We start from the raw sequence: 45,171 nt of genomic DNA on the forward strand, positions 1-45,171 counted from the left end.
CGCATCGATCGTTGTTGTATCGGTGATCTGGTGGGCGACCGGACGCCTGGTGCGCGAATAGTTATGTGCGCTTGTCGATAGATGGCCATGCCTGCCGATGGCCACTTCGCATAAGCCAAACTCGCGACCGCAATCAGGCAAAAAGCACGTGCCCCGACATGGACGCTCCCTGCCGTGCTCGAATTTCAACGGGCAAGAGATTCCGCTTTCGAATTTAATGGTGCGGTCGAGATGCAGCGCCGCAACGCCTCCCGCGTTGATTTTAAGCCATTTTTCTACGATTCTGTGGCGACCTGTATTGAGGATGGTTCGGCAGCGGCAAAGCATGTAGTTCCAGCCAGCCACCATCGGCAGGCAGCTGGCAGCCTTGCCATCACATCCTCCTCTGACGAACACCTAGTACGGTCAACCCTTAGCTGCCGCGCCGCGCCGCTCGAGCGCGGTCTTGCGGATGGTTTCTGCGATCTCCGGGCTGCTGCTGCACAGCATCTGGAAATCCGCCGAGTGTAGCGACAGGAGTGAGACCACCGTTGTGGCGCTGACGGTCGCCGAGCGCGGTTCGCCGGTGATCAGCGCCATCTCGCCGAAGAAGGCGCCAGGGCCCAGATCCACCGGGTTCGGCGTCGCGACGCTGACGCGCCCCTCCACGACGAAGAACATCTGGTCACCGGTCTCGCCATTGCGGCAGATCACAGCGCCCGCCGGCACGATGCGAGGTCGTAATGCGCGCACGATCTCGACTAGTGTGGCCGGGCCGAGCTTCTGAAACAACGGCACGGCGGCGACCAATTGCCAATTGCGGACGAAATCCTCGCGACGGACTTCTTGATAAAAGCCGGTGGCAAGAATGCCAGCCCAGAGCGCGAAGATGCCGATGCCACTCATCATGACCGCCCCGGCAAGGACGCGGCCGGCGAAGCTTTCCGGAATAGCGTCGCCATAGCCGGTGGTGGACAGCGTGACCACCGCCCACCACATTGCCTGGGGGATGCTGCCGAACTGTTGCGGTTGGACGTCGCGCTCGATGACATAGGCTGCGAGCGCAAAACCGAAAAGAACGATGCCGAAGACCGTGGCGACGCCGATCAGGTTGCGCGCTTCGTTGGTCAGGATTCTGCCCAGCAGCGGGAAGAAAGTTGAGTCGCGCAGCGGTTTCAGCAGCCAGACAGCACAGTAGAGGCTCCGGTCGGGCGTGCCGACGAGCAGAAATGCGGCGAGTGGAACCAAAACCGCGAGCACATCAATGGCGATTGCCGGCGTCCTGTCCCGAACGTCTCCCGCCCGGCGCTTGAGCAGTTTCTCGGCCAATTCCAGGAGATAGACGCCCCAAATGACCGCGAGCACGGCAGCCAAAGCCAGTCTGCTTCGTCCGGACAGGTCCGGTGTCGTGAGCGTAGCCACCGCCACAAGCCCAGTCGCAGCCAGCACCACGTTGAGCGGCGCGTAAATTCTTAAGGAAGGCAGTACCGACATTCTATGCCCACGAGCGGCTACTACCCTCCAGAATAGGATGCCTTCAAGGCAAGCGCAAAGGTGCTTATTTTCGCTGCGATCGTCGCTGGACCATAGGCCATGAACCATCCGATCAGCGTCGAGATCGAGCTGCCCCTCGAACCACACCCAGCGCCGGCTCGTTCTCGGTTGGACCTTTGCAGCCCTGATCCTGTACGGATCGGTGTACACTGGCTGCCACCATGCCGTGAACGGCTACGCATCGATCATTGTTGTGTCGGTGATCTGGTGGGCGACCGGACGCCTGGTGCGCGAATAGTTTGCACGCCAACCGCATAGATGGCTCCGCGCACCGATTGCTTCTTCACTGGGCCACATTCGTGATCGCAACCAGGCAAAAAGCCTCGCGCCCCGACAAGGACGCTCCCCGCCGTGCTCGAATTCAACGGGTTAGAGGTTCCGCTTTCGAATTTAATGGTGCGGTCGAGAAGACTCGAACTTCCACGGGTTGCCCCACAGCGACCTCAACGCTGCGCGTCTACCAATTCCGCCACGACCGCACGTGGTAGGAGCCGGAACCAACCGGCCCGCGGCGTGTAGCAAATCGTTTCCGGTGAAACAAGTGCGCGGCCAGCAATAATCGGCCGGACATCGGCATAACTCTTCAAGGGCCGAACGTGCCGGAACTGGACGTTTGTACCGATTGCCGCCATATGAGTGGCGAGACGAGATATCATGACAGAGCGCAGCCAGATCGCCACGTCGTTCCTGCCCTTGCCCGGCTCCGCGCCGGTCGAATGGCGCATCGAGCCCGGGCTCACCGCCTATCCCGATGCGCTCGCCGTAATGGAGGCGCGCGCCGAGGCAATCCGCAGCGGCGGCGCCGGCGAGATGGTCTGGCTGGTCGAGCACCCGCCGCTCTACACCGCCGGCACCAGCGCCCGCATCGAGGACCTGATCGAGCCGGACCGTTTCCCGGTCTTTGCCGCCGGGCGTGGCGGCGAATACACCTATCATGGGCCGGGCCAGCGCGTCGCCTACGTCATGCTCGACCTGAAGCGGCGGCGCGAGGATGTCCGCGCCTTCGTCGCCGCACTCGAACAATGGATCATCGGCTCGCTGGCCGCCTTCAACGTACGCGGCGAACGCCGCGAGGACCGCGTCGGCGTCTGGGTGGTTCGGCCGGACCGCCCCGCTTTGCCCGACGGCTCGGCGGCCGAGGACAAGATCGCCGCCATCGGCATCAGGCTGAGGCGCTGGGTGAGCTTTCACGGCATCGCCATCAATGTCGAGCCGGACCTTAGCCATTTCAGCGGCATCGTGCCGTGCGGCGTCCAGGATCACGGCGTCACCAGCCTTGTCGACCTCGGCCTTCCCGTAACCATGGCCGACCTCGACCTGGCGCTGAAATCCGCTTTCGAGGACGTGTTCGGGCCCGCCGCGGTGTCGCCTGTCGAAGTATCCCGCAAGGCCGGCTGAAACACTCGCCCAATGCCTGCGCCAATATGCGAAGGCGGCCCTCGCTCATCAGCATCGAGCCCGCCCTTGAGCTCAATCCTCACATCGCGCCGATCCAGATTGCCATGGAAATGAGGAACGTGCTCATGCACACCAGCGAGACGACATCCTGAACAAGATCGGTCATAACTCTCTCCTGTTGTTAGTATGTTCGTATTTTGTTCTAATTTTGTTCGAATGTCAACGATCGCAGTCCGGGCGTCACCGGAATTTGCGCCCGGTCAATTCGACAGGGTTAAGAAAGGGTTGAGAGGGAAATGCCGAGCGTTTCGCGGCCGACAGGCGCGCGAAAGCGGCGGGACGGCGCACGGCAGCTCGCAGGCCGTCATCGCCTCAATTGCAGCGCACTCTAAAGCGGCACGACCTTGCCGTCGGCCAGCGTCACGCGGCGGTCCATGCGCGAGGCGAGCTCGTGATTGTGGGTGGCGATGAGCGCCGCCAGGCCCGATTGCCGGACCAGTGCCGCCAGCGCCTCGAACACATAGGAAGCGGTCACCGGGTCGAGATTGCCGGTCGGCTCGTCGGCCAAAAGCACCAGCGGCGCATTGGCGACGGCACGCGCAATGGCGACCCGCTGCTGCTCGCCGCCGGAGAGCTCGGAGGGGCGATGCTGTGCCCGCTTGCCGATCTGCATATAGTCGAGCAATTGCGCCGCGCGCTCGGCCGCCTCCTTGCGCGGCAGCCCTTTTATCAGCTGCGGCATCATGATGTTTTCCAACGCAGAAAACTCAGGCAGCAAATGATGGAACTGGTAGACGAAGCCGACATCGTTGCGGCGGATCGCCGTGCGTTCGTCGTCGGAAAGCCGGCCGCAGGCGCGCCCCGCTAGGATCACGTCGCCGGCGTCCGGTCGCTCCAGCAGCCCGGCGGTGTGGAGCAGCGTCGACTTGCCGGTGCCCGACGGCGCCACAAGCGCCACCATCTCGCCACGCTTCAGCGAAAAATCGGCGCCGTTCAGGATGGTCAGCTTGCGCGGCCCCTGGACATAGTGCCGTTCGACGCTCTTCAGCTCGATAATGGCCTCGGCCATCATTCGTACCTCAGCGCTTCGACCGGATCGAGCCTGGCCGCGCGCCACGCCGGAAACAGGGTCGCCAGGAATGACAGCGCCAAAGCCATGAGAACGACCGAGATCGTCTCGCTGGCATCCATGCGGGCCGGCAGCTGGCTTAGGAAATAAAGCTCGGGATTGAACAGCCGCTCGTTGGCCAGCCAGGAGAAGAACTGGCGGATGCGCTCGACGTTGAGGCAGATCACGATGCCGAGCAGCACGCCGGCGATGGTGCCGACAACGCCGATCGCAGCCCCGGTCATCAGGAAGATGCGCAGGATGGCACTGCGCGTCGCGCCCATGGTGCGCAGGATGGCGATGTCGTGGCCCTTGTCCTTGACCAGCATGATCAGGCCCGAAATGATGTTGAGGGCCGCCACCAGCACGATCAGCGTCAGGATCATGAACATGACATTGCGCTCGACCTGCAGCGCGTCGAAGAACGTCTTGTTGCGCTGCCGCCAATCGACAAGGCTGATCGGCCGCTGCGCCGCCTCTTCGACCTTCGGCTTCAGCGCGTCGATATTGTCGGGATTGTCGGCGTAGATCTCGATCGTCTGCGCCCGGCCGTCCATGTTGAAGTAAAGCTGCGCTTCCGAAAACGGCATGTAGACGATGGAACTGTCATATTCCGACATGCCGACCTCGAAGATCGCGGTGACCGGATAGCCTTTCATGCGCGGCGTCGTACCGAGCGGCGTGATGTCACCCTCGGGCGAGATCAGCGTGATCGTATCGCCGAGCACAAGGCCGAGATTTTCGGCCATGCGGCTGCCAATGGCGACGCCTTCGCCGGTGTCGAAGCCGACGATCGAGCCCGCCTTGATGTTGTTGGCGACGATCGTGATCTTGCCGAGATCCTCGCCGCGTATGCCGCGCACCAGCGCGCCGGTGCCGCCGCCGACATTGCCTTGCGCCAGTACCTGCCCGTCGATCAGCGGAATGGCATATTTGACGCCGGGCACGCCGTTGATGCGGCCGGCGACCTGGTCATAGTCCTCCAGCGGCATGTCGAGCGGCTGCACGATCAGGTGCCCGTTGACGCCAAGGATGCGCGTCAGCAGTTCGGCGCGAAAGCCGTTCATGACCGCCATGACGACGATCAGCGTGGCAACGCCCAGCATGATGCCGAGGAAAGAGATCGAGGCGATCACCGAAATCACCGTCTCCTTGCGGCGCGAGCGCAGGTAGCGCCACGCCACCAAGCGCTCGAAGCCGGAAAAAGGCCCGGCGCCCGATGGTCTTGCTGCCGCCGCTTCGTTCATGCCGCGGCACCGAAGCGCTGCTTCACGTCCGCGATCGGCAGCGTCTCGCGTTCGCCGGTCCTGCGGTTCTTGATTTCGACCTCGCCGGCGGCGACACCACGCGGCCCGACGATCACCTGCCACGGCAGCCCGATCAGGTCGGCGGTGGCGAACTTGCCGCCCGGCCGCTGGTCGGTGTCGTCGTAGAGCACCTCCTTGCCGGCGGCGGCAAAGGCGGCATTCAGCTCGCCGCAGACGCGGTCGCATTCGGCATCGCCAGCCTTCATGTTGATCAAGCCGACATCGAACGGTGCCACCGCCTCCGGCCAGATGATGCCGTTATCGTCATGGCTGGCCTCGATGATCGCCGCGACCAGCCTGGACGGGCCGATGCCGTAGGAACCGCCAGAAACGAAATGATCCTTGCCGTCCGGCCCGGTCACCTTGGCGCCCATCGGCTTGGAATATTTGTCGCCGAAATGGAAGATATGCCCAACCTCGATGCCGCGCGCCGAGACCCGGTCGCTCGCGGGCACCTTCTCCCACGCCGCCTCGTCATGCATCTCGTCGGTGGCGGCATAGGGCGTCGTCCACGTCTTGACGATGCCGCCGATCTCCGCGTCGTTCGAAAAATCCGTGTCTGCGCCGGGCACTGCCAGCGAAAGATAATCGCGATGGCAGAACACCTGGCTCTCGCCGGTGTCGGCCAGGATGATGAACTCATGGCTGAGGTCGCCGCCGATCGGCCCGGTGTCGGCGCGCATCGGGATGGCCTGCAGCCCCATGCGCGTAAACGTCCTGAGATAGGAAACGAACATGCGGTTATAGGCGGCCTTGGCGCCTTCATAATCGAGGTCGAAGGAATAGGCGTCCTTCATCAGGAACTCGCGCGAACGCATGACGCCGAAGCGCGGGCGCACCTCGTCGCGAAACTTCCACTGGATGTGATAGAGGTTGAGCGGCAGGTCCTTGTAGGACTTGACATAGGAGCGGAAGATCTCGGTGACCATCTCCTCGTTGGTCGGCCCGTAGAGCATATCGCGGTCTTGCCGGTCCTTGATGCGCAGCATCTCCTTGCCGTAGTCTTCATAGCGGCCGCTTTCGCGCCACAGCTCGGCCGATTGGATGGTCGGCATCAGGATTTCGAGTGCGCCGGCGCGATTCTGCTCCTCGCGAATGATCCGGCAGACCTTGTCCAGCACCCGCTTGCCGAGCGGCAGCCAGGAAAAGCTGCCCTGCCCCTGCTGGCGGATCATGCCGGCGCGCAGCATCAGCCGATGCGAGACGATCTCGGCCTCGCGCGGATTTTCTTTGAGGATGGGCAGGAAATAGCGCGACAAACGCATGAACTGGTCCGTGAGAGAGGATGGCGGCGCCGGAATCGGCGCAGCGCAGGCTTGCTTGCCCCGGCTTCATAGCCATTTCATGGCGGAATGGAAACCCGGCCCAGGCGCTGCACAGGCGCCGCAATTGCCGCACGCGGCTTGCTGGGCGTTTCGCAAGCAACGCCTGCCGTACTATTGTGCACTGCAGCACGAGATTGCCTGTTTCCGGGCAAAATTCTTCGTGACATTTTCACCCGCCTTAGGCTAGTGTGCCCCCATAACCGAGAGGGTAGAGAAAAATCTGCCCTCCTACGCGGTCAAAGTCTTGGGAGGATGCGATCTAGGCGCGGTAACTCGCTGCCGCCGGACACCGGAAACAGATCGGACGCGTTTAAATTGCAAGGCCTCGCGCCTTGCATTTTTTTTGTGCAATCATCTGGTTAGCACGACAGATTATCAAACCACATGACGTTGCGTCAGCCCAAACCCGCCCCGGCCTTTACTTTGGGTTGACCTTGCTGGCTCAGCTTGATTTCAGAGCCTCGGCTAATGCATGTCGCGCAAAAGCGTGCAGCGGTTTTGCGATAACGACATGCCTCAAACAAGAACTTAAAGCGCGTCCGATGAGGCCGGTCGAACGCGACGCGCTTTAGGCTGGGATAGTCGGACACGATAGGTAGCCGGCTAATGCGCTGGGCTCTGGTTGAAATCCGGCACGATGTGCGGGATGTCGTCGATACCGAGGCCAAGCCCTCTCGTGATGCCGTAGAAGATACCCATGAGGACCAGCGTGGCGATCGTCGTGCGCAGCGCGGCGCGCAGCATGTGCGGTCCGCGCGGTGCGCTCGGAACCGTGCCAAGCGTCACGTCCCGATCCTCGTCCTGCGTCCGCATGCTGAACGGCAGGACGGCGAACAACACCACCCACCACGTGGCGAAGAACAGGGCGATAAACGAAACCCAACTCATGCTTGCTCCAGTTCAACCAGCGTGCCGAAGAAATCCTTGGGGTGCAGAAACAACACCGGCTTGCCATGTGCGCCGATCTTCGGATTGCCGTCGCCGAGCACGCGCGCGCCGCTGGCCTTGAGACGGTCGCGCGCCGCAACAATGTCGTCCACCTCATAGCAGACATGGTGCATGCCGCCGGACGGATTCTTCGCGAGGAATGCGGCGATCGGCGAGGCTTCGCCGAGCGGCTCGAGCAACTCGATCCTGGTGTTGCCGACATCGACGAACACCACCGTAACGCCATGCTCCGGCAGCGCCTGCGGCGCCGTCACGCGCGCGCCAAGCGTATCGCGATAGACCGCCGCAGCCGCGGCCAGATCCGGCACCGCAAGCGCGACATGGTTGAGGCGTCCGAGCATAGAGTACTCCCGGGTTAGGGGAGTAGGGGAGTAAGGCAGTAGGGGAGTAGGGAAAAACTGGATCTAGAAGTGCATCTGTTTGCGCTCCTACTTCCTACTTCCCTACTCCCTTACTGCCCTACTCCCCTACTCCCTTGTTCGTCACCTCGTGACGAACACCGTCACCAGCGGCTTCTTGCCCCAGGCTTCGTTGGCCGCGCCGCGCACCGCGCGGCGCACCGCCTCCTGGACCAGGTCGAGGTCTTTTCGGCGCTGGCGGGGGATGGAGTCCACGGCGCCGATTGCCGCATCGATCATCAGGTCTTCCAGGCTCTCGCCGCTGCCGTCGGCCTCGGCGACGCCGATGGCGACGAGGTCGGGATCGCCGGCAAGCTCGTATTTGTCGTCGAGCACGACATTGACGGCGACATGGCCGGCAAAGGACAGCTTGCGGCGGTCGCGAATGCCCATCGCCTGGTCGGTGCCGATCAGCCTTCCGTCCTTGTAGATGCGGCCGAACGGCACCTGGTCGATGATGGCGGCGGCACCCGGATACAGCCTGAGCATGTCGCCGTCGCGCACCTGCGCGACCTGGCCGATGCCGGACGTCGACATCAGCGAGCCCTGCGCCACCAGATGCGCCGCTTCGCCATGCACGGGAACGCCGATCTGCGGCCGCACCCATTCATACATCTTGCGCAATTCGCTGCGGCGTGGATGGCCGGAGACATGCACCAGCGCATCGCCGTCCTCGATGATCTTGATGCCGAGATCGATCAGGCGGTTCTTGATTTCGAGGATCGCCTTCTCGTTGCCGGGAATGGTGCGCGAGGAAAACACCACCGTGTCGCCGGCCGTCAGCGCCACCGACTTCATCTCGTCGCGCGACAGCTTGGCAAGTGCGGCAAGCGGCTCACCCTGGCTGCCGGTGCAGATGATGACGAGGTTTTCGCGCGGGATGAAGCCGTAATCCTCCTCGGCGATGAATTCCGGCAAGCCGTCCATATAGCCGAGTTCATCAGCCACATCGATGACGCGCTTCATCGAGCGGCCAATCACCAGGCACTGGCGGCCGGCATCCCGCGCTGCCTTGGCGATGGAGACGATACGCCCGACATTGGAGGAGAAGCTGGTGACGGCGACCCGGCCCTTGGCGTTCTGGATGACGCTCTTGAGGCCCTCACCCACCGCCACTTCGGACGGCGATTCCCCTTCCCGCATCGCATTGGTGGAATCGCAGACCAGCGCCAGCACGCCCTTGTCGCCATAGGCTCGGAAGCGCGCCTCGTCGGTCATCGGCCCGACCGTCGGCGCCGGATCGATCTTCCAGTCGCCGGTATGGATGACGACGCCGGCCGGCGTGGTGATCGCCAGCGACATCGGTTCGGGAATGGAGTGCGCAACAGGGATGGCCTCGATCTCGAACGGGCCGACGGTGAATTTCTCGCCGGCCCGGTAGATCGTCACCGGGATCTTGGGCGCCCCTTGCTCGCCCTGCCGCTTGGCTTCCAGCAGGCCGGCGCTGAACGGCGTCATCCACACCGGCGCCTTGAGCTTCGGCCAGATGTCGTGGAGCGCGCCGTAATGGTCCTCATGCGCATGGGTGATGACGATGCCGCGCAGATTGGCGACATTCTCCTCGATGAAGCGTGTGTCGGGCAGAACCAGGTCGACGCCGGGCAGGGTTGCATCGGGAAAGGTGACGCCGACGTCGACGACGATCCATTCGCGCGCATTGGCCGGCCCATAGCCGTAGAGGGCGAAGTTCATGCCGATCTCGCCGACACCGCCGAGCGGCACGAAGACAAGTTCGGCGTTTTCCGCTGTCGCCATGGTCTTTCCTTCCTTGCCGGTCAAAATTGTCGGCCGGTCAAATTCAAGCTGGTCAAATGCTGGCCAGTCAAACGTATTGGCCGGTCAAACGCCGGCCGAGGCAACCGCGCCGAAATGCACGTCGCCGGCGGCGATCGTCAGAACCGAACCTTCATCGTCGCGGATCACGAAACGGCAGTCCTCGTCAATGGTCTCGAAGGTGCCGCGCACCACATTACCGTCAATTCTGACAGCAACCTGCCCGCCAAGCCCCGCCGCACGCGCCAGCCACCGCCGCCTGACGGCGGCAAGCCCACGCCCTTCGTTCCACAGCCGCGCATTCTCGCTCCAGGCATCCGACAGCGCCAGAAACAGCGTCTCGGCATCGCAAGCAGACCCCAGCGCGCTGAGCGACGTCGCTGGATAAGGCAAATCCTCAGGGTATGCCACCACGTTGACGCCGATACCGACAGCCACCGCCGAACGGCCACCATCCAGTATCGCCGATTCCAGCAGGATGCCGGCGAGCTTGGCGCCCGAGGCAAGCACATCGTTCGGCCATTTCAGTTCGAAACGGTTCTTGCCTTGGCTCGCACCATCGAGGCCGATCGCGATCCTGCCCTTCGGCACGACGGCGTCGAGCGCGTCGGCCAGCGCCAGTCCGGCAACGAAGCCGAGCGTCGCGGCAAGCCGAAGCTCGGTGTTGGTGATCACCAGCAGCGTCGCTGCCAGATTACCCTCGGGCGTCGCCCAGGCGCGGCCACGGCGGCCACGCCCCGCTTCCTGCTTTTTGGAGACGACCCAGAGTTTGCCCGGATCGCCGGCCCGTGCGTGCTCCAGCGCCAGCGCGTTGGTGGAGCCGACCGTGTCGTGCGCCTCGAGCCGGAACCCGTCCGAAGCCGCGGTTGGAGCCAGCCTGAACGTCATTCCGTCAGAAGAAGGTCTTGGCTGCGGCAGCGGCGTAGGTTCCGATCGGGCCGCCGATCAGCACGTAGAACAGCACGAAGGCGCCACAGACACCGAGCACGACGCGCAGTTCGGACGCCATCGGCACGAAGCCGCCGACCGGTTCGTCGAACCACATGATCTTGATGATACGCAGATAATAGTAGGCGCCCACCACAGACGCGAGCACGCCGATGATCGCCAGCGCGTAGAGGTTGGCATTGATGGCGGCGAGGAACACGTACCATTTCCCCCAGAAGCCGGCGAGCGGCGGGATGCCGGCCAGCGAGAACATCAGGATGGTGAGGATCGTCGCCATGATCGGATTGGTCGCCGACAGGCCGGCGAGATCGCTGATCTGCTCGACATTGCCCTCCTTGCGCCGCATGGCGAGGATGAAGGCAAAGGTGCCGAGCGTCATCACCAGATAGATCAGCATGTAGATGGCGACGCCGCGCACGCCGTCTTGGCTGTTCGCGGCAAGGCCGACCAGCGCATAACCCATATGACCGATGGAGGAATAGGCCATCAGCCGTTTGATGTTGGTCTGGCCGATGGCCGCAAAGGCACCAAGCGCCATCGAGGCGATCGAGATGAAGACGATGATCTGCTGCCAGTCGGCGGCGATCGGCTTGAAGGCGCCCATGGTGACGCGCACCATCAGCGCCATCGCCGCCATCTTCGGTGCCGCCGCCAGAAAAGCCGTCACCGGCGTCGGCGCGCCCTCATAGACGTCGGGCGTCCACATATGGAACGGCACCGCCGAGATCTTGAAGGCAAGGCCGGCCAGCACAAAAACCAGGCCGAAGACGAGGCCGAGCTGGCGCTCGCCGCCGCTCAGCGCCGCGGCGATCTCCTGGAAGCCGGTGTTGCCGGTGTAGCCGTAGACCAGCGAGATGCCGTAAAGCAGCATGCCCGACGACAGCGCGCCAAGGACGAAGTACTTCAGCCCGGCCTCGGTCGAGCGCAGATTATCGCGGTTGATCGCCGCCAGCACGTAGATCGCCAGCGATTGCAGCTCGAGGCCGAGATAGAGCCCGATCATGCCGTTGGCCGAGATCATCAGCATCATGCCGAGCGTGCAGAGCAGGATCAGCACCGGATATTCGAACTTGTCGAAACGCTCCGCCTGGGCAAAGCGGACCGACATGACCAGCGTCACCGCCGAGCCGATCAGCGCCAGCACCTTCATGAAGCGGGCGAATGGGTCCTGGATGAAGGCTTCGCCATAGGCATTGCCCTGCCCCGGCGAAAAGATCAGCCAGGCGCCGGCGATCACCAGCACGGCAACAGCAAGGCCGCTCACCGTGACAGTGGTGTTGGCGCGAGAATAGGCGCCGAGCATCAACAGCGCCAAGGCGCCGAGGGCGAGGATCAGCTCTGGCGTCGAGAGCGACAGGCTTGAGAGAAGGTCCGGCGTCATGGTTCGCAAACCCCCAGTCAGTTCGCCGCCGCGGTCTGCGCGGCGCCGATGGATGCGGTGACATTGGTAACGAGCGCCTTGACCGATTCGGCGGTCGCGTCGAAGATCGGCGCCGGATAGACGCCGAAGAAGATGACCAGCGCGACCAGCGGATAGATGATCACCTTCTCGCGCGTCGACAGGTCGAGCAGGCCTTTCAGGCTTTCCTTGGTCAGCGCGCCGAAGATCACCTTGCGGTAGAGCCAGAGCGCATAGGCCGCCGAAAGGACGACGCCGGTGGCGGCGAAGAACGCCACCCAGGTGTTGACCCGGAACACGCCGAGCATGGTCAGGAACTCGCCGACGAAGCCGCTGGTGCCGGGCAGGCCGACATTGGCCATGGTGAAGATCATGAACACGGTTGCATATTTCGGCATGTTGTTGACCAACCCGCCATAGGCGTCGATGTCACGCGTGTGCATGCGGTCGTAGACGACGCCGACGCAGAGGAACAGCGCGCCGGAGACCAGGCCGTGCGACAGCATCTGGAAGATCGAACCCTGGACGCCTTCCTGGTTCATCGCGAAGATTCCCATGGTGACAAAGCCCATGTGAGCGACCGACGAATAGGCGATCAGCTTCTTCATGTCCTCCTGCATCAGCGCCACCAGCGAGGTGTAGATGATGGCGACGACGGAAAGCGTGAAGATCAGCGGCGCGAACATTTCGGATGCGATCGGAAACATCGGCAGCGAAAAACGCAGGAAGCCGTACCCGCCCATCTTGAGCAGGATGGCGGCCAGGATTACCGAGCCGGCCGTCGGCGCCTCGACATGCGCGTCCGGCAGCCAGGTATGCACCGGCCACATCGGCATCTTCACCGCGAAGGACGCGAAGAAGGCAAGCCATAGCCAGGTCTGCATATTGGCCGGGAAGTTATGCGTCAGAAGCGTCGGGATATCGGTGGTGCCGGACTGGAAGAACATCGCCATGATGGCGAGCAGCATCAGCACCGAGCCGGCCAGCGTATAGAGGAAGAACTTGAAGGAGGCATAGACGCGCCGCTTGCCGCCCCACACGCCGATGATAATGAACATCGGGATCAGGCCGGCTTCGAAGAAGACATAGAACAAGACGATGTCGAGCGCGCAGAACACGCCGATCATCAGCGTCTCGAGCAGCAGGAAGGCGATCATATAGGCCTTGACGCGCTTCTCGATCGATTCCCACGAGGCGAGGATGCAGAGCGGCATCAGGAAGGTGGTCAGGATGACGAACAGCATGGAGATGCCGTCTACGCCCATATGGTAGGAGATGCCGGAATCCAGCCAGGCAAACTTCTCGACGAACTGGAAGCCGGGCTGCGAATTGTCGAAGCCGGTCCAGATGAACAGCGAAACCACGAAGGTGAACGCGGTCGTGAACAACGCGATGGCGCGGATGTTGCGGCGCGCGTTCTCGCTGTCGTCACGCACGAAAAGGATGAGCAGCACACCAACCAGCGGCAGGAAGGTGACCAGCGATAGGATCGGCCAGGCGGTCATCAGAGCATCATCCAGGTGACGAGTGCGGCAACGCCGATCAGCATGGCGAAGGCATAGTGGTAGAGATAGCCGGTCTGCAGCTTGACGACCCGGTTGGTGACGTCGACGACGCGCGCCGAAATGCCGTCCGGCCCGAGCCCATCGATGACGGTGCCGTCGCCGGTCTTCCACAGGAAGCTGCCGAGGCGCTTTGCCGGCCGCACGAACAGGAAGTCGTAGAGCTCGTCGAAATACCATTTGTTGAGCAGGAAGGCGTAGAGCAGGCGATGGTTGGCGGCGACGCTCCGAGGCATTTCCGGCGCGCGAATATAGAACTGCCAGGCAATCGCAAAGCCGATCAGCATGGCGATGAACGGTGACAGCTCGACCCACAACGGCACTTCGTGGATTTCGTGCAGGATGTGGTTGTCCGGCAGCGTGAACAGCGACGCCTTCCAGAATTCGGCGTAGCCCTCGCCGATGAAGGCGCCGTGGAAGATCACGCCGGCGAACAGCGCGCCCGCCGCCAGGATGAACAGCGGCACCAGCATGACCGGTGGCGATTCATGGACATGGTGCATGACCTCGTGGCTGGCCCGCGGCTCGCCATGGAAGGTCATGAAGATCAGCCGCCAGGAGTAGAAGGAGGTGAAGCAGGCAGCAATGACCAGCAATATGAAGGCAAACGCGGCTACCGCATTGTGGCCGGCGAAGGCCGCTTCGATGATGGCGTCCTTGGAAAAGAAGCCGGCCGTGCCGATGATCGTTACCGGAATGCCGACACCGGTCAGCGCCAGCGTGCCGATCACCATCATCCAGTAAGTCGTCGGGATCAGCGTCCTCAGGCCGCCCATTTTGCGCATGTCCTGCTCGTCGGAGACGGCGTGGATGACCGAGCCCGAGCCGAGGAACAGCAGCGCCTTGAAGAAGGCGTGGGTGAACAGATGGAAAATCGCTGCGCCATAGGCGCCGACGCCGAGCGCCACGAACATGTAGCCGAGCTGCGAACAGGTCGAATAGGCGATGACGCGCTTGATGTCGTTCTGGACGAGACCGACGGTCGCCGCGAAGAAGGCGGTGAAGGCGCCGATGAAGGTAACCACCGTCAGTGCCGAATGCGACAGCTCGAACAGCGGCGACAACCGCGCCAGCATGAACACGCCTGCCGTCACCATGGTCGCGGCATGGATCAGGGCCGAGACCGGCGTCGGGCCCTCCATGGCATCCGGCAGCCAGGTGTGCAGCGGCACCTGCGCCGACTTGCCCATGGCGCCCATGAACAGGAGCAGGCAGACGACCGTCATCGCAGCCTGCCTGTCGAGTGCGTAGCCGAGGAAGGTCAGCACGGCCGCACCTTGCGGCGCGCCTTCCGCCGGAATGAACGTCGCCGCATTGGCGAAGATGGTGCCGAGATTGACCGAGCCGAACAGCACGAACACGCCGAAGATGCCGAGCGCAAAGCCGAAATCGCCGACGCGGTTGACGACGAAGGCCTTGATTGCAGCCGCATTGGCCGAAGGCTTCTTGTACCAGAAGCCGATCAGCAGATAGGAGGCAAGGCCGACGCCTTCCCAGCCGAAGAACATCTGCACGAGGTTGTCGGCCGTCACCAGCATCAGCATGGCGAAGGTAAACAGCGACAGATAGGCGAAGAAGCGCGGCCGGTCCGGATCGTGATGCATGTAGCCGATCGAGTAGATATGGACCAGCGACGACACCGTGTTGACGACGACCAGCATGACCACCGTCAGCGTGTCGATCCTGAGCGCCCAGGACGCCTCCAGCCCGCCCGACTGGATCCAGCGCATCACCGGCACGGTGAACACCTCGCCGCCGCCGAAGCCGACCGAGAAGAAGGCGACCCACGACAGCACAGCCGCGATCACCAGGAAGCCGGAGGTGATGTATTCTGAAGCCTTGGCGCCGAGCGAAGTGCCGAACAGGCCGACGATCAAGAAGCCGAGCAGCGGAAGGAAGACGATGGCCTGATACATGGTGGTTCCGTCAACCCTTCATCATGTTCACGTCTTCGACCGCGATCGAGCCGCGGTTGCGGAAGAAGACGACGAGAATGGCAAGGCCGATCGCCGCTTCGGCCGCCGCGACCGTCAGCACGAACAGTGCGAACACCTGGCCGACCAGGTCGCCGAGCGCCGCCGAGAAGGCGACGAAATTGATGTTGACGGCAAGCAGGATCAGCTCGATCGACATCAGGATGACGATGACGTTCCTGCGGTTCAGGAAGATGCCGAACACGCCGAGCGTGAACAGGATCGCCGATACGGTCAGGTAGTGCGCGATGCCGACGACCATCTCAGACTCCTTCGCCCGTCTTGACCTTGCGGATTTCCACTCCGGTTGCCGCCGTGCGGCCGACCTGGGCGGCGATCGACTGCCGCTTGACGCCCGGCTTGTGGCGCAGCGTCAGCACGATGGCGCCGATCATGGCGACCAGCAGCACCAGCCCCGCCACCTGGAAGTAATAGAGGTAATCCGTATAGAGGATGTCGCCGAGCGCTGCTGTGTTCGAGCGCGCGGCCAGGTCCGGAATGGGCTTGGCGACCGTCGCCGCCAGTTTCGGCGCGAATGTATAGCCGCCGAGCACCACGATCAGCTCCGCCGCCAGGATCAGCCCGACCAGCGCGCCGATCGGTGCATATTGCAGGGCGCCTTCCTTCATTTCGGCGAAGTCGACGTCGAGCATCATGACGACGAACAGGAACAGCACCAGCACCGCGCCGACATAGACGACGAGCAGGATCATCGCCAGGAACTCGGCGCCGGTCAGCATGAACAGGCCGGCGGCGTTGAAGAAGGTCAGGATCAGGAACAGCACCGAATGCACGGGATTGCGCGCCGATATGACCATGAACGCCGATGCCACCGCGACAAAGGCGAAGAGGTAGAAAAAGGCCGCCTCTAGTCCACTCAGCATGGGTTCCCCCGGGTTTCCTGTCAGAACAGGACGTTCGTCCTGTTTTTTGCCACCGCCTCCGGTCGGCAAGTTGCGTGTTCCTTAAACGAGGCCCCTCGCCCCGTCCATGCGTCAAATATCAGCGGTAAGGCGCATCCAGCGAGATGTTGCGCGCCAGTTCACGCTCCCAGCGGTCGCCATTGGCCAGGAGCCTGTCCTTGTCGTAATAAAGCTCCTCGCGCGTTTCGGTCGCGAATTCGAAATTCGGGCCCTCGACAATGGCGTCGACCGGGCAGGCTTCCTGGCAGAAGCCGCAGTAAATGCATTTCACCATATCGATGTCGTAGCGCACGGTGCGCCGTGTGCCGTCGTTGCGGCGCGGGCCGGCCTCGATGGTGATGGCCTGCGCCGGGCAGATCGCCTCGCACAATTTGCAGGCGATGCAGCGTTCCTCGCCGTTGGGATAACGGCGCAGCGCATGTTCGCCACGGAAGCGCGGGCTGACCGGCCCCTTTTCATGCGGATAGTTGATCGTCTCCTTCGGCGCGAAGAACTGGCGCATCGACAGGAAGAAAGCGCTGACGAAATCCTGCAAAAGCAGTGACTTGGCGGCCTGGGAAAGAGCGGACATCAAAGGGCTCCCGAAAGTTTCATACCTTGAATCCATCCAACTATTGGCAGAAAGGCAAAACCGAAAAAGGCAACGCCTCTTAGGACACGTCGGTTTTTCAGTGGAAGTTCGGGCTTCAACCAGTAAGCGCGAAGTAGAAAGAACTCGACAGCCGCAAAAGCAACGCCACCGATCGCTCCCCCAATTTCATATGTCATCACGCAAACCCCGTGATTTTGAGGAATGCCGCGGTGGCGACCACCATGAACAGCGAGATCGGCAGGAAGACCTTCCAGCCGAGCCGCATCAGCTGATCGTAGCGATAGCGCGGCACGAACGCTTTCACCATCGAGAACATGAAGAATACCAGGCAGACCTTGAGCACGAACCAGATCAGCCCCGGCACCCAGGTGAACGGCGCGAAGTTGAAGGGTGGCAGCCAGCCGCCAAGGAACAGGATGGTGGCCAGCGCGCACATCAGGACGACGGCGACATATTCGCCGAGGAAGAACAGCAGGAACGGCGTCGAGGAATATTCGACCATATGGCCGGCGACGAGTTCCGATTCGGCTTCCACAAGGTCGAAGGGCGGCCGGTTGGTCTCGGCCAACGCCGAGATGAAGAAGACGATGAACATCGGGAACAGCGACAGCCAATGCCAGTCGAGGAAGGTGTTGGGCAGGCCGAGCCGCGTGCCCAGCCCGTCCTGTTGCGACAAGACGATGTCGGACAGGTTGAGCGAGCCGACGCAAAGCAGCACGGTGACAATGACGAAACCGATGGAGACTTCGTAGGACACCATCTGCGCCGCCGAGCGCAGCGCGCCGAGGAAGGGGTATTTCGAATTGGACGCCCAGCCGCCCATGATGACGCCATAGACCTCGAGCGAGGAGATGGCGAAGACATAGAGGATGCCGACATTGACGTTGGCGATCGCCCAGCCTTCATTGACCGGTATGACCGCCCAGGCAGAGATCGCCAGCACCGCCGACACCAAGGGCGCCAGCAGGAAAACGCCCTTGTTGGCGCCGGACGGGATGACCGGCTCCTTGAAGACGAATTTCAGCAGATCGGCGAAGGCCTGCAGCGTGCCCCATGGGCCAACGACGTTCGGGCCTCGGCGCAATTGCACCGCCGCCCAGATCTTGCGGTCGGCGTAGAGCACATAGGCGACGAAGATCAACAGAACGACGATCAGCACGACCGACTTCAAAAGAATCAGCAGCGCCGGCAGCACGTAGAAGGAGAAGAAGGTGTCCATATCTACTCCGCCGCCTGCCTGAAGCCGTTCTTCGCCAAAGCCGAGCACTCCGCCATCACTGCGGAAGCCCGCGCGATCGGGTTGGTCAGGTAGAAATCCTTGACCGGCGAGGTGAAGGTGCCCTTGTTCAGCCGCCCGCCGAGCTTGGCAACCCTGGCGATGTCGGCCGGGTCGCCGGCCACGACATGGTCGATGCGGGCAAGATGCGGGTATTCCGCACAGAGCTTTGCGCGTAGCTGCGGCAGCGAATCGAACGGTAGCTTCTTGCCGAGCACATCCGACAGTGCCCGAAGGATCGCCCAGTCCTCGCGTGCCTCGCCGGGCGCGAAGCCGGCACGGTTGGTCTGCTGCACGCGCCCCTCGGTGTTGACGAAGGTGCCCGACTTCTCGGTATAGGCGGCACCCGGCAGGATAACGCTGGCGCGATGCGCGCCCTTGTCGCCATGCGTGCCGATATAGACGACGAAAGCGCCGCCGGTCTTGGCCATGTCGATTTCGTCGGCACCGAGCAGGAACAACACATCGGTCTCGCCCAGCATGCCGGCGACGTTCCTGCCGCCCTCGCCCGGCACAAACCCGACATCGAGGCCGCCGACGCGTGCCGCGGCGGTGTGCAGCACGGCAAAGCCGTTCCAGTCGGCCCTGGCGGCGTTGACGGCGACGGCGAGCTTCGCCGTCTGGCCGAGCACGGCCGCCCCGTCCGGACGCGCCAGCGCACCCTGTCCGACGATGATCAGCGGATGCGTCGCCTTCTTCAGCAGCTGGAAAAACTTGCCGTTACCGTCGGCCAGATCCTTCAGCGATTCCGGCCCGGCGCCGAGCTGCTCGTAATCATAGCGCGTATCGCCGACATCGCCGATGACGCCGACCGGCAGATTGCCGGCCCGCCAGCGCTTGCGGATGCGGGCGTTGAGCAAGGATGCCTCGAAGCGCGGATTGGCGCCGATGATCAGCACCGCATCGGCCTGTTCGATGCCTTCGATGGTCGGGTTGAACACATAGCTCGCCCGGCCGAGCGACGGATCGAGTGCGGCGCCGTCCTGGCGGCAGTCGGTGTTCTTCGAGCCGAGCGAAGCCATCAGAAGCTTCAGCGCGTAGATCTCCTCGACGGCTGCGAGATCGCCGGCAATGGCACCGATCTTTTCGGGTGCCGCATTCGACACCTCTTCCTTGATAGCGGCAAAAGCCTCGGCCCAGCTTGCCGGGGCCAGTCTGCCGTCCTTGCGCACATAGGGGCGGTCGACGCGCTGCGTGCGCAAGCCGTCCCAGATGAAGCGGGTCTTGTCGGAAATCCATTCCTCGTTCACCGCCTCGTTGGTACGCGGCAGGATGCGCATCACTTCGCGGCCCCGGCTATCGACGCGGATCGCCGAGCCGACGGCGTCCATCACGTCGATGGATTCGGTCTTGGTCAGCTCCCACGGCCGTGCCTGGAAGGCGTAGGGTTTGGAGGTCAGCGCACCGACCGGGCAAAGGTCGATGACATTGCCCTGCAGTTCCGAAGTCATCGCGCTTTCGAGATAGGTGGTGATCTCGGCATCCTCGCCGCGGCCGATCAGGCCGAGCTCGGATATGCCCGCAATCTCGGTGGTGAAGCGGACGCAGCGCGTGCAATGGATGCAGCGGTTCATGATCGTCTTGACGAGCGGCCCGATATACTTGTCTTCGACCGCCCGCTTGTTCTCATGGTAGCGCGAGGAATCGACTCCGAACGCCATCGCCTGGTCCTGCAGGTCGCACTCGCCGCCCTGGTCGCAGATCGGGCAGTCCAGCGGATGGTTGATCAGCAGGAATTCCATCACGCCTTCGCGCGCCTTCTTGACCATCGGCGTGTTGGTGAAGATTTCCGGCGGCTCGCCATTCGGACCGGGGCGCAGGTCGCGCACGCCCATGGCGCAGGACGCCTGCGGCTTGGGCGGGCCGCCCTTTACTTCGATCAGGCACATGCGGCAATTGCCGGCGATCGACAGCCGCTCATGGAAGCAGAAGCGCGGCACTTCCGCGCCGGCGTCCTCGGCCGCCTGCAGCAGCGTGTAATGGTCGGGTACAGTGATCTCTTTCCCGTCGACCTTGAGCTTTGCCATTTCGCCTCAAACCCCTGCGGACGTTCCGCAATCTTTCCTTCCGGGCGCAGCCGAGACCGCGCACGATATTGAATTCACTTTTTGGCCCCGGCCAACGCGGCCGCCTGACCGATCCAGCCGTCACGGCCGATGCGGCCCTTCAACGACAGGTAATCTTCGACCCAGGCGATCTCTTGCGGCGTCCACGCGGCGATCTGGGTGTATGTCCAGATGCCAAGGCCGTTCAGCACCTTTTCCAGTTTCGGCCCGATGCCCGATATCGCCTTGAGGTCGGCCGGCTCGGCTGGCCGATCCATCGGCTTGGGCTGCTTGAAATCCTCCGGCATCAGCCCGGCCGACGCATCCGCTGCAACGGTGCTGGCATTCGCCAAGCTCCGTGCAGCGGTGCTCGTCGCAATGTCAGTCACATCGTTGGCGAAGGACTGCGCCTCGGCAATCAGGGTTTTGGTCGCCGCGCGCGCCTTGGTGGAGGAGCTTTTGCCGGTCGCGGAAAAGCGTTCCGTTCGCGCCTCGAAATCCTCGGCGACCGGCTGCCAAAGCCGCTGCGAGGTCTCGGCCGCGCCTGAAAGCACGCCCATCCAGATACCAAAGGCGTGGTTGGCAAGCCCGATGCCGAGTGCCGTCATCGCCGCCGCGCCCGCGACAGGATGCGCCAGGAGATTGACGGCATTGGCCATCTCCTTCGGCATCATCCTGGTCAGATCCTGGTTCATCTTCAACAACGGGTCCATATCGGGCGTAAAATCGTCGGGTGTCGAAAACAGCGACATAGGTGATCTCCTGGTCGTTTCCGTCTGCCCCGCGCTCGTTTCCTCGTTTCGGGCATTCGCCCGCAATTTTTTGAATTCTTCTATTCCGCCGCCGCCAGCACCGGTTCGGCGCGGTGTGCGTTGCGCGAAAACTCGTCGATGCGCCGCTCCACCTCGCCGCGGAAATGCCGCATCAGGCCCTGGATCGGCCACGCCGCCGCATCGCCCAGCGCGCAGATCGTATGGCCCTCGACCTGCTTCGTCACGTCGAGCAGCATGTCGATCTCACGCTTCTGCGCCTCGCCGCGCACCAGCCGTTCCATCACCCGCCACATCCAGCCGGTGCCCTCACGGCAGGGCGTGCACTGGCCGCAGCTCTCGTGCTTGTAGAAATAGGACAGCCGCGCGATCGCTTTCACGATATCGGTCGATTTGTCCATGACGATGACAGCCGCCGTGCCGAGGCCCGATTTCAGGTCGCGCAGCGCGTCGAAATCCATCGGCGCGTCAATGATCTGCTCGGCCGGCACCAGCGGCACCGAGGCGCCGCCCGGAATGACCGCCAGCAGATTGTCCCAGCCGCCGCGAATGCCGCCGCAATGCGTCTCGATCAGTTCGCGGAACGGGATCGACATCGCCTCTTCGACGGTGCACGGATTGTTGACGTGGCCGGAGATGCAGAACAGCTTAGTGCCGACATTGTTGGGCCGGCCGAAGGACGAGAACCAGGCGGCACCGCGGCGCAGGATGGTCGGCGCGACAGCGATGGACTCGACATTGTTGACTGTCGTCGGGCAGCCATAGAGGCCGACATTTGCCGGAAATGGCGGCTTCAGCCGCGGCTGGCCCTTCTTGCCCTCGAGGCTTTCGAGCAGCGCCGTTTCCTCGCCGCAGATATAGGCGCCGGCGCCATGGTGCATGTAGATGTCGAAATCGTAGCCGGAGGTGTTGTTCTTACCGATCAGCTTGGCCGCATAGGCCTCGTCGATGGCGCGCTGCAGCGCCTCGCGCTCGCGGATAAACTCGCCGCGCACATAGATGTAGGCGGCGACCGCGCCCATGGCGAAGCCGGCAAGCAGGCAGCCTTCGACCAGCGTATGCGGGTCATGGCGCAGTATGTCGCGGTCCTTGCAGGTGCCGGGCTCGGATTCGTCGGCATTGACGACGAGATAGCTCGGCCGGCCGTCGCTTTGCTTGGGCATGAACGACCATTTGAGCCCGGTCGGGAAACCGGCGCCGCCGCGGCCGCGCAGGCCCGATGCCTTCATCTCGTTGACGATCCACTCGCGCCCCTTGGCAACGATGCCGGGCGTGTTGTCCCAGGCGCCGCGCGCCATGGCGCCGGCCAGCGACTTGTCGAAGCGGCCGTAGATGTTGTTGAAGATGCGGTCTCTGTCCTGAAGCATTGCTCGTTCCTCAGACCGGCTTCTTGCCGGTCGGCCGGCTCTTGTTTCCGGGCGACGGCTTGGCCGCCTTGGCGGCAGCCTTCGCCGGTTTGACCTTGGCCTCCGGCGCTTTGAAAGCAGACGCCGGCTCGGCCTTGTTCTTGGGGCCCTTGCGCTGTTTCGAGACGTCCTCGACCTGCGGTTCGGCCTTGTTGGCATTGGCGGCCGAATGCAGAGGCGCTGCGACGCTCGCCGCCCTTTCCGCCGCGGGCGCGACTTTCGTCGCCGACGGCGATTTCAGCGCCGGGTTGGTCTCGACCGCGTCGGTCTTCGGCTTGCTGGCATTCGAGGGCGCAACCGGCGCCGGCGCGGCAGGAGCAGCTGGCGGAACTGATGCTGCGGCGGCAGCTGCCGGCTCTGCATCCTTGGCGGCCTTGGTCGCCGCCCTGGTTTCCCGGTCGCGGGTCGCCTTGAGGATCGCCTTTTCGCTCTTGAGGGTCGTCAGGCCACTGGCCGGCTCAGAGGTGATGCGGCCGTTTTGCGGTCCTGGCGTCACCGAAGCACCTTTGCCGGCGTCATAGAGGTCGATGATCTCGGCAAGCCGCTCCGGCGTCAAATCCTCATAGGTGTCCTTGAATATCATCACCATCGGTGCGTTGACGCAGGCGCCGAGGCATTCGACCTCCTCCCACGACAGCGTGCCCTTGTCATTGGTGTGGAACTGGTCGTGATGGATCTTCGAGCGGCAGACATCCATCAGCGCTTCCGAGCCGCGCAGCATGCAGGGCGTGGTGCCGCAGACCTGGATATGCGCGCGGGTGCCGACCGGATTGAGCTGGTACTGGGTATAGAAGGTAGCGACTTCCAGCCCACGGATATAGGGCATTCCGAGCATGTCGGAGATCGTCTCGATCGCCGCCTTGGTCACCCAGCCCTCCTGCTCCTGCGCCAGCATCAGCAAGGGGATGATCGCGGACTGCTCGCGCCCCTTCGGATATTTCTTGATCCACTGCTTCGCCGCTGCCGCATTCGCCCTGTTGAAGGCGAACGAGGCTGGCTGGAGGCTGGCTTCTGCGAGACGGCGGACTGACATTTAGCGATCGACCTCACCAAAGACGTATAGGTTCGTCATCTTGCTGCCGCCTCCTTACAAAGTTTCGCCGTACCGTCGAAACATTGGAAAGTCGGCGAATTTGTCATGACAGGCGGGCAAACGCCGGATTTACCAGCCAAGCGAGCAACAAGCCGCGCGAGCCCTGTTTTGCCGGAAGCGGCTGCCGATACTTCCGCCTTAGAGAAACTCGCGCCATCTGGCGCTGCGACGCTACACTCGCATGTATCTCTCTTGAAATAGAAAGCATCGACATCGGCGGATGCCGCTGTCGCACTTTCTTGCATGCCAAGCGTGACGTAGCTCAGTTTGAAGTGCTGCTTCACAAGATCGGAAGCATCGATAGACGCCCCGCACTCGATTGCATATGCAGGGTGCATTGCGACAGCAATGAAGATTAACGTGAGGCTCAGAGTGCGATTCACCGATCGACCTCACCAAACACGATGTCGAGTGAACCCAGCACCGCGGTGACGTCGGCCAACATGTGGCCGCGGCACAAAAAGTCCATCGCCTGCAGATGGGCAAAGCCTGGCGCGCGCAGCTTGCAGCGGTAGGGCTTGTTGGTGCCGTCGGAGACGAGATAGACGCCGAATTCGCCCTTCGGCGCCTCGACGGCGGCATAAACCTCGCCGGCCGGCACGCGGTAGCCCTCCGTGTAAAGCTTGAAGTGATGGATCAGCGCTTCCATCGAGCGCTTCATCGCCGCACGCTTCGGCGGCACCACCTTGCCGTCGAGGTTAGACACCGGCCCGCTGCCTTCCTTGCCGAGCAGAAGGTCGATGCACTGGCGCATGATCTTCGCCGATTGCCGCATCTCTTCCATGCGCACGAGATAGCGGTCGAAACAGTCGCCGTTCTTGCCGATCGGAATGTCGAAATCCAGCTCGGCATAACATTCGTAGGGCTGCGATTTGCGCAGATCCCATGGCGCACCCGAGCCGCGCACCATGACGCCTGAAAAACCCCAGGCCCAGGCGTCCGCCAGGGAGACGGTGGCAATGTCTACATTGCGCTGCTTGAAGATACGGTTGCCGGTCAAGAGCGAGTCGAGGTCGTCGACCGATTTCAGGAACGGGTCGATCCACTTGCCGATGTCTTCGATCAGCTTCTGCGGCAGGTCCTGGTGGACGCCGCCGGGGCGGAAATAGGCCGCGTGCATGCGCGAACCCGAGGCGCGCTCATAGAACACCATCAGCTTTTCGCGCTCGACGAAGCCCCACAGCGGCGGCGTCAGCGCGCCGACATCCATCGCCTGCGTCGTCACGTTGAGGATATGCGACATGATGCGGCCGATCTCGGAGTAGAGAACTCGGATCAACTGCCCGCGCTTCGGCACCTCGATGCCGAGCAGCCGCTCCGCGGCAAGCGCGAAGGCATGCTCCTGGTTCATCGGCGCGCAATAGTCGAGCCGGTCGAGATAGGGCACGGCCTGCAGGTAAGTCTTATGCTCGATCAGCTTTTCCGTCCCGCGATGCAACAGCCCGATATGCGGATCGACGCGATCGACGACTTCGCCGTCAAGCTCCAGCACCAGGCGCAAAACGCCGTGCGCCGCTGGATGTTGCGGGCCAAAATTGATGTTGAAGTTGCGAACGGAGGTTTCAGCCATTTACTGCTTTGCCTTTTCATCCCCCGGAAGCACGTAATCCGTACCTTCCCACGGAGACAGAAAATCGAAATTGCGGAATTCCTGCTTGAGCTCCACCGGCTCGTAGATGACGCGCTTGGCTTCGTCGTCGTAACGCACCTCGACGAAGCCGGTCAGCGGAAAGTCCTTGCGCAGCGGATGGCCTTCAAAGCCGTAATCGGTCAAAATCCGCCGCAGATCCGGATGGCCTGAAAACAGCACGCCGTAAAGATCGTAGGTCTCGCGCTCGAACCAGTCGGCGCCGGGATAAATCCCGGTGATCGACGGCACCAGCGTCTCTTCGTCGGCTTGGATCTTTATGCGGACGCGGATATTCTGCCTCGGCGACAGCAGATGATAGACCACATCGAAGCGCTTTGCCCGCGACGGATAATCGGCGCCGCAAACGTCAATGATCGAAATGAACTGGCATTTCGGGTCGTCGCGCAGGAAGGTCACCACCTCGATCAGGTCGCGCGGCTCGACCGAGATAGTGAGTTCGCCATAGGCGAGCACCGCCACGCCGATCCGGCCGATCAGCTTCTCGCCGAGATAGGTCGAGAGGTCATTCAACGCCTGGGTCATGCCGCTCACCGCTCGATCGTGCCGGTGCGGCGGATCTTCTTCTGCAGCAGAAGGATGCCGTAAAGCAGCGCTTCGGCGCTCGGCGGGCAGCCGGGCACGTAGATGTCGACCGGCACGATGCGGTCGCAGCCGCGCACCACCGAATAGGAATAATGATAATAGCCGCCGCCATTGGCGCAGGAGCCCATCGAGATGACGTAGCGCGGCTCCGGCATCTGATCGTAGACCTTGCGCAGCGCCGGCGCCATCTTGTTGGTCAGCGTGCCGGCGACGATCATGATGTCGGACTGGCGCGGGGACGCGCGCGGCGCGACACCGAACCTCTCCGAGTCATAGCGCGGCATCGACGTATGGATCATCTCGACCGCGCAGCAGGCGAGACCGAAGGTCATGAACATCAACGAGCCGCTGCGCGCCCAGGTGATCAGCGCCTCGGTCGAGGTGACGAGAAAGCCCTTGTCGGCGAGCTCGTTGTTGATCTCCAGGAAGAATGGATCGTCGGACCCGACCGGCCTGCCGGTGTTGGGGTCGATGAGGCCCTTGGGCTTCGGCGCGACGAGCGTGCCGGAACTGTCGTTCAATCCCATTCCAGCGCTCCTTTTTTCCATTCATAGGCAAAACCGATGGTCAGCACCGCCAAAAACACCATCATCGACCAGAAACCGAGCATGCCGATCTGGCTGAACGACACCGCCCAAGGAAACAGGAAGGCCACCTCCAGATCGAAGATGATGAACAGGATCGACACCAGGTAGAAGCGGATATCGAACTTCATGCGGGCGTCGTCGAACGAGTTGAAGCCGCACTCATAGGCGGAAAGCTTTTCCGGATCGGGGTTGCGGTAGGCCACCAGGAACGGTGCAGCGAGCAGCGCCAGCCCGACGATCAGCGCCACGCCGATGAACAGGACGATGGGCAGGTACGAACCTAAAAGTGCGTTCATGCTGCAGTTTCCGTTGGCGGCCAATCCACTCTGATTACAGCACCGGACCCACTTGCGGAAGCGTGACAGTTTAACCACTGAACCGTTTTAAGGGGGCTCTATGCTGCAACGCGGCGAGGGTTAGCGCAGCGCTTTCGGCGAAGCAAGTCAAACCTTGTTCAAATCGCGGTGCTGGACGGCATATCCGGGAAAACTGGTCCGATCCGCTCCTGTTTGATTTCCTTCACTTTTTACTCCACTTTTCTCTCCTGACATGGATGCCGCCAAAACCCTGCTAGCATGGCACGGAATCGCAGGTCATTTTCTCTGTCTAAAATCCTCCGGATGCCGCCTTCATGAAGGAAAAAATCTCGCTTGCCACGGCCCGCCGCATCGCGCTCGCGGCACAGGGATTCAATGACCCGCGACCCACCGGCACGCCTGACCGCCGGCATCTGGCCCGCGTGCTTGCCCGTACCGGCCTGCTGCAGATCGATTCCGTCAGCGCCGTGGTGCGCGCCCACTATATGCCGCTCTATTCGCGGCTTGGCCCCTACAAGCTGGCGCTGCTCGACGACGCCGCCGTAACGCGCAAGCGCATGGTCTTCGAATATTGGGCGCACGAAGCCTCCTTCTTGCCGGTCGAGACCTATCCGTTGATGCGCTGGCGCATGCAGCGGGCCGAGTGCGGCGACGAAATGTACAGCGGACTGGCCAAATGGGGCCGCGAGCACGCCGCCTATATCGAAGACATCTATCGCGAGGTCGCCGAACGAGGCCCGATCGCGGCGTCGGCTTTCGAAGGGCAGAAGGGTTCGGGCGGCTGGTGGGGCTGGAGCCATGCCAAGCACGCCTTCGAATGGCTGTTCTGGGCCGGCCGCATCACCACGGCGCATCGCCGCGGCTTCGAACGGTTCTACGATCTGCCGGAGCGCGTGCTGCCGCCAACAATACTGAGTCTGCCAACGCCCTCCACCGAAGACGCTCACCGCGAATTGCTGCGCATCTCGGCCCGCGCCCACGGCATCGCCACGGCAGGAGACCTGCGCGACTATTTCCGCCTCTCGCCCGCCGACATCAAGGGCCGCATCGAGGAGTTGGTCGAGGCCGGCGACCTGTTGCCGGTGAGCGTCGAAGGCTGGAACAAAACAGCCTATCTCCACAAGGACGCCCGTTTGCCGCGCAAGATCGAGGCGCGCGCCTTGCTCGCGCCGTTCGATCCTGTCGTCTTCGAGCGGTCGCGCACCGAGCGGTTGTTCGATTTCCACTACCGCATCGAGATCTACACGCCGGCCGAAAAGCGCCGGTATGGCTATTATGTGCTGCCATTCCTGCTCGGCGACAGCATCGTCGGGCGCGTTGACCTCAGGGCCGACCGCCCGGCCGGCGTACTGCGCGTCCATGCCGCCTATGCGGAGCCCGGCGCCTCGCTGCAAACCGCAGCCGAGCTTTTCGAAGAATTGAAGCAGATGCAGGGCTGGCTCGGCCTGGAACGCATCGAGGTGACCGCTGCCGGCGACCTCGGCCGGCCGCTCGCGGATATCGCCGCGCCATAGACGTGCGTTGACACGACTGCCCCCACAAGCCTAAATCCGTTCCAGACGGTCCCCTGCCCGCAACGGCAAGGGCCAAGAGGGAATGCGGTGCGAAATCTCGATTTCAAATCCGCGGCTGTCCCCGCAACTGTAAGCGACGAGCCAAGGCCGAAAACCACTGGGATGTTCCCGGGAAGGCGGCACCCAGGCGATGACCCGCGAGCCAGGAGACCTGCCGTCTAGGACATAAGAATCCGATCGCCTGGCGGGTTTTCCGGGCAAGGAGCCTGATTTGGAACGCGACAGCAGTTTTCCGGCTGAGACAGCGGATTTATTGTCCGGCCTTGGTGATTCCCCGGCCGGCGTTACCGTCATCGTCTGCTCGTCATGCCGTGACGAGACCGGTTCGGACGCTCATCCGCGCGCCGGCGAACTGCTCGCAGAGGACACGCGCCGCGCCGCTTCCAGCGAAAACATCAAAATCCGCACCGTCGAATGCCTCGGCAATTGCAAGCGCCGGCTCAGCGCGGCCATGCTGCGCGACGGCTGCTGGAGTTACGTCTTCGGTGATCTGACCACGACCAGCGGCGCCGATCTCGTCACCGGGGCAAAGCTGTTTGCCACCTCGACGGATGGGCTCATTCCTTGGCGCGGCCGTCCCGATTGCCTGAAGCGCGGCCTTGTTGCCCGCATCCCTCCCCTCGACCTTTTGAAGGACCTGACATGACCGCTGCCTCCCTTTCACGCGTTTCCTGCACCGTGGTCACCGGCTTTCTCGGCGCCGGCAAGACGACGTTGATCCGCCATTTGCTCGAAAACGCCAAAGGCAAGCGCCTGGCCATCATCGTCAACGAGTTCGGCGACATCGGCATCGACGGCGAGATTCTGAAGGGCTGCGCCATCGACACCTGCCCCGAGGAAAACATCGTCGAGCTGGCCAATGGTTGCATCTGCTGCACCGTCGCCGATGATTTCGTACCGGCGCTGGACCAGATCCTGTCGCTGACGCCGAGGGTCGACCACATCCTGATCGAGACATCCGGCCTCGCTTTGCCCAAGCCGCTGGTCCAGGCCTTCCAGTGGCCGTCGGTGAAAAGCCGCGTGACGGTGGACGGCGTCATTGCCGTGGTCGACGGACCGGCGCTGGCTGATGGCCGCGTAGCCAACGACATGGACGCCCTGCAGGCCCAGCGCGCGCAGGACGAGACGCTCGACCATGACGATCCGGTCGAGGAAGTGTTCGAAGACCAGCTCGCCTGCGCCGACCTGATCATCCTGTCGAAGAGCGACCTGATGGACGCAGCCGGCTCGGCCCGTGCCAATGCCGTCATCGGCAAGCACGTTGCGCGGGCGGTGAAGATCGTACCGACTTCGCAAGGCAAGGTCGACCCGTCGGTGCTGCTCGGCCTCGGCCTCGCCGTCGAGGACGACATCGAGAACCGCAAGACCCACCACGACGACGAGCTCGACCACGAACATGACGATTTTGACTCGTTCGTCATCGACATCGCGTCTGTGTCCAACCCGGACGAGCTCGCACAACGGGTCGCCACGGCGGCGGAGGAAGAAAACGTGTTGCGCGTCAAGGGTTTCGTCGAAGTCGGCGGCAAGCCGATGCGGCTCCTGCTGCAGGCCGTCGGTCCGCGCGTCAACCACTATTACGACCGCGCCTGGACCGCTGAAGACGACCGCCGCTCGCGCCTGGTCGTCATCGGCCTGAAAGGGCTGAACCGCCCGGCCATCGAGCGTATCCTCGCCGGCTGACCCCAGGTACGAGCCGCGATGCACATCCTCACCACCACATCCGCCTCGCTCGACGATCTCGCCGAGCCTGTCGATCTCAGGCAAACGCCTGCGGATGTCGTGGCGCTGTCCTTCACCGACAGCGACCTGGCCGGGCTGGCGGCGGCGTGGAGGGCAGATGCGCACCGCCTGCCGTCGATGCGGCTCGCCGCCTTGCGCGACCTGCGCCATCCGATGTCCGTCGACCTGTGGATCGACAGCGTCGCCCGCCACGCCAAGGTCATTCTGGTCCGCATCCTCGGCGGCTATGACTGGTGGCGCTATGGCTGCGACCAGCTCGCCGCTATCGCGCGAAATCGCGGTATCAAGCTGGCGCTGCTGCCGGGCGAGAGCCACGACGAGGATTTGCGGCTGATCGAAGGCTCGACGCTGCCGCGCGAGGAGTTGGACGGCCTGCTTGGCTATTTCCGCGAGGGCGGACCGGCAAATATGACGGCGCTGGTGCAGAGGCTGGCAAGTCTCGCTGGATCGGGTGCGGCTGTAGCCGAACCTGTCAGCGTGCCAAAGGCGGGATTTTACGAGCCGGGACTGGGGGTCGCAGAACGCGGCGTCCCCCTCCTCCTCGAGAGGAGGGTCCGGCCGCAGGCCGGGGGCGGGATCCTCTCCGAAGCGCGCCTACACAAAACGTCGACCACTGCCGTGACGACCCCACCCGGCCGTGCGGGCCACCCTCCCCTCGAGGGGGAGGGGGACGTCGTGCCAATTCTCTTCTACCGTTCGATGCTGCTCGCGGCCGATGTCGCGCCCATCGACGCGCTTTTCGAAGCCCTGCGCCACCGCGGCATGGTTCCCGTGCCTATGTTCGTCTCCAGCCTCAAGGACCCGGCGTCGCTCGCCTTTGTCGAAACCGCGCTCGCAACCCTGAAGCCTGCCGCCATCATCACCGCCACAGCTTTCGCCTCGGGTGCCGAGCCCGGCTTTGAAACCCTGTTCGACCGCGCCGGCGTGCCGGTGTTCCAGGTCATCGTCGCAACCACCCGCCGCGACATCTGGCAAACCAATCAGCGCGGCCTGGCGCCCGCCGACCTTGCCATGCATGTCGTCCTGCCCGAGCTCGACGGCCGCATCCTGGCCGGCGCCATTTCATTCAAGGGCGAAAGCGAAACCGACCCGGCGCTGGCCTTCCGCGCCTTCGCCAACCGGCCTGAGCCCGACCGCGTGGCGCAAGTGGCGAACCGTGTCGAGGCCTTCGTGCGCCTGCAGCGGACGCCGCGTGCGGAGCGCAAGCTCGCCATCCTGATCCCCGACTATCCGAGCGCCCCCGGTCGCACCGGCTACGCGGTTGGTCTCGACGTGCCGTCCAGCGTGCTGGCAATGCTGCGCGACCTCAGCGAACAGGGCTACGCCGTTGAAAGCATTCCACAAACGCCGCGCGAGTTGCTGGATGCGTTGGAAAAGGACAGCCAAGGGCTGGCATTGAAGGAGTATTTGACCTTCTCGACGGAATTGCCGCCGTCGGCCATCGCTGCGGTGGAAGCCGCATGGGGAAATCCAGAAGATGAGACAGGTTTGTGCGAGGCACCCCCCTCTGTCCTGCCGGACATCTCCCCCTCAAGGGGGGAGATTAGCAGTTCCGCCACCGGCTCTCCCTTAAGGCCCTCGGTAATTGGCGAAAGTAGAGACAACAGCGCAATCTCCCCCCTTGAGGGGGAGATGTCCGGCAGGACAGAGGGGGGCGCGACAGAACGCCAACCTTCGCTGCTGGTCAGCGAAAAACAATTCGCCTTCCGCACAGCCACCTTCGGCAACGTCACCGTGGCACTCGCCCCTGACCGCGGGCGCTCAGCCGACCGCCGCGCCGACTATCACGACCCGACGCTGCCGCCGCGCCATGCGCTGGTCGCCTTTGGGCTCTGGCTGCGCAAGTCGCTCGGCATCCATGCAATTGTCCATGTCGGCGCCCATGGCACGCTGGAGTGGCTGCCCGGCAAGACCGTGGCGCTCAGCAAAAACTGCTTTCCCGAGATAGTCACCGGTCCCCTGCCCGTCATCTATCCCTTCATCGTCTCCAACCCGGGAGAGGCAGCGCAGGCCAAGCGGCGCATTGCCGCCGTCACGCTCGGCCATCTGCCGCCGCCGCTGACCGGCGCCGGGCTGGACGAAAACCAGCACCGGCTTGAACGACTGGTTGACGAATATGCCCAGGCCGACGGGCTCGACCGCCGCCGCCGCGACCGCCTGGCGAAGCTGATCGTCGAGACGGCGGAAAAGACCGGCCTCGCCTCGGAAGCCGGGGTTGCCCAAACCGACGTCCCCGACGAAGCGCTGCGCCGCATCGACGCCTGGCTCTGCGATCTCAAGGATTTCGCCATCAAGGACGGCCTGCACATTTACGGCCGCTCGCCGGAAGGCGAGGCTGATCCGTTGCGGCGGCAAAGCGCGGCAGCTGAAAAAACCGCGCTGCTTGCCGCCCTCGACGGCCGCCACGTCGCTGCCGGTCCGGCCGGTGCGCCGGCGCGTGGCCGGAGCGATGTGCTGCCCACCGGCCGCAATTTGTTTACCGCCGACCCGCGCACCATGCCGACGCCGACCGCCTATGATCTGGGCAAGGTGGCAGCGGAAGAAGTGGTCCGCAGCTACATGCAATCGCATGGCGACTGGCCGCGCTCGCTGGTCATCGACCTGTGGGGCTCGGCCTCGCTGCGCACCGGCGGTGAGGAGATCGCGCAAGGCCTGGCGCTGATGGGCTGCCGGCCGCAATGGGATTCCGCCACCGGCCGCATCACCGGCATAGATGTGCTGCCGCCGGCAACACTCGGCCGTCCGCGCATCGATGTCATCTGGCGCATATCGGGCCTGTTCCGCGACATGTTCCCGACCCAGATCGCGCTGATCGACGCCGCGGCCAACGCGGTGGCGACCCGCGACGAGGATGATTCGGAAAACCCGCTCGCCGCTAGGACCCGCATCGACGGCAAGATCAGCCCGCGCATTTTCGGCACCTCGCCGGGCACTTACGGCGCGGGCGTCGAGGACTTGTTGTCGAGCGGCGACTGGGCCGCGCGCGAAGAGATCGGCCGCACCTATCTCGCCGCCACCTCGCACGCCTATGGCGGCTCCGAGGGCAAAGGCATTTCGGCGCCCGGCGCGTTCGAGGATCGCCTCGCCGAGGCCGACCTTCTGGTTCATACCGGCGACGACCCCGGCCGCGACATCCTCGAAGGCTCGGCCGACGTCGCCTTCATCGGCGGCTTTTCGGCAGCGCTTGCCGCGCTCGGCAAGAACGCCGACGTGATCGTGCTCGACACCACGGACCCGCAAAAGCCGAAGCCGCGCTCGATCAGTGAGGCCGTATCCCGGGTAGTTCGCGCCCGCGCGGTCAACCCGCGCTTCATCGCCGGCCAGCTGCGGCACGGGCCGCGCGGCGCCTCGGAATTCGCCGAGACGGTCGACCGGCTGGTCGGCTTTGCCGAGACTACCCATGCCATATCGGGCACGCTGATCGAGGCGGTGCACGACGCCTATCTTGGCGACCCCGTGGTGCGCGCCTTCATCCTGCGCGAGAACCCGGCGGCGGCGAAGGTGATCGCCGAGCGTTTGCTGTCGGCACGGCGGCGCGGGCTCTGGCATCCGCTGCGCAATTCGATCGATGGCGATCTCGCCGCACTGATTGCCGAAGCGCAAGCGCTGGGAGTGGCGGCATGAACGCTTTCTCGCTCCGTGGCGCCTGCCCTGCCTTGTCCGCGCCGATGCAGACCGGCGACGGGCTGCTGGTGCGGCTCAATCCGGTCGCTGGAGGACTGTTGCCGAAATCGTGGATCGGACTCTGCGAATCCGCCTTGCGCCATGGCAACGGTATCATGGAAGTGACCGCCCGCGGCAGCCTGCAGATCCGCGGCCTGACGCCGGCAAGCGCGCGGCTGCTGGCGATGGAGGTCGATGTGCTCGGCATCGCGGTGCGCACCGGCGTGCCGGTCGAGACCGGCCCGCTGGCCGGGCTCGACCAGGAGGAGATAGCCGACCCGCGCCCAATGGCGCAGCGGATTCGGGCGGCAATTGAGGACGCCGGTGTTACGCAACGCCTTGGCCCGAAGGTGTCGGTGATTGTTGACGGCCGCGGGCAACTGACGATGGATGCGGTTACGGCCGATGTCAGGCTGGTCGGGGTGCGGGCCGCCGACGGAATTAAGTGGCGGGTATCGCTCGCCGGAGATGCGCAGGGTGCCACGCCGCTGGCGATGTCCGAGGAAGATGCGGCTTGTGACATCGCCGTCGCCATTCTCAGGATGGTTGCCGAAAAGGGCCGCGATGCCCATGCGCGGGATTTGACGGCGAGGCAGCTGAGATCTCTCGCAAGTTGGCGATCCGTCGCGCCCCCCTCTGTCCTGCCGGACATCTCCCCCATAAGGGGGGAGATCGGCAGCTTCGCCGGCGGCTTCCCCCCAGCACCTTCGGCGATTGGCGAAATCGGAGACGAAGGCGCAATCTCCCCCCTAGAGGGGGAGATGTCCGGCAGGACAGAGGGGGGCGCGAAGGATCGCCGGCCCATCGGAGTTTTCGATCTGGCAGCCGGCAGTACCTCCCTCGGCATCGGTCTGCCGTTCGGCAGCATACCAGCGCAAAAACTTATCAATCTCACCCAATACGCCCTCACCCTCGGCACCACCGAAATCCGCCTGGCGCCGGGTCGCGCGCTGCTTTTGCTTGGCCTCTCCCCAGCCGCATGTCTTTCACTCCAGAAAACCGCCGCAGCCCTCGGCTTTGTCACCGACGGAGCCGATCCGCGCACCAGGATCGCCACCTGCCCCGGCGCACCCGCCTGCGCCTCCGGCCGGATCGCCACCCGCGACATCGCCGAGATCATCGCTACAGAAAACCGCGACATCCTTGATTCCTCGCTGACGCTGCACATCTCCGGCTGCGCCAAGGGCTGTGCCCATCCCGGTCCGGCGGCGCTGACCCTGGTCGGTGGCGAAAACGGAGCCGGACTTGTCGTGGACGGGACGGCAAAGGCATTGCCCGCCGGATACAGGCCGGGCTACGACGCCGCGCACGGCATCGGCCGCGTTGCAGCGGCGATCCGCAGCGCACGACATTCCGGCGAGACTGCTGCCGCCTGCCTGGCAAGGCTCGGCGCGGCCGGCATCACCGAAATCTACCGACAGGAATGAGCATGCCCGCCCAGAACGCCTACGACTACATCCATGATGGCACGGCGATCTACGAGCGCTCCTTCGCCATTATCCGCGCCGAGGCCGACCTTTCGCGCTTTTCCGAAGCCGAGGCCGAAATCGCTATCCGCATGATCCACGCCTGCGGCCAGGTCGATGCTTGCAGGCACTTCGTTTTCTCGAGCGATTTCGTCGCCGCCGCGCGCACGGCGCTGGCGGCCGGCGCGCCGATCTTCTGCGATGCGCAGATGGTCTCGCATGGCGTCACGCGCGCCCGGCTGCCGGCCGGCAATGAGGTGATCTGCACGCTGCGCGATCCGCGGACCGCCGACATCGCGAAAAAGATCGGCAACACCCGCTCGGCCGCCGCGATCGACCTGTGGGGCGAGCGCATGGCCGGTTCGGTCGTCGCCATCGGCAATGCGCCGACAGCCCTTTTCTATCTGCTGGAAAAGCTGCGCGACGGCGCGCCGAAGCCGGCGGCGATCATCGGCATGCCGGTCGGGTTTGTCGGTGCCGCCGAATCGAAGGATGCGCTGGCCGAAAATTCCTATGGCGTGCCTTACGCCATCGTGCGCGGCCGGCTGGGCGGCAGCGCCATGACCGCCGCCGCACTCAATGCATTGGCGAGGCCGGGCCTATGAATACGATTGCAAAAGGCAGGCTTGTCGGCGTCGGCACCGGACCCGGCGACCCGGAACTCTTGACGCTGAAGGCAGCGCGCGCGCTCGCCGAGGCCGATGTCGTCGCGCATTTCGCCAAGCGCGGCAACAACAGCAATGCGCGCGCCATTGTCGGCGCGCATTTTCGCCCTGATCTGATCGAACTGCCGCTGCTCTACCCGGTGACGACCGAGATCGACAAGGACCACAGCGATTACCGCTCGCAGATAACCGATTTCTACGAGCAATCGGCCGAAAAGGTCGCCGCGCACCTCAGCGCCGGCAGGATGGTCGCTGTGCTTTCGGAAGGCGACCCGCTTTTCTACGGCTCCTACATGCATCTTCATGTCCGGCTGGCGCACCGCTTTCCGAGCGAAGTCATTCCCGGCGTCACCGCCATGTCCGGCTGCTGGTCGGCGACCGGCCTGCCTATCGTCCAGGGTGACGACGTGCTGACGGTGCTGCCGGGCACCATGAGCGAATTCGAGCTGACGCGTCGCCTCGCCGATACCGACGCTGCGGTGATCATGAAGGTCGGCCGCAACCTGCCCAAGATCAGGCGCGCGCTGGAGGCAACCGACAAGCTGGCGCGGGCCATCTATGTCGAGCGCGGCACCATGCCGGGCGGCGTCTCGATGCGGCTGGCCGATAAAAAGGACGACCAGGCGCCTTATTTCGCCATCGTGCTGGTGGCCGGCTGGTCGGGCCGGCCAAGCGCATTGAAAGCCGAAGCATGAGCGGCCGCCTCACTGTCATCGGCCTCGGGCCCGGCAACGCCGACCAGGTGACGCCGGAGGCAACCCGCGCCGTTGCCGAGGCAAAATTCTTCTACGGCTATAAACCCTATCTCGACCGGCTCGATCTGCGCCCCGACCAGATTCGCGCCGCTTCCGACAATCGCGAGGAACTCGCGCGCTCCAGGGACGCGCTGCTCAAGGCTGCGGAAGGCCACGATGTCGCCGTCGTGTCGGGCGGCGATCCCGGCGTCTTCGCCATGGCCGCGGCCGTCTGCGAGGCGATGGAGGCGGGCCCACCCGAATGGCGCGCGGTCGACATCGCCATCGTGCCCGGTATCACCGCCATGCTCGCCGTCGCCGCCCGCATCGGCGCGCCGCTCGGCCATGATTTCTGCGCCATCTCCCTGTCCGACAATCTGAAGCCGTGGGATCTGATCGAGCTACGCCTGCTGGCGGCAGCCGGCGCTGGCTTCGTAATCGCGCTCTACAACCCGATCAGCAAGGCGCGCCCATGGCAGCTAGGCCGCGCCTTCGAATGCCTTGCTGCGATCCTGCCCGGCACCACGCCGGTGATCTTCGGCCGTGCCGCCGGCCGTCCCGACGAGCGCATCGAGGTTTTTCTGCTGGCCGACGCCGATGCCGCGAAGGCCGACATGTCGACCTGCATCATCATCGGCTCGCCGGAAACCAGGATCATCAAGCGGGGTGACAAGGCCGCGCTGGTCTACACGCCGCGTTCGGCAGCGGGCCCAAGAACATGACCGACCAGAACATGATCGACCATCGCGGCAAGAGATTCGACGGTCTCAGCCGACGTGACGTCCGGCAGCGCCGGCCTGCGGATCATCACCACCTCGATTCCCAGCGCTCGCGCCGCCGCGATCTTGCCGTAGGTCGCCTCGCCGCCGCTGTTTTTGGAAACAACGAATTCGATGTGGTGTTGCAGAAGCAGTGCATGTTCGTCGACTTCCCGAAACGGCCCGCGCGCCAAGAGATAGCTCGCGCGGGGCACAGCGAGCCTGGGCTCGACCGGGTCGACACTGCGGATGAGATAATGATGCTGGGGAGCGGCCTTGAAGGCAGCGACCTCCTGTCGCCCGAGCGCCAGGAACACGCGGCGCGGCACCGGTCCCAAAGCCGTCACCGAGCTGGCAACGGTGTCGACCAACATCCAGTGATCACCTTCGACCGCCTCCCATCCGGGACGCCTGAGCGCAACGATAGGCACGCCGGTCATGCGCGCTGCTTCCGCCGCATTGGCGGAGATTCGCGCCGCATAGGGATGCGTGGCGTCGATCAGCAGGTCGATCTTGTTCTGGCGGAGATACGCCGCCAGCCCGCCGGCACCGCCGAAGCCGCCGACCCGCACCGGCACCCCCTGCGCGGCCGGGTTTTCAGTGCGGCCGGCCAGCGACAGCATGACCGAAATATCCGCGCGCGCGGCCAGCTTTCCGGCCATTTGCCGGGCTTCGGTGGTTCCGCCGAGGATCAGTATGCGGTGGGTCATTATGCCTGCTGAAGCTCCGCGCGGCGCCAAGCTCACCTCAAAGTGGCTCACGATCATCGGCATCGGCGAGGACGGTGTAGCGGGTCTCGGCGACGAGGCCAAGCAGTTGATCGCGGAGGCCGAATTCGTCTTCGGCGGCAAGCGCCACCTTGCCCTCGTCGCGTCGCTCGCCAAAGGTGAAGCGCGCGCCTGGCCGACACCTTTCGATGCCGAGATGCGCGACGTGCTGGCGCTCTCCGGCAGACGCGTCTGCGTGCTGGCCTCCGGCGATCCCCTCTACCACGGTGTCGGCGTCACCCTCGCCCGCAAGGTCGCGGCAGAGGGTATGCGGGTGATCCCCGCGCCCTCGGCCTTTTCGCTGGCCGCCTCACGCCTGGGCTGGGCGCTGCAGGACGTCGAGACCATTTCGCTGCATGGCCGCTCGCTCGACCTGATCCGGCCGTTGCTGCATCCTTGCACCCGCATTCTCGCGCTGACCTCGGACAGCGATGCACCGGGAGCGATTGCCCGTCTCATGACCGAACTTGGCTTCGGCGCTTCGCGGTTGATGGTGCTGGAGGCGCTGGGTGGGCCGAACGAAAGCCTGCGCTCGGCGAGCGCCGGCACTTTCGACCTCGAAAAGATCAACCCGCTCAACGTGCTCGCGATCGAAGTTGAATCGACTTCGCAAGCACGCATCCTGCCGCTGACACCGGGACTTGCCGATCATTTGTTCGAGCATGACGGCCAGATCACCAAACGCGAAGTGCGCGCCATCACCCTGTCCGCTCTCGCGCCAAGACGCGGCGAACTGCTGTGGGACATCGGCGCCGGATCGGGCTCCATTGGCATCGAATGGATGCTGGGGCATCCCTCCATGCGCGCCATTGCCGTTGAGGCTGATCCGACCCGCGCCGCGCGCATCCGACGCAACGCCGCGGCTTGCGGCGTTCCCAGTCTCACCGTCGTCGAAGGTTCGGCACCGCAAGCTCTTGCCGGGCTGGAGACGCCCGCGGCGATCTTCATCGGCGGCGGCGGCAGCGATGCCGGCGTGCTGGAAGGAGCCATCGATGCCTTGCCTGCCGGCGGCCGCCTCGTCGCCAATGCGGTGACCCTGGAGATGGAGGCGCTGCTGCTTTCCCGTCACGCCGCGCACGGCGGCCAGCTCGCCCGCATCGCTGTATCCCGTGCTTCGCCGGTTGGTTCGATGCAGGCCTGGCGGCCGGCTATGCCGGTCACTCAATGGAGTTGGGTCAAGCCATGATGGTCGCGGGCATCGGCAGCCGCAAAGGCGTCAGCGCAACGGACGTGCTTGCCGCGGTAGAAACCGCGCTGGAGGCGCACGGGCTTGCCCTGCCCGCGCTTTCGGCCCTCGCGACCGCGTCTCTCAAGCAGGATGAGGCGGCAATCTTCGACGCCGGACGCGAACTCCGCCTTCCGGTGATCGTTGTCGGGCAGGACGAACTCAAAGCCGCATCTACGACCAGCCGTTCCGACCTATCGCAGGAGCATGCCGGCACGCCGTCAGTTTCCGAAGCCTCGGCGCTTGCCGCCGCCGGCAAAGGCGCAAAACTGCTCGGGCCGCGCACCGTGCTCGGTGCTGTCACTTGCGCCATCGCCATCAGCGGAGAGGCGGCATGACCGTTCACTTCATCGGTGCCGGCCCGGGTGCTGCCGACCTCATCACCTTGCGCGGCAGCCGCCTGCTCGGCAGTTGTCCCGTCTGCCTCTATGCCGGATCGATCGTCGCGCCCGAGCTGTTGCAGCACTGCGCGCCCGGAACGAGGTTGATCGACACCGCGCCGATGTCGCTCGACGAGATCGAGGCCGAATATCTGGCCGCCCACGCGGCCGGCAATGATGTCGCCCGCCTGCATTCCGGCGATCTTTCGGTGTGGAGCGCCGTTGCCGAGCAGATCCGCCGGTTGGAAAAGCACGGCATTCCCTACACGCTGACGCCGGGCGTGCCGTCATTCGCCGCTGCGGCGGCAGCGCTGCGCCGCGAGCTGACCATTCCAGAAGTCGCGCAAAGCCTGGTGTTGACCCGAATCTCCGGCCGCGCCTCGAAAATGCCGCCCGGCGAAACGCTGGCCGGCTTCGGCCGCACCGGCGCCACGCTGGCCATCCACCTTGCCATCCACGCCATCGACCGCGTCGTCGCCGAGCTGACGCCGCATTGCGGCGCCGACTGCCCGGTCGCGGTCGTCTTCCGTGCCTCCTGGCCGGACGAGCGCGTGCTGACCGGCACGCTGGCCACCATCGAGGCGCAATTGGCCGCCGATCCGATGGAACGCACGGCAATCATCTTCGTCGGCCGCTCGCTGGCGGCCGAAGGCTTTGGCGAAAGTTCACTGTATGACGCGCATTACCAGCGGCGCTTTCGCGGACGGGACGGATTGTGAGCGGCAGCAATAGAAACACTACGGTCGAGCAGGCGCTCACCCGGCTGAACTTCAAGCCGCGCCAGCTGGAGCCCGGTCACGTCTGGCTAGCCGGTGCCGGCCCTGGCGATCCCGGCTGCCTGACGCTGGAAGTGCTGGCCGCCCTCGGACAGTGCGACGCGCTGGTTTATGACGCGCTGGTCTCGCCCGCGGTCGTCGCCGTCGCCGAGGGCGCGGAACTGTTCTATGCCGGCAAACGCGGCGGCAAGCCGTCGATGAAGCAGGACGACATAACCGCTCTGCTGGTCCGGCTGGCGCGCGCGGGCCGGCGCGTCGTCAGGCTGAAGGGCGGCGACCCCTATATTTTCGGGCGTGGCGGCGAAGAGGCGCTGGCGCTGGCCGGGGAAACTATCCCGTTCCGCATCCTGCCTGGCCTGACGTCCGGCCTCAGCGCGCTGGCCGCGACCGGCATTCCCGGCACCATGCGCGGCATCAACAAGGCGCTGATCCTGGCGACCGGCCATGCCGCCGGCACCGATGATGATCTCGACTGGGCGGCAATCGCTCGCACCGGCCAGCCGGTGGTCATCTATATGGGTATGGCCAACCTGCCGCTGATCGCCGCTTCGCTGCTCGAGGGCGGCCTGCCATCTTCGACGCCCGCCGCGGCCATCGTTGCCGCGACGACGCCGCAGGAGCGTATCGTCGTCGCCACGCTCGCGACGATTGCCGAGGAAACGGCCGCAGCCGGCTTGACCTCGCCGGCGCTGATCGTCGTCGGCGGGATCGTCGGGATGCGCGCGGCACTGGCGGGTGAGCCATGACCCGCGCCATCATCATCGGCGCGCCGCGCTCGGGCTCGGGCAAGACCAGCGTCACCATCGGCATTTTGCGCGCACTTGCCCGGCGCGGCCTGAAAGTGCGCGGCGCCAAATCCGGCCCGGACTATATCGATCCCGGCTTCCACACCGCCGCCACCGGGTTGTCCGGCATCAATCTCGACAGTTGGGCAATGCCGCCCGCCCTGCTCAACGCACTGGCCGGCGAAGCGACCGAGGACGCCGACTTCATCTTCCTCGAAAGCGCCATGGGCCTGTTCGACGGGATCCCTGCTGCTCCGGGCCGTTCCGGCTCGGCCGCCGATCTCGCCCGGCTCTATGGCCTGCCGGTGCTGCTGGTGCTCGACGTCTCCGGACAGTCGACCACGGCGGCGGCCGTCGCCAAGGGCTTTGCTATTTATGACCCCGATGTGCGCATGGCCGGGGTCGTGCTCAACCGGCTGGGCAGCGAGCGCCACCGCCGGCTATGCGGCGATGCCATCGAGGCACTCGGCCTGCCTGTCGTCGGCGCTATCCTGCGCGATCCCTCGCTCAACCTGCCCGAGCGCCATCTCGGCCTCGTCCAGGCCGGCGAATATGAGAATCTGATGGCGCATCTCGACCGGCTGGCCGACATGGTCGAGCGCTCGCTCGATCTCGAGGCCATCATGGCGCTGGCGGCGCCATTCACGCCCGCGCCGGGCAATTTCGACGACGCGCTGCCGCCGCCCGGCCAGCGCATCGCATTGGCCGAGGACGCCGCCTTCACCTTCCTCTATCCGCACGTTGCCGCGCATTGGCGCAAGGCCGGCGCCGAGATCGTTCCGTTCTCGCCGCTCACCGATGAGGCGCCTGGCGACGATTGCGATGTCTGCTGGCTGCCCGGCGGCTATCCCGAGCTTCACGCCGGCCGCCTCGCCGCCGCCGCGAATTTCAGGGCGGGCATGGCGAGGTTCGCCGCCACGCGGCCGGTGCACGGCGAGTGCGGCGGCTTCATGGTGTTGGGCGAAGCGCTCGAGGACGCGTCGGGCGAGACGCATCGGATGCTTGGCCTCCTCGGTCATTCGACCAGCTTCGCCAAGCGCAAGATGAATCTCGGCTACCGCGAGGCGCGGCTGCGCTCCGGCTGTCCGCTCGGCGGCCAAGGCACGCTGATCCGCGGCCATGAATTCCACTACGCGCAGATGATTGCGACCGGCAATGACGAGCCGCTGGCCGACCTCGCCGACGGTCAAGGAAATCCGCTCGGCGCCTCGGGCTACCGGCGCGGCAATGTCAGCGGCACGTTCTTCCATGCCATTGCGAGGGGCGGATGAAGGCCTCGCAACAGCAAATTCTCGATGATATCGCGCTTTGCCTCGTCTTCTTTACCCGGCTGCCGCTGCCGAGAGCCGACTTCCGTGGCCGCAGCCTTGCCGCTGCGATCTGGGCTGCACCCGTTGCCGGTCTCGCCGTCGCTCTGGTCGGTGCGCTGGTCTACGCCGGCGGCACGAGGCTCGGCCTCGCCGCTGGCCCTGCTGCAGCGTTGGCCCTTGCCGCGATCTTGCTCGCTACCGGCTGCCTGCATGAGGACGGGCTTTCGGATGTCGCCGACGGATTTGGCGGCGGCAAGACACGCGACAAAAAGCTGGAGATCATGCGCGACAGCCGCATCGGTGCCTACGGCGCTTGTGCACTTGCTGTCTCGCTGCTGATCCGCTGGAGCGTGCTCTCTGGATTCGCCGGCCCGGCTCATGTCTTCTGGGCCCTCATTGCCGCGCATGCCGCGTCGCGCGGCCTGCCCCCCGCCTTCATGCACCTGCTGCCACCGGCCCGCAGCGACGGCCTCTCGATTGATGCAGGCGCAGTCACGGCCGAAACCGCCGGTATCGGTACCGTACTCGGTGCGATCGCGCTGCTGGCGCTTGGGTTCGGCGCTGCCGTTTTCGCGATCATCCTGCTCGGTCTGTTATTCGCCGCCTTCCGCGCGCTTTGCCTGAACCAGGTCGGCGGCCAGACCGGCGACACCGTCGGCGCCCTTCAGCAGCTGGGCGAGATCGCAATCCTGCTCGTCGCTTCCGTTTCCCTTTCCTGACTCTGTTTCGGAGATTTTGCCCCCATGCCTTTCAAATCGCTCGATGAACTGCGCGCCGCCTGCCTCGACCTGCCCACTGGCAGCGATGCCGCCGCAAATGCCGTCGCCCGGCGCCAGGACACGCTGACCAAGCCGCAAGGCAGCCTCGGCCGGCTGGAGACAGTAGCCGCCTGGCTGGCGCGCTGGCAGGGCCGCGACATGCCAAAGCTCGACCGCGTCAAGGTTTTCGTCTTTGCCGGCAACCACGGCGTCACCGCGCAAGGCGTGTCGGCCTTCCCGTCGGAGGTCACCGTGCAGATGGTGGCGAATTTCGCCGGTGGGGGTGCTGCCATCAACCAGCTTGCCCGCATTGCCGGCGCCGAACTCGACGTCATCCCGCTCGACCTCGACCGCCCGACCGGCGACTTCACGCAAGAGCCGGCGATGGACGACGAGGCCTTCCTCGCCGCCGTCTCCGCGGGCTACGACGCGATCAGCAAGGAACTCGACCTCGTCTGCTTCGGCGAAATGGGCATCGGCAACACCACGCCGGCGGCGGCCATCTCGACCGCGCTGTTCGGCGGCGGCGCGGAGCGATGGACAGGGCGTGGCACCGGCGTCGACGACGCCGGCCTCGTGCGCAAGATCGTCGCCATTGAGGCCGGCCTGAAGCGCCACGCCCCGGCGCTAGCCGACCCCCTGAAAGTAGCGGCAGCCCTCGGCGGCCGCGAGCTCGCGGCGATCCTTGGTGCGACGCTGGCTGCGCGCCACCTAGGCGTCCCGGTGCTGCTCGACGGCTTCGTCTGCACCGCCGCCGCCGCACCCTTGGCGAGATTGCACTCTGCCGGCCTCGCTCACACACTGGCCGCTCACGTCTCTGCTGAATCCGGCCATCGCCGGCTGCTGGAGGCACTCGGCCTGCCGCCCTTGCTCGACCTCGGCATGCGGCTCGGCGAAGGCTCCGGCGCCTGCCTCGCAGTCAACATTGTTCGTTCAGCCCTAGAATGCCATACGCGCATGGCAAGCTTTGAAGAGGCTGGGGTCTCGGAGAAGTAAGGTGGAGCCAAGCGCGGATCGCTTTGATGAACAAACGCTCACAGATCTTCGGAGACCCCAAACAGGGGCTTCGCGATATTCTTGCTCGGATCATCAGAGATTTCGACAGCAAGAGCGGCGCTTTTGCCGGGCTGAAATACAATTCGCCGTGGATACTCGCCACCGAGGATTGGGCAGAGCGATCGGGCCATACGGTCGAAGAGCTATGCGAGATGATTTCTCAATGGCGAATCTCAATCTTTTTCTGGCGAGCAGACAGACCCGAGCATCGTTCAGATTTTTGAAGATCTTCGCAGCGCCGCGGAAGATTGGCGAACCGAGACAGACTACATCGATCCACCCCTTCCCTTCGATCCTGAAGAGGCAAAATTCCCCAATCGCAAAGAACTGAAAGCGCATACCCCCAGGGCTTGGGATTCTTTGGGATTATCGACGCAATGGCATCACTACGATGCCCGAGACCTTAGTTTTAGCGGAATTATCGAAGATAGATTTGGTCACGAAATTAGATTCTCGATGACCTTCAAGCTGGCATATGGTGGTCCCATAAGGTTGTTCTTGATAGTGATGGGGTGGACGCCCCCTCGACGGCATCGATGTGCCAGAATGGTGGTGTTTGACAGCCACCGTAAGAGAGGGAGCGTCCACAATGGAAGT

At 64.2% G+C, this 45,171-nt stretch carries 43 protein-coding genes, 1 tRNA gene and 1 riboswitch (1 of these 45 cut by a window edge); of the genes, 18 read left to right on the forward strand and 26 right to left on the reverse strand.

Translation table 11 applies throughout. The features are described from left to right. Nucleotides 1-61 carry the 3' portion of a phosphatase PAP2 family protein gene (locus NKH90_RS02770; protein ID WP_352817194.1) on the forward strand. It extends 851 nt beyond the left edge of the window, so 61 of the gene's 912 nt are visible here — the last part of the coding sequence; its start codon lies off the left edge, out of view; it ends in the stop codon at nt 59-61. A 344-nt stretch (nt 62-405) separates the two neighbouring features. On the opposite strand, the gene NKH90_RS02775 is transcribed toward NKH90_RS02770, so the two are convergent. Continuing rightward, nucleotides 406-1,473: a cyclic nucleotide-gated potassium channel gene (locus NKH90_RS02775; RefSeq protein ID WP_352817097.1), complete on the reverse strand. Its 1,068-nt coding sequence runs from the start codon at nt 1,471-1,473 to the stop codon at nt 406-408. 454 nt (nt 1,474-1,927) lie between these two features. Continuing rightward, nucleotides 1,928-2,012, reverse strand: a tRNA-Leu gene (locus tag NKH90_RS02780). A 175-nt stretch (nt 2,013-2,187) separates the two neighbouring features. Here NKH90_RS02780 and lipB point away from each other — a divergent pair. Continuing rightward, complete coding sequence (lipB, locus tag NKH90_RS02785) at nt 2,188-2,931, forward strand: lipoyl(octanoyl) transferase LipB (RefSeq protein WP_352539628.1); 744 nt, start codon at nt 2,188-2,190, stop codon at nt 2,929-2,931. A gap of 388 nt (nt 2,932-3,319) precedes the next feature. Here the strand turns inward: lipB and NKH90_RS02790 are convergent, their stop codons facing one another. The 23 genes from NKH90_RS02790 to NKH90_RS02900 form a co-directional block, all read right to left on the reverse strand. Further along, nucleotides 3,320-4,003, reverse strand: coding sequence for an ABC transporter ATP-binding protein (locus NKH90_RS02790; protein ID WP_254818120.1), 684 nt, complete (start codon nt 4,001-4,003; stop codon nt 3,320-3,322). Then, on the reverse strand, nt 4,000-5,286 hold the full coding sequence (locus tag NKH90_RS02795) for a lipoprotein-releasing ABC transporter permease subunit (RefSeq protein WP_352817099.1): 1,287 nt from the start codon (nt 5,284-5,286) through the stop codon (nt 4,000-4,002). Before NKH90_RS02795 ends, NKH90_RS02790 begins: the two co-directional genes overlap by 4 nt. Continuing rightward, on the reverse strand, nt 5,283-6,611 hold the full coding sequence (gene proS, locus NKH90_RS02800; RefSeq protein ID WP_352817103.1) for a proline--tRNA ligase: 1,329 nt from the start codon (nt 6,609-6,611) through the stop codon (nt 5,283-5,285). Before proS ends, NKH90_RS02795 begins: the two co-directional genes overlap by 4 nt. 663 nt (nt 6,612-7,274) lie before the next feature. Next, the gene (locus NKH90_RS02805) at nt 7,275-7,559 is read right to left on the reverse strand and encodes a DUF1467 family protein (RefSeq protein ID WP_352470241.1); all 285 of its coding nucleotides are present in this window, start codon (nt 7,557-7,559) and stop codon (nt 7,275-7,277) included. Continuing rightward, complete coding sequence (gene mce / locus NKH90_RS02810) at nt 7,556-7,960, reverse strand: methylmalonyl-CoA epimerase (RefSeq protein ID WP_352450005.1); 405 nt, start codon at nt 7,958-7,960, stop codon at nt 7,556-7,558. Before mce ends, NKH90_RS02805 begins: the two co-directional genes overlap by 4 nt. Nucleotides 7,961-8,101: 141 nt before the next feature. Then, nucleotides 8,102-9,772 (reverse strand): ribonuclease J, encoded by a 1,671-nt coding sequence (locus NKH90_RS02815; RefSeq protein WP_352450006.1) that lies wholly within the window; start codon nt 9,770-9,772, stop codon nt 8,102-8,104. An 84-nt stretch (nt 9,773-9,856) separates the two neighbouring features. Beyond that, nucleotides 9,857-10,678: a biotin--[acetyl-CoA-carboxylase] ligase gene (locus tag NKH90_RS02820; protein WP_352817106.1), complete on the reverse strand. Its 822-nt coding sequence runs from the start codon at nt 10,676-10,678 to the stop codon at nt 9,857-9,859. 4 nt (nt 10,679-10,682) lie between these two features. Then, nucleotides 10,683-12,119 (reverse strand): NADH-quinone oxidoreductase subunit NuoN, encoded by a 1,437-nt coding sequence (gene nuoN, locus NKH90_RS02825; protein ID WP_352817108.1) that lies wholly within the window; start codon nt 12,117-12,119, stop codon nt 10,683-10,685. Between the two features lie 17 nt (nt 12,120-12,136). After that, nucleotides 12,137-13,642, reverse strand: a complete 1,506-nt coding sequence (locus NKH90_RS02830) for an NADH-quinone oxidoreductase subunit M (RefSeq protein ID WP_352681670.1) — start codon at nt 13,640-13,642, stop codon at nt 12,137-12,139. Then, nucleotides 13,642-15,615 carry an NADH-quinone oxidoreductase subunit L gene (gene nuoL / locus NKH90_RS02835; protein ID WP_352817111.1) on the reverse strand — a complete coding sequence of 658 codons (1,974 nt, stop codon included), beginning with the start codon at nt 15,613-15,615 and terminating at the stop codon, nt 13,642-13,644. The genes NKH90_RS02830 and nuoL overlap by 1 nt, the downstream gene beginning before the upstream one ends. Nucleotides 15,616-15,625: 10 nt before the next feature. Beyond that, a complete protein-coding gene (nuoK, locus tag NKH90_RS02840; RefSeq protein WP_023676620.1) occupies nt 15,626-15,934 on the reverse strand; it encodes an NADH-quinone oxidoreductase subunit NuoK in 309 nt (102 codons plus the stop codon). A 1-nt stretch (nt 15,935) separates the two neighbouring features. Beyond that, a complete protein-coding gene (locus tag NKH90_RS02845) occupies nt 15,936-16,556 on the reverse strand; it encodes an NADH-quinone oxidoreductase subunit J (RefSeq protein ID WP_023676621.1) in 621 nt (206 codons plus the stop codon). Between the two features lie 118 nt (nt 16,557-16,674). After that, nucleotides 16,675-17,166, reverse strand: coding sequence for an NADH-quinone oxidoreductase subunit NuoI (gene nuoI / locus NKH90_RS02850; protein ID WP_023676622.1), 492 nt, complete (start codon nt 17,164-17,166; stop codon nt 16,675-16,677). Between the two features lie 196 nt (nt 17,167-17,362). Then, a complete protein-coding gene (nuoH, locus tag NKH90_RS02855) occupies nt 17,363-18,406 on the reverse strand; it encodes an NADH-quinone oxidoreductase subunit NuoH (RefSeq protein ID WP_292663045.1) in 1,044 nt (347 codons plus the stop codon). A gap of 2 nt (nt 18,407-18,408) precedes the next feature. Continuing rightward, complete coding sequence (gene nuoG / locus NKH90_RS02860) at nt 18,409-20,490, reverse strand: NADH-quinone oxidoreductase subunit NuoG (protein WP_352817114.1); 2,082 nt, start codon at nt 20,488-20,490, stop codon at nt 18,409-18,411. A gap of 74 nt (nt 20,491-20,564) precedes the next feature. Further along, complete coding sequence (locus tag NKH90_RS02865; protein ID WP_352767876.1) at nt 20,565-21,260, reverse strand: helix-hairpin-helix domain-containing protein; 696 nt, start codon at nt 21,258-21,260, stop codon at nt 20,565-20,567. Between the two features lie 80 nt (nt 21,261-21,340). Continuing rightward, nucleotides 21,341-22,645 (reverse strand): NADH-quinone oxidoreductase subunit NuoF, encoded by a 1,305-nt coding sequence (nuoF, locus tag NKH90_RS02870; protein WP_023676626.1) that lies wholly within the window; start codon nt 22,643-22,645, stop codon nt 21,341-21,343. 10 nt (nt 22,646-22,655) lie between these two features. Beyond that, entirely contained in the window at nt 22,656-23,717 is a 1,062-nt protein-coding gene (gene nuoE / locus NKH90_RS02875) for an NADH-quinone oxidoreductase subunit NuoE (RefSeq protein WP_352767875.1), read from the reverse strand. Between the two features lie 35 nt (nt 23,718-23,752). After that, the gene (locus NKH90_RS02880) at nt 23,753-24,160 is read right to left on the reverse strand and encodes a hypothetical protein (protein ID WP_352767873.1); all 408 of its coding nucleotides are present in this window, start codon (nt 24,158-24,160) and stop codon (nt 23,753-23,755) included. Further along, entirely contained in the window at nt 24,157-25,347 is a 1,191-nt protein-coding gene (locus NKH90_RS02885) for an NADH-quinone oxidoreductase subunit D (protein WP_352817117.1), read from the reverse strand. Before NKH90_RS02885 ends, NKH90_RS02880 begins: the two co-directional genes overlap by 4 nt. Beyond that, nucleotides 25,348-25,950 (reverse strand): NADH-quinone oxidoreductase subunit C, encoded by a 603-nt coding sequence (locus NKH90_RS02890; RefSeq protein ID WP_352817120.1) that lies wholly within the window; start codon nt 25,948-25,950, stop codon nt 25,348-25,350. It abuts the gene before it with no gap. A gap of 5 nt (nt 25,951-25,955) precedes the next feature. After that, nucleotides 25,956-26,537 carry a NuoB/complex I 20 kDa subunit family protein gene (locus NKH90_RS02895; protein WP_023670824.1) on the reverse strand — a complete coding sequence of 194 codons (582 nt, stop codon included), beginning with the start codon at nt 26,535-26,537 and terminating at the stop codon, nt 25,956-25,958. Next, entirely contained in the window at nt 26,528-26,893 is a 366-nt protein-coding gene (locus tag NKH90_RS02900; RefSeq protein ID WP_023676631.1) for an NADH-quinone oxidoreductase subunit A, read from the reverse strand. Before NKH90_RS02900 ends, NKH90_RS02895 begins: the two co-directional genes overlap by 10 nt. A gap of 335 nt (nt 26,894-27,228) precedes the next feature. Here NKH90_RS02900 and NKH90_RS02905 point away from each other — a divergent pair, with 335 nt between their 5' ends. From NKH90_RS02905 to NKH90_RS02940, 8 genes are all read left to right on the forward strand, one after another. Beyond that, entirely contained in the window at nt 27,229-28,428 is a 1,200-nt protein-coding gene (locus tag NKH90_RS02905) for a winged helix-turn-helix domain-containing protein (RefSeq protein WP_352817123.1), read from the forward strand. Nucleotides 28,429-28,457: 29 nt separating this feature from the next. Further along, a riboswitch (cobalamin riboswitch) is annotated at nt 28,458-28,661 on the forward strand. 38 nt (nt 28,662-28,699) lie between these two features. Beyond that, complete coding sequence (locus NKH90_RS02910) at nt 28,700-29,134, forward strand: DUF1636 family protein (RefSeq protein WP_352817126.1); 435 nt, start codon at nt 28,700-28,702, stop codon at nt 29,132-29,134. Beyond that, complete coding sequence (cobW, locus tag NKH90_RS02915; RefSeq protein WP_352817129.1) at nt 29,131-30,171, forward strand: cobalamin biosynthesis protein CobW; 1,041 nt, start codon at nt 29,131-29,133, stop codon at nt 30,169-30,171. Before NKH90_RS02910 ends, cobW begins: the two co-directional genes overlap by 4 nt. Before the next feature lie 18 nt (nt 30,172-30,189). Continuing rightward, complete coding sequence (locus tag NKH90_RS02920; protein WP_352817132.1) at nt 30,190-33,855, forward strand: cobaltochelatase subunit CobN; 3,666 nt, start codon at nt 30,190-30,192, stop codon at nt 33,853-33,855. Continuing rightward, complete coding sequence (cobG, locus tag NKH90_RS02925) at nt 33,852-35,321, forward strand: precorrin-3B synthase (RefSeq protein ID WP_352817135.1); 1,470 nt, start codon at nt 33,852-33,854, stop codon at nt 35,319-35,321. The genes NKH90_RS02920 and cobG overlap by 4 nt, the downstream gene beginning before the upstream one ends. Next, nucleotides 35,318-35,965, forward strand: a complete 648-nt coding sequence (locus NKH90_RS02930) for a precorrin-8X methylmutase (RefSeq protein ID WP_502893717.1) — start codon at nt 35,318-35,320, stop codon at nt 35,963-35,965. The genes cobG and NKH90_RS02930 overlap by 4 nt, the downstream gene beginning before the upstream one ends. After that, nucleotides 35,962-36,720: a precorrin-2 C(20)-methyltransferase gene (locus tag NKH90_RS02935; protein WP_352817140.1), complete on the forward strand. Its 759-nt coding sequence runs from the start codon at nt 35,962-35,964 to the stop codon at nt 36,718-36,720. The genes NKH90_RS02930 and NKH90_RS02935 overlap by 4 nt, the downstream gene beginning before the upstream one ends. Then, entirely contained in the window at nt 36,717-37,481 is a 765-nt protein-coding gene (locus NKH90_RS02940) for a precorrin-3B C(17)-methyltransferase (protein ID WP_352817143.1), read from the forward strand. The genes NKH90_RS02935 and NKH90_RS02940 overlap by 4 nt, the downstream gene beginning before the upstream one ends. Here NKH90_RS02940 and NKH90_RS02945 read toward each other — a convergent pair. Then, a complete protein-coding gene (locus NKH90_RS02945; protein WP_352817146.1) occupies nt 37,445-38,227 on the reverse strand; it encodes a cobalt-precorrin-6A reductase in 783 nt (260 codons plus the stop codon). The two genes, NKH90_RS02940 and NKH90_RS02945, sit on opposite strands and share 37 nt — an antisense overlap. Before the next feature lies 1 nt (nt 38,228). On the opposite strand from NKH90_RS02945, the gene cbiE reads away from it, so the two are divergent. Genes cbiE through NKH90_RS02985 form a run of 8 tightly spaced genes read left to right on the forward strand, consistent with a single transcriptional unit; the run spans nt 38,229 to nt 44,798 of the window. Beyond that, nucleotides 38,229-39,470: a precorrin-6y C5,15-methyltransferase (decarboxylating) subunit CbiE gene (gene cbiE / locus NKH90_RS02950; protein ID WP_352817149.1), complete on the forward strand. Its 1,242-nt coding sequence runs from the start codon at nt 38,229-38,231 to the stop codon at nt 39,468-39,470. Then, nucleotides 39,467-39,847 carry a cobalamin biosynthesis protein gene (locus tag NKH90_RS02955; RefSeq protein ID WP_352539604.1) on the forward strand — a complete coding sequence of 127 codons (381 nt, stop codon included), beginning with the start codon at nt 39,467-39,469 and terminating at the stop codon, nt 39,845-39,847. The genes cbiE and NKH90_RS02955 overlap by 4 nt, the downstream gene beginning before the upstream one ends. Next, nucleotides 39,844-40,608, forward strand: coding sequence for a precorrin-4 C(11)-methyltransferase (gene cobM, locus NKH90_RS02960; protein ID WP_352539603.1), 765 nt, complete (start codon nt 39,844-39,846; stop codon nt 40,606-40,608). The genes NKH90_RS02955 and cobM overlap by 4 nt, the downstream gene beginning before the upstream one ends. After that, complete coding sequence (gene cobA, locus NKH90_RS02965) at nt 40,605-41,411, forward strand: uroporphyrinogen-III C-methyltransferase (RefSeq protein ID WP_352539602.1); 807 nt, start codon at nt 40,605-40,607, stop codon at nt 41,409-41,411. Before cobM ends, cobA begins: the two co-directional genes overlap by 4 nt. After that, complete coding sequence (locus NKH90_RS02970; RefSeq protein ID WP_352817156.1) at nt 41,408-42,721, forward strand: cobyrinic acid a,c-diamide synthase CobB; 1,314 nt, start codon at nt 41,408-41,410, stop codon at nt 42,719-42,721. Before cobA ends, NKH90_RS02970 begins: the two co-directional genes overlap by 4 nt. Beyond that, a complete protein-coding gene (gene cobS, locus NKH90_RS02975; protein WP_352817159.1) occupies nt 42,718-43,479 on the forward strand; it encodes an adenosylcobinamide-GDP ribazoletransferase in 762 nt (253 codons plus the stop codon). Before NKH90_RS02970 ends, cobS begins: the two co-directional genes overlap by 4 nt. A gap of 24 nt (nt 43,480-43,503) precedes the next feature. Further along, nucleotides 43,504-44,514, forward strand: a complete 1,011-nt coding sequence (cobT, locus tag NKH90_RS02980) for a nicotinate-nucleotide--dimethylbenzimidazole phosphoribosyltransferase (protein WP_352767852.1) — start codon at nt 43,504-43,506, stop codon at nt 44,512-44,514. Nucleotides 44,515-44,540: 26 nt separating this feature from the next. Continuing rightward, nucleotides 44,541-44,798 carry a hypothetical protein gene (locus NKH90_RS02985; RefSeq protein WP_352817162.1) on the forward strand — a complete coding sequence of 86 codons (258 nt, stop codon included), beginning with the start codon at nt 44,541-44,543 and terminating at the stop codon, nt 44,796-44,798. Nucleotides 44,799-45,171 lie beyond the last annotated feature (373 nt).

It is taken from the genome of Mesorhizobium sp. M0898 (assembly GCF_040319695.1).
GTDB lineage: Bacteria > Pseudomonadota > Alphaproteobacteria > Rhizobiales > Rhizobiaceae > Mesorhizobium.

What these genes read in the sequence shown, in the direction of transcription:
- NKH90_RS02920 (WP_352817132.1), top strand. Translation starts at nt 30,190, where the DNA reads ATGCACATCCTCACCACCACATCCGCCTCGCTCGACGATCTCGCCGAG.
- nuoE (WP_352767875.1), bottom strand. Translation starts at nt 23,717, where the DNA reads ATGTCAGTCCGCCGTCTCGCAGAAGCCAGCCTCCAGCCAGCCTCGTTC.
- NKH90_RS02795 (WP_352817099.1), bottom strand. Translation starts at nt 5,286, where the DNA reads ATGAACGAAGCGGCGGCAGCAAGACCATCGGGCGCCGGGCCTTTTTCC.
- NKH90_RS02935 (WP_352817140.1), top strand. Translation starts at nt 35,962, where the DNA reads ATGAATACGATTGCAAAAGGCAGGCTTGTCGGCGTCGGCACCGGACCC.
- nuoF (WP_023676626.1), bottom strand. Translation starts at nt 22,645, where the DNA reads ATGCTTCAGGACAGAGACCGCATCTTCAACAACATCTACGGCCGCTTC.
- NKH90_RS02895 (WP_023670824.1), bottom strand. Translation starts at nt 26,537, where the DNA reads ATGGGATTGAACGACAGTTCCGGCACGCTCGTCGCGCCGAAGCCCAAG.
- NKH90_RS02845 (WP_023676621.1), bottom strand. Translation starts at nt 16,556, where the DNA reads ATGCTGAGTGGACTAGAGGCGGCCTTTTTCTACCTCTTCGCCTTTGTC.
- NKH90_RS02865 (WP_352767876.1), bottom strand. Translation starts at nt 21,260, where the DNA reads ATGTCGCTGTTTTCGACACCCGACGATTTTACGCCCGATATGGACCCG.
- NKH90_RS02930 (WP_502893717.1), top strand. Translation starts at nt 35,318, where the DNA reads ATGAGCATGCCCGCCCAGAACGCCTACGACTACATCCATGATGGCACG.
- nuoL (WP_352817111.1), bottom strand. Translation starts at nt 15,615, where the DNA reads ATGTATCAGGCCATCGTCTTCCTTCCGCTGCTCGGCTTCTTGATCGTC.
- nuoK (WP_023676620.1), bottom strand. Translation starts at nt 15,934, where the DNA reads ATGGTCGTCGGCATCGCGCACTACCTGACCGTATCGGCGATCCTGTTC.
- NKH90_RS02985 (WP_352817162.1), top strand. Translation starts at nt 44,541, where the DNA reads ATGAACAAACGCTCACAGATCTTCGGAGACCCCAAACAGGGGCTTCGC.
- NKH90_RS02805 (WP_352470241.1), bottom strand. Translation starts at nt 7,559, where the DNA reads ATGAGTTGGGTTTCGTTTATCGCCCTGTTCTTCGCCACGTGGTGGGTG.
- NKH90_RS02970 (WP_352817156.1), top strand. Translation starts at nt 41,408, where the DNA reads ATGACCCGCGCCATCATCATCGGCGCGCCGCGCTCGGGCTCGGGCAAG.
- cobW (WP_352817129.1), top strand. Translation starts at nt 29,131, where the DNA reads ATGACCGCTGCCTCCCTTTCACGCGTTTCCTGCACCGTGGTCACCGGC.
- nuoH (WP_292663045.1), bottom strand. Translation starts at nt 18,406, where the DNA reads ATGGACACCTTCTTCTCCTTCTACGTGCTGCCGGCGCTGCTGATTCTT.
- mce (WP_352450005.1), bottom strand. Translation starts at nt 7,960, where the DNA reads ATGCTCGGACGCCTCAACCATGTCGCGCTTGCGGTGCCGGATCTGGCC.
- NKH90_RS02905 (WP_352817123.1), top strand. Translation starts at nt 27,229, where the DNA reads ATGAAGGAAAAAATCTCGCTTGCCACGGCCCGCCGCATCGCGCTCGCG.
- NKH90_RS02890 (WP_352817120.1), bottom strand. Translation starts at nt 25,950, where the DNA reads ATGACCCAGGCGTTGAATGACCTCTCGACCTATCTCGGCGAGAAGCTG.
- cobG (WP_352817135.1), top strand. Translation starts at nt 33,852, where the DNA reads ATGAACGCTTTCTCGCTCCGTGGCGCCTGCCCTGCCTTGTCCGCGCCG.
- NKH90_RS02775 (WP_352817097.1), bottom strand. Translation starts at nt 1,473, where the DNA reads ATGTCGGTACTGCCTTCCTTAAGAATTTACGCGCCGCTCAACGTGGTG.
- nuoG (WP_352817114.1), bottom strand. Translation starts at nt 20,490, where the DNA reads ATGGCAAAGCTCAAGGTCGACGGGAAAGAGATCACTGTACCCGACCAT.
- NKH90_RS02830 (WP_352681670.1), bottom strand. Translation starts at nt 13,642, where the DNA reads ATGACCGCCTGGCCGATCCTATCGCTGGTCACCTTCCTGCCGCTGGTT.
- NKH90_RS02815 (WP_352450006.1), bottom strand. Translation starts at nt 9,772, where the DNA reads ATGGCGACAGCGGAAAACGCCGAACTTGTCTTCGTGCCGCTCGGCGGT.
- NKH90_RS02820 (WP_352817106.1), bottom strand. Translation starts at nt 10,678, where the DNA reads ATGACGTTCAGGCTGGCTCCAACCGCGGCTTCGGACGGGTTCCGGCTC.
- cbiE (WP_352817149.1), top strand. Translation starts at nt 38,229, where the DNA reads ATGCCTGCTGAAGCTCCGCGCGGCGCCAAGCTCACCTCAAAGTGGCTC.
- nuoI (WP_023676622.1), bottom strand. Translation starts at nt 17,166, where the DNA reads ATGTCCGCTCTTTCCCAGGCCGCCAAGTCACTGCTTTTGCAGGATTTC.
- NKH90_RS02955 (WP_352539604.1), top strand. Translation starts at nt 39,467, where the DNA reads ATGATGGTCGCGGGCATCGGCAGCCGCAAAGGCGTCAGCGCAACGGAC.
- proS (WP_352817103.1), bottom strand. Translation starts at nt 6,611, where the DNA reads ATGCGTTTGTCGCGCTATTTCCTGCCCATCCTCAAAGAAAATCCGCGC.
- lipB (WP_352539628.1), top strand. Translation starts at nt 2,188, where the DNA reads ATGACAGAGCGCAGCCAGATCGCCACGTCGTTCCTGCCCTTGCCCGGC.
- NKH90_RS02945 (WP_352817146.1), bottom strand. Translation starts at nt 38,227, where the DNA reads ATGACCCACCGCATACTGATCCTCGGCGGAACCACCGAAGCCCGGCAA.
- NKH90_RS02900 (WP_023676631.1), bottom strand. Translation starts at nt 26,893, where the DNA reads ATGAACGCACTTTTAGGTTCGTACCTGCCCATCGTCCTGTTCATCGGC.
- nuoN (WP_352817108.1), bottom strand. Translation starts at nt 12,119, where the DNA reads ATGACGCCGGACCTTCTCTCAAGCCTGTCGCTCTCGACGCCAGAGCTG.
- NKH90_RS02790 (WP_254818120.1), bottom strand. Translation starts at nt 4,003, where the DNA reads ATGATGGCCGAGGCCATTATCGAGCTGAAGAGCGTCGAACGGCACTAT.
- NKH90_RS02885 (WP_352817117.1), bottom strand. Translation starts at nt 25,347, where the DNA reads ATGGCTGAAACCTCCGTTCGCAACTTCAACATCAATTTTGGCCCGCAA.
- cobS (WP_352817159.1), top strand. Translation starts at nt 42,718, where the DNA reads ATGAAGGCCTCGCAACAGCAAATTCTCGATGATATCGCGCTTTGCCTC.
- cobM (WP_352539603.1), top strand. Translation starts at nt 39,844, where the DNA reads ATGACCGTTCACTTCATCGGTGCCGGCCCGGGTGCTGCCGACCTCATC.
- NKH90_RS02940 (WP_352817143.1), top strand. Translation starts at nt 36,717, where the DNA reads ATGAGCGGCCGCCTCACTGTCATCGGCCTCGGGCCCGGCAACGCCGAC.
- cobT (WP_352767852.1), top strand. Translation starts at nt 43,504, where the DNA reads ATGCCTTTCAAATCGCTCGATGAACTGCGCGCCGCCTGCCTCGACCTG.